57 protein-coding genes and 1 tRNA gene (2 of these 58 only partly in view) are annotated in these 55,074 nt (G+C 70.5%); 9 read left to right on the top strand and 49 right to left on the bottom strand.

Annotation, left to right across the window (positions count from 1 at the left end):
* Positions 1 to 837, bottom strand: the 5' portion of a protein-coding gene (hrcA, locus tag BLR46_RS11380) for a heat-inducible transcriptional repressor HrcA (protein WP_093252265.1). It extends 171 nt beyond the left edge of the window; 837 of the gene's 1,008 nt are visible here — the first part of the coding sequence; the start codon lies at positions 835 to 837; its stop codon lies off the left edge, out of view.
* Between the two features lie 119 nt (positions 838 to 956).
* Here hrcA and BLR46_RS11375 point away from each other — a divergent pair, with 119 nt between their 5' ends.
* A complete protein-coding gene (locus tag BLR46_RS11375) occupies positions 957 to 1,745 on the top strand; it encodes an MBL fold metallo-hydrolase (protein WP_176761756.1) in 789 nt (262 codons plus the stop codon).
* Between the two features lies 1 nt (position 1,746).
* Here the strand turns inward: BLR46_RS11375 and BLR46_RS11370 are convergent, their stop codons facing one another.
* The 7 genes from BLR46_RS11370 to lepA all read right to left on the bottom strand — a co-directional run bounded on the left by BLR46_RS11370 (position 1,747) and on the right by lepA (position 8,371).
* Positions 1,747 to 2,520: an inositol monophosphatase family protein gene (locus tag BLR46_RS11370; RefSeq protein ID WP_093252261.1), complete on the bottom strand. Its 774-nt coding sequence runs from the start codon at positions 2,518 to 2,520 to the stop codon at positions 1,747 to 1,749.
* 21 nt (positions 2,521 to 2,541) lie between these two features.
* Positions 2,542 to 3,378: a DUF3097 domain-containing protein gene (locus tag BLR46_RS11365; RefSeq protein ID WP_093252258.1), complete on the bottom strand. Its 837-nt coding sequence runs from the start codon at positions 3,376 to 3,378 to the stop codon at positions 2,542 to 2,544.
* Positions 3,379 to 3,388: 10 nt separating this feature from the next.
* Positions 3,389 to 4,168: a hypothetical protein gene (locus BLR46_RS11360; RefSeq protein ID WP_093252255.1), complete on the bottom strand. Its 780-nt coding sequence runs from the start codon at positions 4,166 to 4,168 to the stop codon at positions 3,389 to 3,391.
* The gene (locus tag BLR46_RS11355; RefSeq protein ID WP_093252253.1) at positions 4,168 to 4,872 is read right to left on the bottom strand and encodes an ABC transporter ATP-binding protein; all 705 of its coding nucleotides are present in this window, start codon (positions 4,870 to 4,872) and stop codon (positions 4,168 to 4,170) included. Before BLR46_RS11355 ends, BLR46_RS11360 begins: the two co-directional genes overlap by 1 nt.
* On the bottom strand, positions 4,873 to 5,244 hold the full coding sequence (locus BLR46_RS11350) for a GntR family transcriptional regulator (RefSeq protein ID WP_093252250.1): 372 nt from the start codon (positions 5,242 to 5,244) through the stop codon (positions 4,873 to 4,875).
* A 102-nt stretch (positions 5,245 to 5,346) separates the two neighbouring features.
* Positions 5,347 to 6,537: a radical SAM family heme chaperone HemW gene (hemW, locus tag BLR46_RS11345; protein ID WP_093252248.1), complete on the bottom strand. Its 1,191-nt coding sequence runs from the start codon at positions 6,535 to 6,537 to the stop codon at positions 5,347 to 5,349.
* A gap of 7 nt (positions 6,538 to 6,544) precedes the next feature.
* Positions 6,545 to 8,371 carry a translation elongation factor 4 gene (gene lepA, locus BLR46_RS11340; RefSeq protein ID WP_093252246.1) on the bottom strand — a complete coding sequence of 609 codons (1,827 nt, stop codon included), beginning with the start codon at positions 8,369 to 8,371 and terminating at the stop codon, positions 6,545 to 6,547.
* Between the two features lie 156 nt (positions 8,372 to 8,527).
* On the opposite strand from lepA, the gene rpsT reads away from it, so the two are divergent.
* Positions 8,528 to 8,794 carry a 30S ribosomal protein S20 gene (rpsT, locus tag BLR46_RS11335; protein ID WP_093252245.1) on the top strand — a complete coding sequence of 89 codons (267 nt, stop codon included), beginning with the start codon at positions 8,528 to 8,530 and terminating at the stop codon, positions 8,792 to 8,794.
* A 61-nt stretch (positions 8,795 to 8,855) separates the two neighbouring features.
* Here the strand turns inward: rpsT and holA are convergent, their stop codons facing one another.
* The gene (gene holA / locus BLR46_RS11330; RefSeq protein WP_093252244.1) at positions 8,856 to 9,824 is read right to left on the bottom strand and encodes a DNA polymerase III subunit delta; all 969 of its coding nucleotides are present in this window, start codon (positions 9,822 to 9,824) and stop codon (positions 8,856 to 8,858) included.
* Positions 9,825 to 9,876: 52 nt separating this feature from the next.
* Between holA and BLR46_RS11325 the strand changes: the two genes are divergently transcribed.
* Entirely contained in the window at positions 9,877 to 10,854 is a 978-nt protein-coding gene (locus BLR46_RS11325; protein WP_093252242.1) for a Gfo/Idh/MocA family protein, read from the top strand.
* A gap of 89 nt (positions 10,855 to 10,943) precedes the next feature.
* On the opposite strand, the gene BLR46_RS14890 is transcribed toward BLR46_RS11325, so the two are convergent.
* From BLR46_RS14890 to BLR46_RS11295, 6 genes are all read right to left on the bottom strand, one after another.
* Positions 10,944 to 11,591 carry a hypothetical protein gene (locus BLR46_RS14890; protein ID WP_143008283.1) on the bottom strand — a complete coding sequence of 216 codons (648 nt, stop codon included), beginning with the start codon at positions 11,589 to 11,591 and terminating at the stop codon, positions 10,944 to 10,946.
* A gap of 174 nt (positions 11,592 to 11,765) precedes the next feature.
* A complete protein-coding gene (locus tag BLR46_RS11315) occupies positions 11,766 to 14,075 on the bottom strand; it encodes a ComEC/Rec2 family competence protein (protein WP_093252240.1) in 2,310 nt (769 codons plus the stop codon).
* Complete coding sequence (locus tag BLR46_RS11310; protein WP_093252239.1) at positions 14,072 to 14,842, bottom strand: ComEA family DNA-binding protein; 771 nt, start codon at positions 14,840 to 14,842, stop codon at positions 14,072 to 14,074. Before BLR46_RS11310 ends, BLR46_RS11315 begins: the two co-directional genes overlap by 4 nt.
* 108 nt (positions 14,843 to 14,950) lie before the next feature.
* Positions 14,951 to 17,413 carry a leucine--tRNA ligase gene (gene leuS, locus BLR46_RS11305; protein ID WP_245701670.1) on the bottom strand — a complete coding sequence of 821 codons (2,463 nt, stop codon included), beginning with the start codon at positions 17,411 to 17,413 and terminating at the stop codon, positions 14,951 to 14,953.
* An 80-nt stretch (positions 17,414 to 17,493) separates the two neighbouring features.
* Positions 17,494 to 18,408: a carbohydrate kinase family protein gene (locus BLR46_RS11300; RefSeq protein WP_176761755.1), complete on the bottom strand. Its 915-nt coding sequence runs from the start codon at positions 18,406 to 18,408 to the stop codon at positions 17,494 to 17,496.
* Between the two features lie 13 nt (positions 18,409 to 18,421).
* Positions 18,422 to 19,327, bottom strand: a complete 906-nt coding sequence (locus BLR46_RS11295; protein ID WP_093252233.1) for a DUF4192 family protein — start codon at positions 19,325 to 19,327, stop codon at positions 18,422 to 18,424.
* Positions 19,328 to 19,410: 83 nt separating this feature from the next.
* On the opposite strand from BLR46_RS11295, the gene BLR46_RS11290 reads away from it, so the two are divergent.
* The gene (locus BLR46_RS11290; protein ID WP_143008282.1) at positions 19,411 to 20,028 is read left to right on the top strand and encodes a hypothetical protein; all 618 of its coding nucleotides are present in this window, start codon (positions 19,411 to 19,413) and stop codon (positions 20,026 to 20,028) included.
* On the opposite strand, the gene BLR46_RS11285 is transcribed toward BLR46_RS11290, so the two are convergent.
* The 4 genes from BLR46_RS11285 to BLR46_RS11270 all read right to left on the bottom strand — a co-directional run bounded on the left by BLR46_RS11285 (position 20,025) and on the right by BLR46_RS11270 (position 23,917).
* Complete coding sequence (locus tag BLR46_RS11285) at positions 20,025 to 20,957, bottom strand: DMT family transporter (protein WP_093252228.1); 933 nt, start codon at positions 20,955 to 20,957, stop codon at positions 20,025 to 20,027. The genes BLR46_RS11290 and BLR46_RS11285 overlap by 4 nt on opposite strands.
* 106 nt (positions 20,958 to 21,063) lie before the next feature.
* The gene (locus tag BLR46_RS11280; protein WP_093252226.1) at positions 21,064 to 22,242 is read right to left on the bottom strand and encodes a L,D-transpeptidase family protein; all 1,179 of its coding nucleotides are present in this window, start codon (positions 22,240 to 22,242) and stop codon (positions 21,064 to 21,066) included.
* An 89-nt stretch (positions 22,243 to 22,331) separates the two neighbouring features.
* The gene (locus tag BLR46_RS11275; RefSeq protein ID WP_093252224.1) at positions 22,332 to 23,222 is read right to left on the bottom strand and encodes a hypothetical protein; all 891 of its coding nucleotides are present in this window, start codon (positions 23,220 to 23,222) and stop codon (positions 22,332 to 22,334) included.
* Positions 23,219 to 23,917 (bottom strand): M48 family metallopeptidase, encoded by a 699-nt coding sequence (locus tag BLR46_RS11270; RefSeq protein ID WP_176761754.1) that lies wholly within the window; start codon positions 23,915 to 23,917, stop codon positions 23,219 to 23,221. The genes BLR46_RS11275 and BLR46_RS11270 overlap by 4 nt, the downstream gene beginning before the upstream one ends.
* Before the next feature lie 87 nt (positions 23,918 to 24,004).
* On the opposite strand from BLR46_RS11270, the gene BLR46_RS11265 reads away from it, so the two are divergent.
* Positions 24,005 to 24,077 (top strand) — tRNA-Ala (locus tag BLR46_RS11265).
* 45 nt (positions 24,078 to 24,122) lie between these two features.
* Here BLR46_RS11265 and BLR46_RS11260 read toward each other — a convergent pair.
* The 12 genes from BLR46_RS11260 to BLR46_RS14885 all read right to left on the bottom strand — a co-directional run bounded on the left by BLR46_RS11260 (position 24,123) and on the right by BLR46_RS14885 (position 33,398).
* Positions 24,123 to 24,626: an O-acetyl-ADP-ribose deacetylase gene (locus BLR46_RS11260; protein WP_093252670.1), complete on the bottom strand. Its 504-nt coding sequence runs from the start codon at positions 24,624 to 24,626 to the stop codon at positions 24,123 to 24,125.
* 26 nt (positions 24,627 to 24,652) lie between these two features.
* Positions 24,653 to 25,480: a uracil-DNA glycosylase gene (locus tag BLR46_RS11255; protein WP_093252221.1), complete on the bottom strand. Its 828-nt coding sequence runs from the start codon at positions 25,478 to 25,480 to the stop codon at positions 24,653 to 24,655.
* Between the two features lie 29 nt (positions 25,481 to 25,509).
* Positions 25,510 to 26,505 carry an O-antigen ligase family protein gene (locus BLR46_RS11250; protein WP_093252220.1) on the bottom strand — a complete coding sequence of 332 codons (996 nt, stop codon included), beginning with the start codon at positions 26,503 to 26,505 and terminating at the stop codon, positions 25,510 to 25,512.
* Positions 26,502 to 27,395: a 2-dehydropantoate 2-reductase gene (locus tag BLR46_RS11245; RefSeq protein ID WP_093252218.1), complete on the bottom strand. Its 894-nt coding sequence runs from the start codon at positions 27,393 to 27,395 to the stop codon at positions 26,502 to 26,504. The genes BLR46_RS11250 and BLR46_RS11245 overlap by 4 nt, the downstream gene beginning before the upstream one ends.
* Positions 27,396 to 27,465: 70 nt before the next feature.
* Positions 27,466 to 27,684: a hypothetical protein gene (locus tag BLR46_RS11240; RefSeq protein ID WP_093252216.1), complete on the bottom strand. Its 219-nt coding sequence runs from the start codon at positions 27,682 to 27,684 to the stop codon at positions 27,466 to 27,468.
* A gap of 346 nt (positions 27,685 to 28,030) precedes the next feature.
* Positions 28,031 to 29,698 carry a hydroxymethylbilane synthase gene (gene hemC, locus BLR46_RS11235; protein WP_093252213.1) on the bottom strand — a complete coding sequence of 556 codons (1,668 nt, stop codon included), beginning with the start codon at positions 29,696 to 29,698 and terminating at the stop codon, positions 28,031 to 28,033.
* Between the two features lie 53 nt (positions 29,699 to 29,751).
* A complete protein-coding gene (locus tag BLR46_RS11230; protein WP_176761752.1) occupies positions 29,752 to 30,399 on the bottom strand; it encodes a histidine phosphatase family protein in 648 nt (215 codons plus the stop codon).
* Positions 30,396 to 30,764, bottom strand: a complete 369-nt coding sequence (gene rsfS / locus BLR46_RS11225; RefSeq protein ID WP_093252209.1) for a ribosome silencing factor — start codon at positions 30,762 to 30,764, stop codon at positions 30,396 to 30,398. Before rsfS ends, BLR46_RS11230 begins: the two co-directional genes overlap by 4 nt.
* Positions 30,751 to 31,419, bottom strand: a complete 669-nt coding sequence (gene nadD / locus BLR46_RS11220) for a nicotinate-nucleotide adenylyltransferase (RefSeq protein ID WP_093252207.1) — start codon at positions 31,417 to 31,419, stop codon at positions 30,751 to 30,753. Before nadD ends, rsfS begins: the two co-directional genes overlap by 14 nt.
* The gene (locus tag BLR46_RS15100; protein WP_176761751.1) at positions 31,416 to 31,553 is read right to left on the bottom strand and encodes a hypothetical protein; all 138 of its coding nucleotides are present in this window, start codon (positions 31,551 to 31,553) and stop codon (positions 31,416 to 31,418) included. The genes nadD and BLR46_RS15100 overlap by 4 nt, the downstream gene beginning before the upstream one ends.
* Positions 31,554 to 31,571: 18 nt before the next feature.
* On the bottom strand, positions 31,572 to 32,813 hold the full coding sequence (locus tag BLR46_RS11215; protein WP_093252206.1) for a glutamate-5-semialdehyde dehydrogenase: 1,242 nt from the start codon (positions 32,811 to 32,813) through the stop codon (positions 31,572 to 31,574).
* 51 nt (positions 32,814 to 32,864) lie between these two features.
* Positions 32,865 to 33,398, bottom strand: a complete 534-nt coding sequence (locus BLR46_RS14885; protein WP_176761750.1) for a hypothetical protein — start codon at positions 33,396 to 33,398, stop codon at positions 32,865 to 32,867.
* A gap of 228 nt (positions 33,399 to 33,626) precedes the next feature.
* Between BLR46_RS14885 and BLR46_RS11210 the strand changes: the two genes are divergently transcribed.
* Positions 33,627 to 34,823, top strand: coding sequence for an MFS transporter (locus BLR46_RS11210; RefSeq protein ID WP_176761749.1), 1,197 nt, complete (start codon positions 33,627 to 33,629; stop codon positions 34,821 to 34,823).
* Positions 34,824 to 34,829: 6 nt separating this feature from the next.
* Here BLR46_RS11210 and proB read toward each other — a convergent pair whose 3' ends face one another.
* From proB to BLR46_RS11185, 5 genes are all read right to left on the bottom strand, one after another.
* On the bottom strand, positions 34,830 to 35,921 hold the full coding sequence (proB, locus tag BLR46_RS11205) for a glutamate 5-kinase (protein ID WP_093252203.1): 1,092 nt from the start codon (positions 35,919 to 35,921) through the stop codon (positions 34,830 to 34,832).
* Complete coding sequence (gene obgE, locus BLR46_RS11200; protein WP_093252201.1) at positions 35,911 to 37,401, bottom strand: GTPase ObgE; 1,491 nt, start codon at positions 37,399 to 37,401, stop codon at positions 35,911 to 35,913. Before obgE ends, proB begins: the two co-directional genes overlap by 11 nt.
* A gap of 83 nt (positions 37,402 to 37,484) precedes the next feature.
* Positions 37,485 to 37,733 carry a 50S ribosomal protein L27 gene (gene rpmA / locus BLR46_RS11195; protein ID WP_093252200.1) on the bottom strand — a complete coding sequence of 83 codons (249 nt, stop codon included), beginning with the start codon at positions 37,731 to 37,733 and terminating at the stop codon, positions 37,485 to 37,487.
* Between the two features lie 12 nt (positions 37,734 to 37,745).
* Positions 37,746 to 38,054 (bottom strand): 50S ribosomal protein L21, encoded by a 309-nt coding sequence (gene rplU, locus BLR46_RS11190; protein WP_093252199.1) that lies wholly within the window; start codon positions 38,052 to 38,054, stop codon positions 37,746 to 37,748.
* Between the two features lie 128 nt (positions 38,055 to 38,182).
* On the bottom strand, positions 38,183 to 39,859 hold the full coding sequence (locus BLR46_RS11185) for a ribonuclease J (RefSeq protein WP_093252198.1): 1,677 nt from the start codon (positions 39,857 to 39,859) through the stop codon (positions 38,183 to 38,185).
* Positions 39,860 to 39,892: 33 nt separating this feature from the next.
* On the opposite strand from BLR46_RS11185, the gene BLR46_RS11180 reads away from it, so the two are divergent.
* Positions 39,893 to 40,432, top strand: coding sequence for a GNAT family N-acetyltransferase (locus BLR46_RS11180; RefSeq protein ID WP_093252197.1), 540 nt, complete (start codon positions 39,893 to 39,895; stop codon positions 40,430 to 40,432).
* Here BLR46_RS11180 and BLR46_RS11175 read toward each other — a convergent pair.
* The 6 genes from BLR46_RS11175 to rpsO all read right to left on the bottom strand — a co-directional run bounded on the left by BLR46_RS11175 (position 40,404) and on the right by rpsO (position 46,257).
* The gene (locus tag BLR46_RS11175; RefSeq protein WP_176761748.1) at positions 40,404 to 41,018 is read right to left on the bottom strand and encodes an anti-sigma factor; all 615 of its coding nucleotides are present in this window, start codon (positions 41,016 to 41,018) and stop codon (positions 40,404 to 40,406) included. The genes BLR46_RS11180 and BLR46_RS11175 overlap by 29 nt on opposite strands.
* Positions 41,011 to 41,577 carry an RNA polymerase sigma factor gene (locus BLR46_RS11170; RefSeq protein ID WP_093252195.1) on the bottom strand — a complete coding sequence of 189 codons (567 nt, stop codon included), beginning with the start codon at positions 41,575 to 41,577 and terminating at the stop codon, positions 41,011 to 41,013. Before BLR46_RS11170 ends, BLR46_RS11175 begins: the two co-directional genes overlap by 8 nt.
* Positions 41,578 to 41,676: 99 nt before the next feature.
* Positions 41,677 to 42,480 carry a DUF4397 domain-containing protein gene (locus BLR46_RS11165; RefSeq protein WP_093252193.1) on the bottom strand — a complete coding sequence of 268 codons (804 nt, stop codon included), beginning with the start codon at positions 42,478 to 42,480 and terminating at the stop codon, positions 41,677 to 41,679.
* Between the two features lie 119 nt (positions 42,481 to 42,599).
* Positions 42,600 to 43,340 carry a 4-hydroxy-tetrahydrodipicolinate reductase gene (gene dapB, locus BLR46_RS11160; RefSeq protein WP_093252191.1) on the bottom strand — a complete coding sequence of 247 codons (741 nt, stop codon included), beginning with the start codon at positions 43,338 to 43,340 and terminating at the stop codon, positions 42,600 to 42,602.
* A 162-nt stretch (positions 43,341 to 43,502) separates the two neighbouring features.
* Entirely contained in the window at positions 43,503 to 45,716 is a 2,214-nt protein-coding gene (locus BLR46_RS11155) for a polyribonucleotide nucleotidyltransferase (RefSeq protein ID WP_425441395.1), read from the bottom strand.
* Between the two features lie 277 nt (positions 45,717 to 45,993).
* The gene (gene rpsO, locus BLR46_RS11150) at positions 45,994 to 46,257 is read right to left on the bottom strand and encodes a 30S ribosomal protein S15 (protein WP_093252190.1); all 264 of its coding nucleotides are present in this window, start codon (positions 46,255 to 46,257) and stop codon (positions 45,994 to 45,996) included.
* A 182-nt stretch (positions 46,258 to 46,439) separates the two neighbouring features.
* Here rpsO and BLR46_RS11145 point away from each other — a divergent pair, with 182 nt between their 5' ends.
* Complete coding sequence (locus BLR46_RS11145) at positions 46,440 to 46,919, top strand: GNAT family N-acetyltransferase (protein WP_093252187.1); 480 nt, start codon at positions 46,440 to 46,442, stop codon at positions 46,917 to 46,919.
* Between the two features lies 1 nt (position 46,920).
* Here the strand turns inward: BLR46_RS11145 and BLR46_RS11140 are convergent, their stop codons facing one another.
* Positions 46,921 to 48,120: a neutral zinc metallopeptidase gene (locus BLR46_RS11140; protein ID WP_143008279.1), complete on the bottom strand. Its 1,200-nt coding sequence runs from the start codon at positions 48,118 to 48,120 to the stop codon at positions 46,921 to 46,923.
* A gap of 44 nt (positions 48,121 to 48,164) precedes the next feature.
* On the opposite strand from BLR46_RS11140, the gene BLR46_RS11135 reads away from it, so the two are divergent.
* On the top strand, positions 48,165 to 49,844 hold the full coding sequence (locus BLR46_RS11135; protein WP_093252181.1) for a DUF2207 family protein: 1,680 nt from the start codon (positions 48,165 to 48,167) through the stop codon (positions 49,842 to 49,844).
* 58 nt (positions 49,845 to 49,902) lie between these two features.
* Here the strand turns inward: BLR46_RS11135 and BLR46_RS11130 are convergent, their stop codons facing one another.
* The 6 genes in view from BLR46_RS11130 to BLR46_RS11105 are tightly spaced (at most 12 nt apart) and all read right to left on the bottom strand, a layout consistent with a single transcriptional unit that may run on beyond the window.
* Positions 49,903 to 50,883, bottom strand: a complete 981-nt coding sequence (locus tag BLR46_RS11130; protein ID WP_093252178.1) for an ABC transporter substrate-binding protein — start codon at positions 50,881 to 50,883, stop codon at positions 49,903 to 49,905.
* A gap of 12 nt (positions 50,884 to 50,895) precedes the next feature.
* The gene (locus BLR46_RS11125; RefSeq protein ID WP_093252176.1) at positions 50,896 to 51,711 is read right to left on the bottom strand and encodes an ABC transporter ATP-binding protein; all 816 of its coding nucleotides are present in this window, start codon (positions 51,709 to 51,711) and stop codon (positions 50,896 to 50,898) included.
* 1 nt (position 51,712) lies between these two features.
* Positions 51,713 to 52,483: an ABC transporter permease gene (locus tag BLR46_RS11120; RefSeq protein WP_093252173.1), complete on the bottom strand. Its 771-nt coding sequence runs from the start codon at positions 52,481 to 52,483 to the stop codon at positions 51,713 to 51,715.
* Positions 52,480 to 53,292: an ABC transporter permease gene (locus tag BLR46_RS11115; RefSeq protein WP_093252172.1), complete on the bottom strand. Its 813-nt coding sequence runs from the start codon at positions 53,290 to 53,292 to the stop codon at positions 52,480 to 52,482. Before BLR46_RS11115 ends, BLR46_RS11120 begins: the two co-directional genes overlap by 4 nt.
* On the bottom strand, positions 53,289 to 54,800 hold the full coding sequence (locus tag BLR46_RS11110; protein ID WP_093252169.1) for a class I adenylate-forming enzyme family protein: 1,512 nt from the start codon (positions 54,798 to 54,800) through the stop codon (positions 53,289 to 53,291). Before BLR46_RS11110 ends, BLR46_RS11115 begins: the two co-directional genes overlap by 4 nt.
* Positions 54,797 to 55,074 carry the 3' portion of a PaaI family thioesterase gene (locus BLR46_RS11105; protein WP_093252167.1) on the bottom strand. The gene runs 148 nt beyond the window's last position, so the window shows 278 of its 426 coding nt (coding positions 149-426); its start codon lies off the right edge, out of view; the stop codon is at positions 54,797 to 54,799. The genes BLR46_RS11110 and BLR46_RS11105 overlap by 4 nt, the downstream gene beginning before the upstream one ends.

The raw sequence follows: 55,074 nt of genomic DNA, 5'->3' as shown, positions 1-55,074 counted from the left end.
GTTCTCCTCGCCGATCCGGACCGTGACGTCGTCGCCCGCCGCCTCGCCGAGGAGCCGCATCAGGACGACCTGCTCCTCGAGGGCCTCGAGCAGGGGCCGGAGGTCGCGCTCGAACCGGGCGCCCGCCAGGTTCGGCACGCCGGCGACCACCACCTGCGACGTCGGCTCCGCGGCGAGCAACTGCAGGGTGGTGGCGACGATGCTGGCCGCCATCGGGCGGTACTCGGGCCGGATGGTCTCCAGCACGTTCGCCAGCGCGTCGGCGGCGTCGTCCGGGGCGCGGCCGATCACCGCACCTACGATCTGGGAGCGGAGTTCCGCGATGGCGTCGGGGTCGAGGTAGCCGACCTCGACCACCCCCTGGTCGACGCGCCCCGACGCGGTGACGATGATCACCATCACGCGCTCGGGGCTGAGCGTCACGAGTTCGGCGTGCCGGATCTGCCCGCGCTGCGTGACCGGGTACTGCACGATCGCCACCTGGTGCGTGAGCTGCGCGAGGAGCCGCACCGTGCGCGCGATGAGGTCGTCCATGTCGAGCGTGCCGTCGAGGAAGGCCGAGATGGCCCGTCGCTCGGCGGGCGACAGCGGCTTGATGCGGGCCAACTTGTCGACGAACAGCCGGTAGCCCTTGTCGGTGGGGATGCGGCCCGCGCTGGTGTGGGGCTGCGTGATGTAGCCCTCCTCCTCCAGCAGGGCCATGTCATTGCGCACCGTTGCGGCGGACACGTTCAGCTGGTGCCGTTCGACGAGGGCCTTGGAGCCCACCGGCTCCCGGCTGGCGACGTAGTCGGTCACGATCGCCTTCAACACCTCGAGCTTGCGGTCGTCGAGCACAGCCACCTCCTCTGGCACTCACATTGGGCGAGTGCCAGCTTACCCCTCCCTGCTCGCTGGCAGAAATGGCGAGCGACGACAATGGGCGCGGCCTTGGCCACCGACCCTATGCTGACCCCATGGACATCTCGTGGAAGCCAGTCGCCGACCGGGTCTGGTACACCGTCACCCAGCCCCACGACGCCAACGTCGTCTGCATCGCCGGCGACGAGCGCGCGGTCCTCGTGGATGCCGGGGGTTCGGCGGAGTCCGGCGACTCCCTGCTCGCGAGCGCCCGCGAGCTGGCCGGCGTCCCGCTCGACCACGTCATCGTGACCCACCACCACGACGACCACTGGCGCGGCCTGGTCGGGATGGAGGGCGTCGAGTCCATCGCGCACGAGAACGTCGTGACCGACACCGACGGCGAGTTCCAGCCCAGCCGGACGTTCAGCCTCGCCCTGCCGCTCAACCTGGGCAACCGGTTCCTCGAGATCGTCCACTACGGCCAGGCCCACACCCGTTCCGACGTCGTGGTCGTCGCGCAGAGTGCGGGGGTGGTCGTCGTCGGCGACCTGCTCGAGAGCGCCGGTGACCCGCAGTTCGACGAGACCTCGAAGATCGGCGGCTGGCCGCAGGTGCTGGACGCCGTCGTCGGCGCCTCCCGCCGCGACACCGCGTTCGTCCCCGGCCACGGGGAGCCCGTCGACCGCGAGTTCGCGCTCCTGGCGAGCGGCGACATGGCGATCCTCTTCTCGACGGTCGAGAACCTCATCCGCTCCGGCGTGCGGCGCGATCGTGCCTTCGAGGCCGCCGAGGAGTGGCCGCTGGCCGAGGAGACGGTGCGCCGCGCGATTCCCATGATCTACGACGAGCTGGAGGCCGAGGGCGTCGTCCCCCGCACCCAGCTGCCGCTCAGCAGCTTCTGACTCAGAACACCCACTCCGCGGTGGCGCGCTCCCAGATCTCCGGGGTCCGGGCGATCATCAGCCCGCGCCCGCGGGAGCGCACGGTGTAGTCCTCGCCGTCGAGCATGCGCGCCACCCCGCCGGTCTCGGCAAGCATGAGGCTCCCCGCGAGGTGGTCCCACGGGTGCGCGTTCGCGAAGTACATGAAGTCGAGCTCCCCCGACACCACGGCCGGGTAGTCGAAGCAGGCCGCGCCGAAGCTGCGGACCACCGGGTTGAGGCTGCCGCCGGCGGTGAAGCCGAGGCGGCGTCGCTGCGACGAGGCACCCTGCGGCAGGTCGTGGCGTCGCCGCCGGTCCAACGACTCACCGTTGAGCAGCACGTCGCCCGCCCCCTTCTCGACAGTGTAGAGCCGCTCCACCTGGGGCTGCCAGATCCAGCCGCGCGTCGTCTCGCCGCGGCGCAGCTCGGCCAGCATGACGCCGTGCTCCTTCTTGCCCTCGACGAAGTTGCGGGTGCCGTCGATCGGGTCGATGACGAAGGCGTGCTCGGCGTCGCCGAGCGAGTCCAGGACGGAGCTGCCCAGGAACACGCCCTCCTCCCCCACGACGAGCGCGTCCGGGTAGACCCCCAGCAGCAGGTTGGTCAGGTACTCCTCGGACTCGCGGTCCGCCACGGTGACGAGGTCGCCGGGCCGCTTCTCCTCCACGTCGCCGCCGGCGAGTTCCCGGAAACGGGGGTTGACGACCGCGTCCGCGGTCTCCTTGAGAAGCTCGGCGATGCCCGGGGTGTCCATGCCCCCAACCCTATCCAAGACTCACAGGTGGTCCTGGGTGACGAAGTCGATGAGCGTCTCGACGATGGTGTTGAGCTGCGGCTCGAGGTCTCGCCAGCTCTCCACCCGGCCGAGGATCGCCTGCCAGCCGCGGGCGATGTCCGCCTGGTCGTCGTGGGGCAGCCCCAGCGCGGCCAGCGTGCCCTTCTTGAAGTCGACGTCGCGCGGCACGTCCGGCCAAGCCTTGCGCCCGATCCGCGCCGGCTTCACGGCCTGCCAGATGTCGATGAACTCGTGCCCGAGGATCTTCACGGTGTCCGCGTACCCGGCGGCGTAGACCTGCTTCGTGATCCGGGACTCCTTGGAGCCCGGGACCAGGTGGTCGACGAGGACGCCCAGCCGCCTGCCGGGCTCGGGCCGGAACTCCTCGACGATGGCGGGCAGGTCGTCGATGCCGCCCAGGTACTCGACCACGACCCCGACGTGCCGCAGGTCGGCGCCCCAGATCTTCTCGATCAGCTCGGCGTCGTGCCGGCCCTCGACGTAGATGCGGCTGGGCAGCGCGACCTTGGCGCGCTCGGGGGTCTCCCCCACCCTCGAGCCGGAGGCGGTGTACTTCGGCTTGGCCGTGCCCTGCCGGAGCGGCGGGCGCAGCGCCACGGGTTCGCCCTCGAGCAGGAAACCCGGCCCGAACGGGAACCCCCGACGCTTGCCCCTGCGGTCCTCGAGCAGCACCACCCCGTGCTCCCAACCGACGACGGCGCCGACGTAATCGTCGATCTCGACGACCATGTCCAGCTCCGCGGGGACGTCCCTGGTCTTCTTGAGGTGCGCCTTCTGCCAGCCGGGGGCGAGCACGTCGCGGGAATAGCGGTCCATTCGTACGAAGTTATCGCAGCTCCAGTTTCCTGCCCACCGACACGACGGTGCGCCAGACGAGGACGGCGGACAACACGTAGGAGATCCAGAAGACGGACATCGGGATCCCCATCCCGTCCGGGTCGTTGATCATGTCGACCAGGGGAAGCGACCAGCTCCAGGTCTCGGTTAGCGGGGCGTAGCTGGGCGGGATCAGGAACGCGACGATCGCGATCACCTGGAACGCGGCGTAGACGATCAGGAAGGTGATGACCGGCCCCATGGCGCCGGTGCGGTTGATCCAGGCCTCGCTCCCGACCGCCACGGAGAAGTAGTACTGCACGATCGTGGAGATCAACAGCGCCAGGAGGTTCAGGCCCAGGAACCACACGAACCAGGGCGCGCTGCCGAAGAGTTCCCGGAACCCCGACCAGAACAGTTCATAGGTGATCATGCCCAGCTCGACCGCGGTCGCCAGGCAGACGAGCAGCAGCACCATCGCCCAGAGCACAGCCGCCACCGTCACCAGCATGGCGTAGACGAGCTTGGCACCGACCAGTGTGGATCCCCTCACCGGCAGCGTGTGGGTGAGGTAGCCGCGGCGGCCGAACGACGACCGGTAGAAGTCGACGGCGAGGTAGATCTGGACCCCGAAGGCGAACACGAGGGCGATCGTGAACGCCACACCGAAGGGGAACATCGCCACGACCGGCGAAATGAGCGCCAGCCCGTACGCGACGGCGGCGATCAGCAGCGCGATGAGCGCCGCGAGGCCGAGCGGTCCACGAGTCCGTAGGAACTCGTGCTTCATCAGTTTTCCGACCATCGGTACACCTCTCTGAATAGCTGGTCCATGCTCTTGCCGTGCTGCTCGCGGAGGTCGTCGACCCCGCCCTCGAGCAGCACCTGCCCGTACCGCATCATGAGGACGCGGTCGAGGATTGGCTCCACGTCGCTGATCAGGTGGGTGGAGATCAGCACCAGCGAGTCGGGTTCCAGGTGGCGCACGACGGCGCGGAGGATCACGTCGCGGGCCGCCGGGTCCACTCCCGAGATGGGCTCGTCGAGGAGGAACACCCTCGCGTCGCGGGACATGGCGAGCGCGATCTGCGCCTTCTCGCGCATGCCCTTGCTCAGCTGGGACAGCTTCATGGCAGGTTCGAGGCGGAAGAACTTCAGCAGGTCGTCGAACTTCTCGCGGTTGAAGTCCCCGAAGAAGTCGGCATACATGTCCGCGCAGCGGCGGATGCGGTCCCCGTCGGCGAGGAAGCTCTGGTCCGGCAGGAAGCTGACCAGGGCCTTGGACTCGGGACCGGGGCGGTGGCCGAGGATGGAGACCTCGCCGTCGTACTGCAGCATCACGCCCGCGAGCACCTTCAGCAGCGTGGTCTTGCCGCAGCCGTTCTCGCCCATCAGGCCGACGACCTGGCCCTGGCCGAGCGAGAAGGTGAGGTTGTTGAGCGCGGGGAACCTCCCGTAGCGCTTGGTGAGTGATTGGACCTCGATGGCCGTCATCTATGCATTCCCTTCCAGGTCTGGCCAGCGGTTGGTGAGCAGCTTCCTGGCGCCCTCGAGGCTCATGCCGAGCCCGCGCGCCCGTTGGATGAAGTCGTCGGCGCTGCCGGCCGCGACGGCGTCCCTGAGTTCGTCGATCCGGGCGGTGTCGTCGGTGACGAAGCGCCCGACGGTCCGGTCGGGGACGGTGATCCCCTGCCGGTCGAGCTCGGCCAGCGCCCGCTGCATCGTGTTCGGGTTCACTCCCAACTCCACTCCGAGGTCCCGCACCCCGGGCACCCGTGTGCCCGCCGGCCACTGGCCCGTGACGATGCGTCGTGAGCACTCGTCGACGAGCTGTAGCCAGATCGGTGCCGAGCTGTTGAATTCCAACGCCCACACCTCCTGTATTGCTGTATTAGGTACTTAATACAGTAGTACAACGCGCGTGCGGCGTCAACGCCGGCGTGGGCGCTGTCGGTGGTTGGATGGATGTCAGTCCAGGAGGTCGCGCACGATGCCGTCGGCCATCAGCCGCCCGGCCTGCGTGAGGGTCAGGCGCCCGTCGCGGACGAGCCCCCATCCGGCGGCGGCGACATCGGGGACCCGGGCGCGTTCGGATTCGGTGAGGACGTCCAGCGGGAGCCCCTCGGCGAGCCGCAGTTCCAGCAGCACGCGCTCGACGCGACGGTCCTCGGGGGTGAGCCGCTCACGGCCCTGCGCCGGCGACTCCCCGGCGAGGATCCGCTCGGCGTAGGCCGCCGGGTGCTTTCGGTTCCAGAAGCGGACGCCGTCGACGTGCGAGTGCGCGCCGGGACCGATCCCCCACCAGTCGCCGCCGCGCCAGTAGGCGAGGTTGTGGCGGCACTCGCCCCCGGGACGCGCCCAGTTGCTCACCTCGTAGTTGGCGAAGCCCTGGGCGGCGAGGAACTCGTCGGCCACGAGGTACTTGTCCGCCAGGTCGTCCTCGTCGGGCATCCCGACGAGCCCCCTGCGCACCTGCATCGCGAGCCTCGTGCCCGGCTCGACGATCAGCGAGTAGGCGCTCACGTGGTCGACCGGCGTGCTGGTCACCGCGTCGAGGCTGCGCTGCCAGTCGGCGAGGCTCTCGCCGGGCGTGCCGTAGATCAGGTCGAGGCTCACGTGCTCGAATCCTGCGTCGGCCGCCCAGCGGGCGGCGTGGAGGCCCCTGTCCGGGGTGTGGGTGCGCTCGAGGACGTCGAGGACGTGCGGGACGGCCGACTGGAAGCCGAGCGAGATGCGCGTGAACCCGGCCGAGCGCAGCGTCCGGAAGTAGTCGGCGTCAACGGAGTCGGGGTTGGCCTCGGTGGTGACCTCTGCGCCGTCGACGAGGTGGAAGCGGTCCGCGATGGCCTCGAGGAAACCGGCCAACTGCCTGGCAGGCAGCATGGTGGGCGTTCCGCCCCCGAAGAAGATCGTCGACACGTCGGCTCCCCCCACCACACGGCGGGCGAGGTCCAGCTCGCGCAGCGCCGCCTCCAGGTAGGCATCGGTGGACATGCCGCCGAGCTCGGACGGCGTGTAGGTGTTGAAGTCGCAGTAGCCGCACCGCGTCCGGCAGAACGGCACGTGGACGTACAACGACAGGGGTCCGTCGAGGCGCACCCCCGCAGGGAGGGCGCCGTCGGCGGGTACCGGTTCGCCGTCGGGCAACTGGGATGGCACCGGGGGCTCAGTCCCTCTTCGTCGGCTCCGAGGTGGACAGGGCGGCGACGAAGGCTTCCTGGGGCACCTCGACCCGGCCGACCATCTTCATCCGCTTCTTGCCCTCCTTCTGCTTCTCGAGCAGCTTGCGCTTTCGGGAGATGTCGCCGCCGTAGCACTTCGACAGCACGTCCTTGCGCATGGCGCGGATCGTCTCGCGGGCGATCACCCGGGACCCGATGGCCGCCTGGATGGGCACCTCGAACTGCTGCCTGGGGATCAGTTCCTTGAGCTTGGACGCCATCTCCAGCCCGTAGTTGTACGCCTTGTCCCGGTGGACGATCGCCGAGAAGGCGTCGACCGGGTCGCCGTGCAGGAGGATGTCGACCTTCACCAGGTCCGCCGCGGCCTCGCCGTCGGGCTCGTAGTCCAGCGAGGCATACCCCTTGGTGCGCGACTTGAGCTGGTCGAAGAAGTCGAACACGATCTCAGCGAGCGGCAGGGTGTAGCGGATCTCGACGCGGTCCGCGGACAGGTAGTCGAGCCCCAGCTGGATGCCGCGACGGTTCTGGCAGAGTTCGAGGATGGTGCCGATGTAGTCGGAGGGCGCCAGGATGGTCGCGCGGACCACCGGCTCGTACACCTCGTCGATCTTGCCCGCCGGGTACTCGGAGGGGTTCGTCACGGTGTGCTCCGAGCCGTCCTCCATCCGGACCCGGTAGACCACGTTCGGGGCCGTCGAGATGAGATCCAGGTTGAACTCGCGCTCGAGTCGCTCCCGGACGATCTCCATGTGCAGCAGCCCGAGGAATCCCACCCGGAAGCCGAAGCCGAGCGCGCCCGACGTCTCGGGCTCGTAGGTGAGGGCGGCGTCGTTGAGTTGCAGCTTGTCGAGGGCCTCGCGCAGCTCGGAGAAATCGTCGCCGTCGATGGGGTACAGCCCGGCGTACACCATGGGGTTGGGCGGCTGGTAGCCGCCCAGGTCCTCGGTGGCGGGGCGGGCGGCCGTGGTGACGGTGTCGCCGACGCGCGACTGCCGCACGTCCTTCACGCCGGTGATGAGGTAGCCGACCTCGCCGACCCCGATCGCGTCGGACTTCACCGGCTCGGGCGAGATGACGCCGACCTCGAGCAGTTCGTGCTGGGCGGTCGTCGACATCATCAGGATCCGGTCGCGGTTGCGCAGCTCCCCGTCGACCACGCGGACGTAGGTCACGACGCCGCGGTAGGTGTCGTAGACGGAGTCGAAGATCAGGGCGCGCGCGGGCGCGTCGGCGCGGCCGGTGGGTGCGGGGATCCGCTCCACCACGGCGTCGAGCAGTTCCGGGACCCCGACGCCGGTCTTGCCCGAGACCCGGAGCACCTCGGACTCGTCGCAGCCGATGATGCCGGCGATCTCCGCCGCGTACTTCTCGGGGTTCGCGCCGGGCAGGTCGATCTTGTTGAGCACCGGGATGATCGTGAGGTCAGCGGCGAGCGCGAGGTACAGGTTCGCCAGCGTCTGGGCCTCGATGCCCTGCGCCGCGTCGACCAGGAGGATGGCTCCCTCGCACGCCTGGAGCGAGCGGGACACCTCGTAGGTGAAGTCGACGTGCCCGGGGGTGTCGATCATGTTGAGGACGTGGGTCTCGCCGTTGACGTCCCACGGCATCCGGACCGCCTGCGACTTGATCGTGATGCCGCGCTCTCGCTCGATGTCCATGCGGTCCAGGTACTGGGCCCGCATCGAGCGGTCGTCCACGAGCTTGGTCAGTTGCAGCATGCGGTCGGCGAGTGTTGACTTGCCGTGGTCGATGTGCGCGATGATGCAGAAGTTGCGGATGATCGACGGATCGGTCCTGCCGGGTCGGGTCATGCACCAGTCCTTGGGAAATGGAGGGAGTGACATGCCATCATCCCACTTCGGCCGCGAGTACGCGAGTCCGGCCGATTTGAGGGGCTTCGGCCCAGCAGTGTACAGTTGACCGTCGCGTCCAGTTGACGCCAACACCGAGTTCGTAAAGGAGCCCTCGTGGCAAACATCAAGTCGCAGATGAAGCGGAACAAGACCAACGAGGTCGCGCGCCTTCGCAACAAGGCCGTCAAGTCGCAGATCCGTACCCACGTCCGCAACGCCCGCCTCGCGATCGCCGAGGGCGACGCAGAGAAGGCCTCGGAGCTCACCCGCGTCGCGAACCGCGCCCTCGACAAGGCCGTTTCGAAGGGTGTCATCCACTCGAACCAGGCTGCGAACCGCAAGTCGGCCCTCTCCTCGGCCGCCGCTTCGCTCGCCAAGTAGTTCCACACCGCGCTTCACAGCGCCTCGGCGTACTCGGTAGCCGAGGCGCTGTTTTGCGTGCTCAGCGCCGCGTCTCGCGCTCGGCGAGGACGCCGAGGACCATGGCCTCCAGCGCGTAGTCGGGATCCGTGGCCGCGCCCTTCACCTCCGCATCCGCCTTGGCGATCAACTGGATCGCCCTCGCCACCCCGCCGGTGGACCAGAGCCGTGCGTTCTTCGCGTAGTCCTTGACCTTGAAGAACGGGATGCCGAGCTGCTTCGCCAGGTCGGCGTCGGACATCCGACGCCCCTGCGCCTCCAGGTACTTGCCCATCGCCCGGAAGTTGCTGCCCATGGCGGACGTGACCAGGACGTGCGGCGCGCCCGTGCCGAGGGCCCAGCGCAGCCGCTCCATCGCCACCGACGGGTTGCCGGCCATGACCGCGTCGGCGACGTTGAAGCTCGTCACCTCGGAGCGGCCCGCGAAGTAGCGGCGGATCAGGGGCACGTCGATCTCGTCGCCCTCCGCGTCGGCGACGAGCTGGGACACCGCGCCGACGATCGTGCGGAGGTCGCTGCCCACGGCGTCGACCAGGGCCTGCGCCGCCTCCTGCGTCATGCGGAGACGCTGCCGCTTCGCCTCGGCCGCCGCGAACTTCCACACCTCCCAGGGCTTCATCGCCGCCACCGTGACGGTCTCGACCTTCGCCTTCTTCAGCTTGTCGATCAGGCCCTTGCCCTTGTTGCCGCCCCCGTGGACGAGGATGAGGCACAACTCCGGGCCGGGATCCGCTGCGACGGCGACGAGCTGGTCCACCACCTCCGTCGGCGTGGCGCCCACGTCCTCGATGACGGCGACGATGTGGCTGGAGAACAGCGACCCGCCGACGACCTCACCGAGGATGGCGTCGCCCAGCTGGTCGGCGCTGACGGTGTTGACGTCAGCACCAGGCTGCTGCACCAGCGCCTGCGCCTTGCGTTCGGCGACCGCCCGTTCGGCGAGCATCGACTCGGGTCCGGTGACCAACAACGCCCTGCCGAAAACACTCACGCGCTTAGCTTGCCACCTGCGACGGACAAAGTTCGACTCCTAGACTGCCTGCATGGAACCAGTACGCATCGCCATCCTCGGCGCAGCCGGGATCGCCCCAACGGCGATCATCAGGCCCGCCGCCAAGAGTCCCGACGCCGAGATCGTCGCCGTCGCCGCACGGAACCGGGACACGGCGGAGGCCTTCGCCTCGCAGCACGGAATCCCAACGGTGCTGCCGGACTACGAATCCGCCCTCGCCGACGACTCCGTGGACGCCGTCTACATCCCGCTGCCCAACTCGCTGCACGCACCCTGGACCATCCGGGCATTGCGGGCCGGCAAACACGTGCTCGTCGAGAAGCCGTTCGCCAACAACCACGCGCAGGCGCTGGAGGTGGCGGAGGTCGCCGCCGGCATCGACCGCGTGTGTATGGAGGCGTTCCACTACCGGTACCACCCGCTGTGGGCGGAGACCAAGCGGCTCCTGGCCGAGATCGGTGATGTGCAGCGCGCGGAGGCCACGTTCGACATCCACCTCCCCGACCGCAGCAACATCCGTTATGACTACGAGCTCGGGGGCGGCGCCCTCATGGACCTGGGCTGCTACCCGCTGCACCTCCTGCGAAGCCTGCTGGGGACGGAGCCGGAGGTCGTCGACGCCGGCTACCGTCCGGCGCCCGACGCGCGGGTCGACGAGGCGCTGTGGGCGGAGCTTCTCTTCGGCGACGTGCCGGCACGGCTCGCCTGCTCCCTCCTCGAGGACCAGGAGGTCGTGGCTGCGACGTTCACCGGGACGGAGGGGACGCTGCACGTCGAGGGCTTCGTGAAACCGCACGAGGGCAACTCCATCACCCTGACCACGGCGGCGGGGGAACGGTCGAAGCAGTTCCCGCTCGACTTCACCAGCTACGACGCGCAGCTGCAGGTCTTCGTCGAGGCCGTCCGGGGCGGCGGCGACGTCGTCACCGGCCCCGAGGACTCGGTGGCGACCATGCGCGCCATCGACGCCATCTATGAGAACGCCGGTCTTCCGCTGCGCGGCGCGTGAACCACCCGCCCGGAAGGGCGCGGACAGGGCCGGGGGCCGGCGTCGGTTGGCGACGCCGGCCCCCGGCCGGTTCGTTTCAGCAGCGCCGGTCAGTCGCCGGTCTGCGGAAGATGGACCACCGGCCGACGGGTCGGCGTGACCCCCGGCGTGGTGGGCCGTTCGACCACCGTCGGCAGGACGGTGGGCGTCACCGATGGCGTGGGTGACTCCGACACGGACGGCGTGACCGACGGCGTGGGCGACTCCGACACCGAAGGCGTCACCGACGGCGTGGGCGACTCCGACACCGAAGGCGTCTCCGACGGCGTGGGCGACTCCGACACCGAAGGCGTCACCGACGGCGTGGGCGACTCCGACACCGACGGCGTCACCGACGGCGTGGGCGACTCAGATGGCGTCGGGGTGATCGACGGCGTGGGCGTCGGCGATTCCTCCACCTCCGCCGCGTAGCAGGCGATCACGTGGGAAATGTCCTTCCCGCTGGCGTGCTCCAGCACATCACCCTCTGACGGTTCGACGTAGACGTCGTTGGCGGAGTCATCCGCCCCGGCCTTGAGTATCACTCCGACCCAGAACGATCCGTCGGGTGGCGCTCCCACCGTGAACGATTCCCGCTCCGTGTCATCCTTCGTGCAGGTGACGTCGACGTAGCCACGGTCCTCGAAGTAGTCCTCCCAGTAACCGGGCTTGTTCGCGTCCGGGTCGAACGGCACCGTCTCCGCGAATGCTTGATTCATCGCGAAGGCCCCCCCGAGACCCACAATGATGGCGGCAGCGCTCGCCAAGTATTTCCCCATTGGTTTCTCCCCCCATAGAAGAACGGACCCCGATCTGAGGTCCCCCAACCGTGCTGCCAGCTTACTTCGATAGAAGTTCATCGCAATGGGCCTGCCCGTGCCCGCCGCGGTGGGTCATCCCCCGGACCGGCGCACCGCCAGTCCATCGGCCGACACCTCCACGGTGATCGTGCCCTCCGTGTCCGTACGGGCCACCACCATGCCGAGCTCCTGCACCAGCGCGAGCGCGCCCGGTGCCGGGTGCCCGTAGGCGTTGCCCTCCCCTGCACTCACGACGGCGAGCCGCGCACCGGTCTGCGCCAGGAAGTCGCGATCCTGTCGCGACGAGCCGTGGTGGGGCAACTTGAGGACCTCCGCGCGCAGCCCCAGACCGAGAGCATCCGCCTCCGATCGGGCGCGACGTTGGCCGTCCGGCTCCGCGTCGCCCGGCAGCAGGAGCCTCGTCCCGGCACGCTCCGCAAGGCCGACGACGGAGGCGTCGTTCTCCGCGGCGGACTCGCCCTCGGTGACGCTTCGTCCCGGCATCGACGGCTGCGCTGCCGCGACGGTGGTCCACACCAGCGACCCCACGGCGATCCGCTCCCCCGGGACCGCCGGGCGGAGCGTGGCGTCGCCCGCGACCGCCGCCACGGCTGCCGCGGCGTACGGCGGCGAGGCGAGCGGGCTCACGAGGACGAGGGGTGGCCGGTAACGCCGCACCACCGCCTCGAACCCGCCGATGTGGTCGGCGTGGTAGTGCGTGAGCACGACCATCGACAACCGCCGGACCCCGAGCGCGTCGAGACAGTCGAGCACCGGGGCGGGCTCCGGACCGGAGTCGACGAGCACCGCGGTATCGCCCTCGGCGCGCAGGACGGTGGCGTCCCCCTGCCCCACGTCGCAGAAGGCGAAGTCCCACTCCCCCGGCCAGCCGGGCGGAGTCGCCGGCAGCAATGCGGCGACCGTCAGCAGGATCACGGCGAGCAGGCTCGATCCGGCGCGCCGCAGCACGGGCCCCGCGAGCGGCAGCAGCGCCGCCGACAGCGCGATCACCATGAGCAGACCGAGCGCACCCGGAACCCAGGCGACCGTGGCGTTCGGGAGGGCCGCGCCCATCCCGGCGATCCAGAGGATCGGCTGCGACGCCCAACCCGCGGCCCACCCGACGAAGGCGCTGAGGGGCGGCAACGGGGTCAGGCAGGCCGCGGCGAAGCCGAGGACGGTGGTGGGGCCGACGAATGGCCCGGCGAGGACGTTCGCCAGGACCCCGACGAGCGAGATCTCACCGCTCAGCCACGTGACGATGGGCTGAGTGGCGACCTGTGAGGCGAGTGCGATGGCGAACGCCTCGCTGACCCAACGCGGCGCCCAGTTGCACATGGCGTCGATCCACGGTGGGCCCAGCACCACGATGCCGAAACAGGCGGCCACCGACAGCCAGAAGCCGGGCGCGCGGCTGAGCCAGGGGTCCAGCACCATCAGGACGCAGACGGCCACGCTCAGCGCGCGCACGCTCCGTCGCCGTTTGCCCGCGCCCGTGGCCGCCACCGCGACCAGTCCCATGACCGCGGCCCGCTGCACGGACGGTTCGGGCCCGCAGACCACCACGAACATCCCGACGCACCCGGCTGCGACGATCCGTACCGCCCATCCCCGCACCCCGACCGTCCTGAGCACCGCGAGCACCACGCCCAGCATCAGCGCGAGGTTGGCGCCGGAGACCGCCATCAGGTGCGTGAGACCGGTGGCCTTGAACTCGTCCGCCATCGCCTGGGTGACCCTCGACGTGTCGCCCACCACCAGGGACGGCACCAACGCCCGCTGGGGCGCCGGCGAGCCCGCCACCGCCTGCCGGAGGCCCTCGCGCAGGCCGGCCGCCAGGGCGTCCAGCGCCCCGGGCCCGGAGGAGAGCCGCGGGGAGGAGCGGATCCGCACGAACGCCACCGCGCTGTCCCCCGGCTCGGCGGCGGCGAGCTTCGCCGTCGCCACGTAGACCGCTCCCGGCTGCAGCTCCAGCAGCTCGGCCGCCAACTCGCCGCTCGCGGAGAGGACGACGGGCAGCCGCTGACCCACGCGTTCGCCGCGGCCCTCGACCCAGCGCGTCTCGGCGAGCGCCGTGGCCGAGGGAGGCATCGGCGGCCGTGCGGGCCGGGGTCTGGGCTCGGACACGACGCGGAACGCCACATCCACCACCGCCCCGTCGTCCGCCAGCGCGGCGAGGGAGGAGCCGCCGCGCTGCCCCGCGAGGAGGCCCGAGGAGACGGCGAGCAGTGCGCAGGCCATCAGCCCCACGACGAGCGCCGTGTGGCGGCGGAGGGCGGCCGCCGCCACACCGGAGACGACCGCCACCAGCACCGTGGTAACACCGTCGCCGGACGTCCCGGCGAAGGCGCCGCCCCACGCCCCCGCCGCGACCGGGACCAGTCGCCAGTCGTGGAGCGTCACACGGTGACCAGCGGCTCGAGCTTGGCGAACGTCTTGGGGCCGATGCCGCTGACTTCCTGCAGCTCCGCCGTCGAGCTGAACTGGCCGTGTTCCTCGCGCCAGGCGACGATCGCCTCGGCCATGACCGGCCCGACGCCCGGCAGGGTCTCCAGCTCCTCCCTGCTGGCGGTGTTGAGGTCGACCTTCCCGCCGGAGGATCCACCTCCGGAACCGCTCACGGGTTGACCCTCGACCCGGCTCGGCTGGGAGTCGCTGCCCACGACCACCTGCATCCCGTCGGCGACCGGGGCCGCGAGGTTCAGTTCGCCGGGGAGCGCTTGCGGCGCGAGTCCTCCTGCGGCGGCGATGACGTCAGCGACGATGGCGCCCGGCTCCACCGTGACGACGCCCGGGGAGACGACACCGCCCAGCACGTGCACGCGGAGCGGGCTGATCGAGGGAGCGGGTGACGGGCCCTCAGCGGGCGGCAGCGGCGCGGCGACGGGTGCCGGGGCCGGAGCGGTGACGGTCTCTGCGGAGGCGCGGCTCCAGGTGAAAGCGACGACCAGCACGGCCACGAGCGCCACCGTCGCCAGCGCCACCAGGTGGGTCCGCGTCAACTCGCGACGAGGACGCGACGCGACCGGATCGGGCTGCGCGGGGAGGTCCTCGGGCTCCGGCTCCTCGAGCGCATGACGGGGAGCGGTGAGCGAGGGCTGACCGGCGCTCAGGTAGGCGAGCCGGGCGCGTGCCAGCTGGTCTGCGTGGGCAGTTGTTCGTTGCCGCATGTCCCAGTGATGGCCACGAAGGCCTCGACGCGTCCGCCGACGCCAGCCGGCTGTGGAGAATGCACTCCGGCCCCGCGCCGTCGCGCGGGGCCGGAGTGGGTCAAGCGGTCACTTCCCGGGGACGAGGCTCACCATCTTGGGGAGTTTCGCGATCACCTTGACGACTTCCCGGCCGGCTAGGCTCCGCTGGACACCGGCGTCGGCGAGCGCGAGCTCGACCGCGGTCTCCTCCGCGATGTCCGCCGGGACCTCGAGCTTCGCCCGGATCTTGCCCTGGATCTGCACGACCATGGTGACGGTGTCCTCCGCGGCGAGCTGGGGATCGGACTCGGGCCAGCGGCTGTTGGCCACCGAGGGCTCCTTGCCGAGCATCTCCCACATCTCCTCGGCCACGTACGGCGCAACGAGCGACAGCGCCTGGGCGACGAATTCCGCGGCCTCGCGCACCGCGGGATCGGCCGGGCCGCAGCCGGAGTCGATGGCCTTGCGGGTGGCGTTGACGAGCTCCATGATGCGCGCCACCGCGACGTTGAATCGCCCGTCACCGACGAGCATGTCGATCTCGGCGATGCTCTGGTGGGTGGACTTGCGCAGCGACCGGTCGCCGTTGGCGAAGTCCACGCCGGGCTCGCTGGTCACGTCGGCGGCGAGCCTGTGGGCGCGCTGCAGGAACTTCAGCGAACTGGCCGGGGACAGGGCGGCCCAGTCGATGTCGTCCTCCGGCGGTCCGGCGAAGATCATCGTGACGCGCACCGCGTCGACGCCGTAGTTGTCGATCTGCTGGCCCAGGTCCACGCCGTTGCCCAGCGACTTGCTCATCGCCTTGCCGTGGTTGATGACCTGACCCTGGTTCAGCAGGCGCTGCATGGGCTCCTTGAAGGGCACCATGCCCATGTCGTGGAGCACCTTGGAGAAGAAGCGCATGTAGAGCAGGTGCAGGATCGCGTGCTCCACGCCGCCGACGTACTGGGCGACCGGCATCCAACGGGCGACGTCCTCGGGACGGAACGGGCCCTCCTCGTAGCCCGGCGAGCAGTAGCGGAAGAAGTACCAGGACGAGTCGACGAACGTGTCCATCGTGTCGGTGTCGCGCTGGGCCGCGCCGCCGCACCGCGGGCAGGTGGTGTTCACCCAGTCGGTCGCCGCCGCCAACGGCGAGGTGCCCTTGGGCGCGAGTTGGTCGCCGCGCAGGTCGGGCAACCTGACGGGCAGCTGCTCGTCGGGGACCGGGACCTCGCCGCACTGCTCGCAGTGGACGATCGGGATGGGGCATCCCCAGAAGCGCTGGCGCGAGAGCAGCCAGTCGCGGAGGCGGTACTGGACGGTCCCCACGCCGCCGTTGTCGGCCTCGAGGTGGGCGATCATCCGGCTGACGCCGGCGGACTTGTCGGTGAGCCCGTCGAGGATCCCGGAGTTCATGTACGCGCCGTCGCCGACGGTCGCGACCCCGGTCTCGGCGGGGTCGGTGCCGTCGACGTCCAGGACGGTGCGGACCGGCAGGTCGAACTTGCGGGCGAAGTCGAGGTCACGCTGGTCGTGCGCCGGTACCGCCATGATGGCGCCGGTGCCGTAGTCCGCCAGGACGTAGTCGGCCGCCCAGATCGGGAGGCGTTCGCCGTTGACGGGGTTGATGGCGTCGACCCCCAGCCAGACGCCGGTCTTCTCGCGCTCGGTGGACTGGCGCTCGATCTCGGAGGTCCTCTTCACCTTCTCGACGTAGGCCTCGAACTCGGCGCGCTGCCCGTCGGACACGAGCTCCGCGGCGAGGTCGCCGTCGGGAGCCACCACCATGTAGGTGGCGCCATACAGGGTGTCGGGTCGGGTGGTGAACACGGTGATCGGCGTCTCGCGGCCCTCCACCCGGAAGTCGACGTGGGCCCCCTCGCTGCGCCCGATCCAGTTGCGCTGCATGGTGAGGACGTGCTCGGGCCAGCCGCCCTCGAGCTCCGACATGTCGTCGAGCAGCCGGTCGGCGTAGTCGGTGATCTTGAAGTACCACTGGCGGAGCTTGCGCTTGGTCACCTCGGTGCCGCAGCGCTCGCAGGTGCCGCCGACCACCTGCTCGTTGGCCAGGACGGTCTGGTCCTTCGGGCACCAGTTGACGAAGGATTCCTTGCGGTACGCGAGGCCGCGCTCGTGGAAGCGGAGGAACAGCCACTGGGTCCAGCGGTAGTACTCCTCGTCGGAGGTGTGCAGTCGGCGGGACCAGTCGAGGCTCAGCCCGTAGCGCTTGAACGAGGACGCCTGCGTCTCGATGTTGGCGTAGGTCCACTCCGCGGGATGGGCGTTGTTGCGGATCGCCGCGTTCTCGGCCGGCAACCCGAAGGAGTCCCAACCAATCGGGTGGAGGACGTCGAAGCCCTTCAACCGGAGGAAGCGCGAGACCACGTCGCCCATCGCGTATGCCTCCGCGTGCCCCATGTGGAGGTCGCCCGAGGGGTAGGGGAACATGTCGAGGACGTAGCGCCGCTCCCGGGAGCCGTCATCGAGGGGCTTGTAGGTCTCGTCCTTCTCCCAGAACGCCTGCCACTTCTCCTGCGCGGCAACCCGGTCGTAATGCTCTCGACTCACGCTTCTCCTCCAAATGCGTACTGCCGGGTCAATATACCGCGCCTCGCCCGGGAGGTGGCCGCCGCCCGCCGGGCGTGGGCTCAGGCGAGGAAGGCGTCCAGCTCCGAGGCTGTGGGCGGCTGTGCACCGGCACGGGTGCAGACGAGCGCCGCCGCACCGACCCCGTACTCGAGCGCCTCCTGGGTGTTCGACCCGTCGTAGCGCGCAAGGAAGCCGGCCGTGAAGGTGTCGCCTGCGCCGACGGTGTCGACGACGTCCACCCGCCTACCCGGGGCCCGGGCCAGCTCCCCGTCGGGACCGACGGCGACCGCCCCCTCCGCGCCCAGGGTGACGATGAAGAACCCGAGGCCGTAGCGCCGTGTCCACTCGCTCGCGGTGACCAGCGGGTCGACCCCGTCGTCGCTGAGCCACTCCAGGTCCTCGTCGGAGGCCTTCGCGAACCCGTCCGTGCGGCCGACCAGCGAGAGCAGTGCGTCGATCTTGGTGCGGTACTCCCCGCGGTCGGGTATGACGGTGGGACGGACGTTGAGGTCGAAGCTCTTCGGGTTGGGAATGGTCGACAGGAAGGCGTAGAGCGGCTCGAAGGAAGGCTCCATCACGGTGCCGATGGAGCCGAAGTGGAGCCAGCGGTCGGCGGGGATGGCGGGGAACTCCTCCGGCCGCCAGTTGCAGTTGGTGGTGGCGTGGGTGTGGAAGGCGTAGCTCGCCTTGCCGTCGTCGGCGATCGACACGACGGCCAGCGTCGTGGGGTCCGAGGTGCGCACCGCGAGCTCCAGCCCCACGCCGTGGTCCTCGAGGTGCTCCGCCAGCTGCCGGCCGAAGGCGTCGTCGCCCAGCCGTCCGAGGAAGCTCACCTCCCGGCCGAGCCGGCCGAGCGCGGCGGCGGTGTTGAGCGGGCTGCCACCGGAGCGGGCCACCCAGGTGCTGGCGGAGGACGAGCTGCGCTCGACGGGGATGAGATCGATCAGGGCTTCGCCCAGAACCACGAAGGACATAGGCACACGATAGTCAGTCCTCATCCCATCGTGACGGAGGGATCGCGAGTTGTTGCATCGTCCGGATCATGGCGCCGAGCGGGTGCCCCTGCTCCAGCTCGTCGAGCTCGACGAGGCACTCGCTGGTCAGGGCGCCCTCCCCCGACAGCCAGCAAGCGAGCGCCAGCAACGCGGTGACGTTCGGGAGGCACTCCGGCGGCGCCTGCGTCCGGGCCTCCACCAACACGTCGCGCAGCGCCGGGGCCGTGGGCACGGACATGCGGGCCAGCACCTCCGCGAAGCACTCCTCCTCCCCCAGCAGCCCGGCCAGCAGCGCGGTCTCGGGCTCGTCCCGGTCGTCCTCCTCGAGGAAGGTGGCGAGGAGCGCGAGGCGGGAGCCGGGGTCCAACCCCGGCACGACGTCGCGGGCGTGCTCGACGCATTCCGGGCAGGGATCCCACTCGCCCAGCTCTGCGACGACCTCCTCCCTCGTCCTGCCGAGCGGAACCGCCCGCCAGACGGCGTCCGCCGTCACGGGCGAGACGCTGGGATCGAAGGGGAGCTCGTCCAGGAGGAGGCCCGCGACGACGTCCCAGGATCGGACCGAGTCGGTGGCGACCACCATGGGGGCACCACCCATCTGGAACGCGAGTTCCTCGACGGCGCGGACGTAGTCCAGCGGGGTGTGCGAGTACAGCATCAGCACCCATCGTCCGTCCACGCGCGCGGGCGACGCGCCGGCGCTGAGGATCTGGGCGAGCAGGTGCTCCGGCGAGTCGATGAGCACGTCCGCGTCCACGCGGGTGCAGAACTCCACCCCGTTGCCCAGCAGGTGCAACATGACCAGCGACTCCTCGGGCTCGAAGCCCAGCATCACGGCGGGCAGGGACAAGAGGTCGTTGCGGGTGACGACTCGGATGGTGTGTTCGGTGTCTGTCATGCCCGCACTGTGGTCACGAGCGCGGCGCGGTTCCCGCGCGATCCGGCGCCTGTGGACAAACGCACGAAGTACGCTCTGTGGTCATGAGCAACCAGGAGTGGAACCAGAACGGGGAGCCCCGCAATCCTTGGGCGCAGCAGGACCCGGAGTGGCGTCCCACCCAGTTCCGTGACCACACCGGGCGCGACCCGCGGCAGCCGTTCGGCGACCGACCGGTCATGCCCTCCCTCCCGGACCTGCAGCCACCAAGGAAACCCGTCTGGCCATGGGTCCTGGGCGTCCTCGGCGTGATCGCGGCGTTGCTGGTCTTCCTGCTGCTGCGGCCGGGGCAACCCGAAGCCGTCCCGTCGGAGCAACCCCCGGCGAGCGCCTTCCCGAGCCCCTCGCTGACGGGCAACGCCCTCCCGTACGAGGGCAACGGCACCGGCGTGTTCGAGGTGACCGCCCACCGGTGGACCGACACCGGGGTGGAGGTGGACTACCGGATCACCTCCGACGAGGGCACGCGGCGCTTCACGTTCTTCATGTTCGACAACGAGACACGCCAGAGCTACGTGCCCGACGTGGACCGCGTGATCGAGGTGTCGGAGGGCTCCCCCGCGACCGGCACGGTGACCTTCTCCATGCCGCGTGGCGACGCGTCGTTCGTGCTCACGACCGTGACGGGGCGGGCGATCACGGCACTGCCGATCAGCGGCTAGACCGGGTGGACGGGCGGGGTGTGGCTGGCCCGGGTGCGCGCCTCGTGCTCGTCCTGGGCCTCGGGGTGGAACCGGCTGAGCAGGACGACGCCGTAGATGGCGACCGCACCCATCGCCGCCATGCCGACACCGGGCAGCAGCCCGAGTTGCGAACCCTCGCCGAGCACGATCAACCCGAAGAGTACGGCCACGAACGGGTCCACCGTGGTCATGGTCGCCACGGTGATCTCCGCCGGCCCTGACGCGTAACCCTGCTGGATCATCCAGGCGCCACCGACGAACCCGGTCAGCATCATCGCCACCGTCAGGATGACCTGCGGGTCGAGGAGCGGGTTGTCGTAGCGGATGATCAGGTCGGCCGTGGCCTTCAACATCCCCGTGGCCATGCCGTAGAGCGTGGCGCCGATCGACGACCAGAGCGTCGCCTTCAGCCACGGGACGGCCCTGGGAGCGAGCGCTGCGAGGCCCAGGCAGATGGAGACGACCACGACGAACGTGATGACAAGGGGCACGGTCCGCGCCTCCTGGTTGCCCGTGGCGTGCGTGGACGAGATGAGCGTGAACCCCACGAGGCCGACGAGCGTGATGACGACCGCCACCCACACGTTCGGCGGGATCCTGTGCTTGTGGACCCAGGACGACAGGATCACGGACCAGGACACCGCCAGGATGCCGACGGGCTGGACGACGGCCACGGGCGCCAGCGTCAGGGCCGTGAAGTTGATGGCCGCCCCGATGAGCACGCAGAGCAGGCCGAGCGCCCAGCGAGGGATCAGGAAGAGCCGGAACAGGCCCGCGAGGGAGAGCCTGTTGTCGGAGGCGTGCCCGCCGTGGTCGAAGGTCGACCGCACCCCGAGGCTCTGCAGGATGGCCCCGCCCGCGAAGAGGAACGAGCCGATGACCTGCAGCAGGATCGCGACGGGAATCAACTAGCTCTCCTCAGACGTGCGGCGGCCCCACCGGCCGAGGAAGACTCTACGCCCGGTGGGGTCGATGGGGTACACGCCGAGGCGCGATCCCGATCGCCGACGGCCATCAGTCCGAGTAGACGATGACCTTGTCGCCGACCTTCGCCAGGTCGAACAGGCTCGCGACTGCCGCCTTGTCGCGCACGTTCACGCAACCGTGCGAGGCCCCGTTGTAGCCGCGGGCGGCGAAGTCGGCGGAGTAGTGCACGGCCTGGCCACCGCTGAAGAACAGGGCGTAGGGCATCGGCGTGTCGTACAGCGACGAGACGTGGTCGCGGGACTTCCACTGGACGGAGAACGTCCCCTCCCTGGTGGGGGTCATCTCGGACCCGAAGCGCACGTCGACGATCATCTTGACGTCGCCGTCGACCACCCAGGCCAGCTTGCGCTCCTTCTTGGAGATGCAGATGGCGCGACCGGTCGTGCAGCGCTCGTCGAGACGCAGCGAGGACGGCTTGGCGGACGGGAAGATGTTGTTCAGCTCGTCGGAGGTGGGCTTCCTGGTCATCTCGTGCACCTTGTCGAGGGTGCGCTGGTCGACGGCACCGGTCACCGGGAAGCCGCGCTTCTCCTGGAACCCGGAGATGCCGCTCTTGGTCTGGTCGCCGAAGATGCCGTCCACCTTGCCGGCGTACCAGCCGATCTGGCGGAGCCTGGCCTGCAGGTCCTTCACCGCGTCACCCTTGGCGCCGGGTCCCAGGATGGTGGGCCCGGGCTTCAGGACGTTGTACATCTCGTCGTGGGTGGGCGTCTCGGTCATCGCCTCGAGCCGTTCGAGGGTGACGGCATCGATGGCACCGGTGACGGGCAGGCCCCGCTTGGCCTGGAAGCCCTCCACGGAGGCCTGGGTGGCCGGTCCGAACGTTCCCGTGACGGGCCCCTCGAACCACTGGAGCTGCAGCAGTCGGTGCTGGATCGCGCGGATGTCGTCGCCCTCGTCACCGCGTTCGAAGAGCGCCCGCGGGGTGGGCTCGGGCGTCGGGCTCTCCGGGGCGGACGGGGTGGGCGTCGGGTCGGCCGGCGTCGTCGGAGCGGGCGTCGTCGGGGTGGGATCGACGGTGGGGCTTGGCGCCGCGGGGGCGGGCTCCGGGGCGGCGGTGTCCGTGGGGACGGGGTCGGCCGGCTGGCTGACCGGCGGCGCCACCGGCGCGCGGGGCGTCGTGACGGGCTGCGTGGCGCACCCGGATGCGCCGATCCCTACGAACAGCGCAACGACAATGCTCGTGAGCGCATTGCGAACTCTCATGACGACCTCAATCTCGCAGGTTGGGGAAGAAGGATGCAGGTCCAGGTGGCCTTGCATCTCTACTACGCATGGGGTGCGGGGTCAGGTTGTCAAGAATTTTCCGGATTCGGAGCAGCCACGCCGAGTCGTTGCACAACCGTGATCAGCGCGGCGCGCAGGGGCTCGGCGCGCGCGGTGAAACCCCGCTGCAGGCGCACGTATTCCGCCCGCCCCGCGGCCGTCTCCACGGGGATCGCCGGGTACCCCCAGTCGGTGAGGTCGTAGGCGGATGCGCGCATGTCGACCACCCGGATGTCCCGGGCGAGCCGGAAGGTCTCCAGCAGCAGCGACGACGAGACGGCGGGCCAGAGCTTGCCGGCCCATTTGTAGAGGTCCATGTTGACGTGGAGGCAGCCCGGCTGGTCGAGGTCCGCCTGCCGCTCCCTCGTCGGCGCCAGCAGGTTGAGCGGCCTCGCGGGTGGGGTGAAGAACCGGAACGCGTCGTAGTGCGAGCAGCGGCAGCCGACCTCCTCGACGATCCGGGCGAGCTCCTCACGCGGGTAGCGCAGCGGCAGGTAGGGGTGCCGCGCCTGCCCGTCCTCGAGCCGGTACACCATGGCCCACTCGTGCATGCCGAAGCAGCCGAACCTGGGTTCCTTGCCAGCGGCCGCGGTCAGTAGCCTGGCGGCGGTCTCGACCGTCCCACGACGTCGGGACAGGAGGTGCGCCTCGTCGAGCCTGGCGGCGCCGACCTCGACGACGTAGGTGGGCTGCGGCCAGGTGCCGTCGTCCTCCACCGCGGTCCCCACGCCGGGGTGCCACTGGGCGAGGTGCGAGGGCCGGAGGTTGTAGTAGTGGAAGAGGAAGTCGTCCACGGGGTGCTTCTCTGCGCGGTCACGGCGCCGCACCACGTCGGCCAGCTCGGCGCGGACCTCCTCGCGATGCGCCTCGGCCAGTGGACGCCACCGCTCGGCGGGGAGTGTCGCGGGTGGTGTGCTCATGGCTGGGGCGGGGCCTCCGACTGCAGGCGCTCACGGATCCCTCGCCAGCCGGGCAGCGCAGCATCCATGACGGCGCGGAAGCGCGGGCCATGGCCGCGCTCGACGAGGTGCGCCAGTTCGTGCACCAGGACGTACTCCAGTTCGTCCGGCGGCCGTTGCACGAGCCAGGTGTTGAGGGTGATGTGTCGGCTCACGACGTTGCAGGTGCCCCAGCGGGAGACCATCATGCGGTAGCGGTAGGCGACGGGCGCCCGCCCGACCCGTTGCTCCAGCGCCGGCGCGATCGCCTCCACCCTGGCGCCGATCTCGCGACGGCGGAGGCGCTCCACCGCACGTTCCGCGGCCGCGTCGTCGGGCGCGACGATGTGGACCCGGCCCTCCCGGACCTGGGCACCTGCGCGACTGCCGTGCTCGCGGACGACCTCCAGCCAGCGCCCCCACAGCCGCACCCGCCCGCCGTGGCGCAGGTGGTCCGCGGGGGCCCGCCGGGCGTCCTGCCGGTCCTTCTGCTCGACGAGCCACTGTCGGTGCTCGCGGACGAAGTCGCGGAGCCGCTGCTCCGGGGCCCGCGACGGTGCGCTGAGCCGCACACTGCCGTCGGGGCGCACTCCCAGCCGCACGCTCTTCACCGGGCCCCGGCGAAGCTCGACGCGGAGCCCGTCGACGTCGAGCATCGAGATCCGCGCACTCCTCACGTCGCACACGGTACCGCCCGCATCCCGATTTTTCCTTTTCCTCCGGCATGCGCTATCGTTCATCGGGTCACAAAACGACACAAACCTGGGGCTATGGCGCAGTTGGTAGCGCGCTTCCATGGCATGGAAGAGGTCAGGGGTTCGAATCCCCTTAGCTCCACCCCTCCCGACGGGGCCCGGCAGGAATGCCGGGCCCCGTCGCCGTTCAGGATCCTAGAAGCACTTCGCGGATGGCCGCCACCGTCGCCTCGTCGAGCGCGACGAGCGCCACGCGACCAACCTGTGACGGCGAGGCAACGATCGTCTCCACCGCCGCCCGGATGGCGTCCTCCTTGGGCCACCCGTAGATGCCGGCGCTGATCAGCGGGAAGGCGATGCTCCGCGCCCCCAGTTCGTCGGCCTCCTCGAGCGCCCTGCGGTAGCACGACTCGAGAAGGCGACGGTCACGCTGTCCCGCCGCATGGTTGGGGCCCACGGTGTGGATGACCCATTTCGCCGGGAGGTTCCCTGCCGTGGTCCAACCGGCGTCCCCGGTGGCCAGCCCCTGCGGGAAGCGCCGGATGCAGTCGTCGAGCACCGCCGGGCCCCCGGCACGGTGGATGGCGCCGTCCACGCCCCCTCCCCCGCGCATGGCGTTGTTCGCGGCGTTGACCACGGCGTCCACGTCCTGCTTCGTGATGTCCCCGAGCACGGGGATGATGCGCTGCACGTCCATGAGGCCCAGTGTGCACCGGCTCAGAGCCGGGTGAGCACCTCGTCGAGCATGGCCTCGGTCAGCTTCCCGGTGAAGGTGTTCTGCTGGCTCACGTGGTAGCTGCCGACGAGGCGCACGGGGCGCCTATCGCCGGCCCCCAACAGCGCCTCGGCGCCGTGGCCGAACCTCGGCTTGGGCACCGGCACCTCCCAGCCCAGACGGCGGGCGGCGCCCAGCGCCGCGTCCCAGCCGATCGAGCCGAGCGCCAGGATGGCCCGCACCCGCTGCTCGGCGAACCGGAGCTCCCGGTCCAGCCACGGCGCGCAGGTGGCCTTCTCCGCGGGCGTGGGTTTGTTGGCCGGGGGCGCGCACCGGACCGTCGCGATGATGCGCACCCCCGAGAGCCGCAGGCCGTCGCCCGCCGCGGTCGCCGTTGGCGAGTTGGCGTACCCGGTCCGGTGCAGGGCGGCGTAGAGCCAGTCGCCGGAGCGGTCCCCCGTGAACATCCGGCCGGTCCGGTTCGCACCGTTGGCCGCCGGGGCCAGCCCGACGATCAGCACCTCGGCGTCGGGGTCGCCGAAGGACGGCACCGGTCTGCCCCAGTACGGCTGGTCGCGGAAGGACGCCCGGCGCCCCGTGGTGGCCACCTCCTCACGCCACTCGACGAGCCGCGGGCAGGCCCTGCACACCGAGACGTGAGCGTCCAGGTCGCGCTGGTCGGACGCGGCGCCGGCGAGGCGGGCGACGTCGTCGGCGTCGTGCGCGGCCTCGGTGTCCGGCCCGGCGGGGTCCTCGGGCCAGCCCGTGCCGGGCGGCACCGGCGACGGGAACCGCTGGCCGGTCAGCGGGTGCGGATCGAGGGATGCCATGGGGCGACTCTGCCACGGCCGACGGTCAGTCACCCGGCGGGCGCCGCTGCGCGTCGCACCGACGTCCCGCGCCCACCTGTCGCCCCGGCCCAGCCCAGGACCGCCCCCGCGGAGAGGACGACGGACGGGAACTCGTAGAGGTGGTCGATCACCGAGTGCACCCCCAGCGCGGTCCAGGCCACGACCGCCACCACGGAGCCGGCCCTGGAGCCGAGGCAGGCCAGCCGCAGGCCCGAGAGGAGCACGGCCGCGAACAGGACGCAGCCGACCAGCCCCAGCTCGGCCCCGACCTGGAGGACGGACGAGTGCACCGTCGCGAGGTCGGGGTCCGACGACGCCAGGGCCGAGTACTCCCGGAAGGCGCCCGGGCCCGCGCCGACGAGCGGCTGCGTGCGCCAGAGGGCGATCGCGTCACCCCACAGGGTGTGCCGCGCCGCGCTGAGGCTGCTGCTGGCGGCCAGCCCGTCGGGCCACGAGTCGAGGCTGCCGAGCCAGGTGACGGTGGCCGCTGCGATCGCCAGCAGCCCGGCCGCCGCCGCGACCACCGGGCGACGGCGTGGCCCGTCCCCGCGTCGGGCGACGACGGCGACCAGCACCACGAGCGGCAGGGCCAGGGTGGCCGCCGCGTCCGACCGAGCGGCCAGCAGCAGCCCGACGGCGGCGACGGCGGCCGTGAGCCCCGCGCGGCCGGGCGCGCCCCGCGTCCCGCGCGGCTCGGTCACGAGGACCAGGCCCGCGAGGGCCACGAGTTGGACGCCGACGGCGGCCTGGGCATTCAGGTACATCGAGCCGGCCACCAGGAGCCACAGACCCGCGCCCGCCACCGCGGCGAGCACCACCAGCCTGTGCCGCAGCTCGGCGGCCACACGCCCGGCCACCACGCCCGCCACGAGCAGCAGCGGGGACAGGAGATACGGGGAGCCGAGGTCCAGCGGGCTGCCGGTCCTGAGCAGCGCGCTCGACGCCCAGACGAGCCAGACGCCCACGCAGGCGACGAACAGCGGGAACGCGCGGCGCTCGCTCATCCGCGTGCCAGGTCGGGCGCCAGGACGTCCAGCAGCAGGTCGTGCAGCCTCACGTCCACCGAATGGGCGGCGCCCAGCCGGCAGATGGCGCCGACCTGGGCGTCGAGCTCCCCGGTGGTACCTGCGGCGAGGTCGCGCTGCATCGAACTGGTGGCGGTGGCCGGCATGCGGTCGGCGAACGCCATCACCCGGTCGACGGTCCCCCCGTCGAGTTCGACGCCCGCGGCGACGGCAACTGCGAACACCTCCTCCATCAGGGCGCGCAGGGAGCGGCGGTGCGCGGTCCGCAGGGCGCCGAGCGGCTGCGACGTCAGCGCCCCGAGAGCGCCGAAGCAGGTCACGAACATCGCCTTCTCCCACAGGTCCAGCCACACCTGCGGGTGGACCCGGCTCTCGATACCGGCCGACGTGAGCTCCCGCGCCAGCCGGTCGGCCAGCGGGTGGGGCGTCCCGTCGAACGTCCCGAACACGTAGGACGCCGGGCCCCCGCGGAAGTCCACCCGCCCGGGGCCGACGTGGTGGAAGAAGCCCCGGACCACTCCGGGCCAGGTGCGGTGGCGCCCCACGACCTCGGCGACCCGGCCCGGCGCGTCCACGGCGTTGAGCGTGACGGCGACGGGGGCATCGGGCGCCCCGGCGAGGAGTGCACGCAAATCGGTGTCCCGGGTCGCCTTGACGGTGAGGAAGATCACGTCGCAGTCGCCGAGCTCGGCAGCCGACCGCACCGCGGACACCGGGCGCCCTGCCGCCCCGTTCAGGACTAGGCCCTGGTCGCGGAGCGCCTCGAGCGTCGCTCCCCGCGCGACGTAGGCCACCTCGTGGCCCGCTTCGAGGAGCCTCCCGCCGAACCAGCCACCCACGGCACCCGCCCCGATGAACGCGATCCTCATGACCGCAGTCTAGGGCCGCCCGAGAAGTGGTCGGGCCCGGCACCTGGTGGTGCCGGGCCCGGTGGCTGGTTCAGTAGGGACGGTGCAGGTCGAGGCGCTGCTGGTATCGGCGCTCGCGCAGTTCGCGGTCGAGGAGTTCCCGGTTCGCGAGGCCGTCGCGGGCCGCCGTCGGCCGGCCGGTGCCCCATTGGATGAGCCACAGCCCGACACGCAGTGCCACGCGATCGAGGATCGACGGAGGCTTCTGGGCCGACGACACGGAAACGACGTGCACCAATTGGTCGGTCATTTGGGTGTGCATGATGAATATCTCTTCTTCAAAAGTGCGTCGCTTTTTCGGGCGCGACGAAATGGCATGCCGAAGCAAGAATGGGGTACCTGGAAAAGGCGTGCCAGCAGTGCCGCCGTCGGGCGGGTGTGTGCTGGAAGGAACTGGGCGAGCGCTGGGCGGCTACGCGGCGAGGACGGAGACGACCCCGCGGCTGCCGAACGGCGCCTGCGTCTTGTTGCGAATCAACATGGGACCTCTCCTTTCTTCATCGAATCCGGGACAACCTTAAGCCGCCGCCGGACAAGAAGTCAACAGCGGCGGCAAAAGAATTTCGCGACTTATTTCCGGGGGCGCTCCGGACCGACTATTTCCTGCGTTCCCTGACCGCGGCGGCGAGTTGGTCGACGCCCGAGTCGTCCTTCGTCGAGGCCACGGCGGCCACGTCGACCCCGGCCTCGCGGAGCACCTTCGCCGTGTCCTCGTCCCAGGCCAGCACCATCGTGCCGTTGCGGGGAAGGAGGTTGAGCGCGCTCCGCGCCACGGAGGGCGAGGTCAGCAGGATGGCGTCGTAGCGTGCGTTCTCCCAGCCGTCGAGGACCCAACCGGCCACCTCCTCGAGGTCGACCATGTGGTAGACCGGCATGCGCTGGACGTCGTAACCCTTGGCGCTGAGCCCGTCCTGCAACCGGGTGCTGAGGTCGTCGGCGCACGGGATCACGACGCGTCCGGAGCCTTCGGGGAACAGGTCGATGAGGCGCTTCGAACTGGCCGTGCCCTCCGGGGACAGGTGGACCTCCAGCCCGAGTTCCTCGAGCAGTTCTCGCGTCGTGGAACCCATGGCGGCGATCTTCTTGTCCTTCGGGATCTCCCAGCCGAACTCGCGCACCGCCCAGATCGTGTGCGCCGACGGGAACAACACCCAGTCCGCGTCGTCCATGAGGTTCGTGGCCCCGTCGAGGATCGTGGCGATCTGCAGCGGGGCGGTGTCGATGCTGATCCCCCGCTCCCGGAACGAGGAGGAGAGTCGGCCCTCCTGCCGGGGCAGAAGGATGTGCGGGGCGTCGGGCCCCAGTTCGTCCAGGGTGCCGGTCTCCTCGTCGTGCTGGGCGGAGAACCGGACGTCGGCGAGCGCCTCGGGCGAGAGGAACTCCATCACGCCGCGCTCCAGGAACGCCTGCGCCATCCGCTCGCCGGCACGCTTGGCGTGCAGGAGCGACGTGGGCATACCGATCTCGAGCTGGATGTAGCGGCTTCCGTCGACGCTCGTCGCGGCGGCCTTGAGGTTCAGGATCGAGCGCCGCGACACGAGCGCGCCCACGGGCATGCGGTAGTCGGCACCCAGCCGGAACAGGAAGTCACGCTCGGCGGCGACGCAGATGCGGGTCTCGAGGTCCTCGAGCGCGGCGAGCGCCTCCATGACGTCCCTGTCGGCCGCGCGGCACTCGATGGACTTCGCCCCCTGCCCGGGCGCGGGGAGGATGTCGAGGAACTCGGCCACCTGGTCGATCATGCCGGTGCGCTGCAGCGCCGACGCGGAGAGCACCACCGCGTCGAGGTCGCCCGGCTGGACGCGGGCGAGGCGTTCGGCCATCGTGCCCCCGACGTCGACGAAGGTGAGGTCGGGCCGGATCCGCCTGATCTGCGCGATGCGCCGGAGCGACGTCACGCCCACGCGGGCCTGACGCGGCAACGCGCGCAGCCGGAGGCGGTTCCGCGACACCAGCGCGTCGCGCCAGTCGTCGCGCAGCGGTACGGCGGCGATCACCAGGTCGGGCTGGCGCTGCTCCCCGATGGGGATGTCCTTGGTCGAGTGGACCACGGCGTCCACGGATCCGTCGCGGAGTGCCTGGCGCAGCTCGGCGGCGAACTGGCCCCGGAACGACAGCCCGTCGTCCATGTGGTTGGCGTCCGGCTCGGCCGTCGTCACGGGCACCACCTCGACGTCGTGGCCCAACGCCCGCAGGCCCTCCGCCACCTGGTTGGTCCGTGCCTTGGCGAGATCAGTGCCTCGCGTGCCCAGCCTCAGCTTCACCGCTGATCCTCCTTACGAGTTCCTTGTTCAAACCTTCTCATGCCTCGCCGGGATCATTCGCGCGGGGCAGGACTATCAGCAGTGCCGATCACGTCGTCAGGACGATCTTGGCCGATGTTGTACGTCACCAGGTACCAGCGTCCATGATCGTGCCGGAGTTCGCACCAGTGGGCGTTGCGCAGCGTCCCGAGGCGGTTGCCGAAACCCTCGATGCCGAGCAGCCGCGACACCAGCAGCTGGGTGAAGTAGCCGTGCGAGACGAGCAGGACCGTGCCCTCGGGATGCGCCGCGACGATGTCGCCCACCACGGCCTCGGCCCGGTCGCCCACCTCGGCGGCGGTCTCCCCCGTCGACGAGCGGCGATAGTCCCGGCCGGCGAAGTACAGCTCCTGCTGGCCGGGGAACTCGAGGTGGATCTCGGCGGCGGTGCGGCCCGACCACGACCCGACGTGGATCTCCCCCAGTCGCTCGTCGAGGCGCACCGGCAGCCCCTTGGACTCGGCGACGACGCGGGCGGTCACGGAGGCGCGTTTGAGGGGCGAGGAGTAGATCGCGTCGAAGTGCTCACCGGCCAGCGCCGCGGCCGCTGCCCTCGCCTGCGAGATTCCGCGGGCGTTCAGTTCGACGTCGGCCTGGCCCTGCATGCGTCGGTCGCGGTTCCACAGCGTCTCGCCGTGCCGCAGGACGATCAGGCGGGTCACGACGCTTCCGGGAGCTCCAGGTCGATCTCCGGGCAGTCCTTCCAGAGCCGCTCCAGGTTGTAGAGGACGCGCTCCTCGTCGTGCTGGACGTGGACCACCACGTCGATGTAGTCGAGCAGCACCCAGCGATTCTCGCGGTCGCCCTCGCGGCGCGCCGGCTTACGGCCGATCTTCAGGAGCTGCTCCTCGATGGCGTCGACGATCGCGCTCACCTGGCGTTCGTTCCCCGCCGAGCACACGAGGAACACGTCGGTGATGTTGAGCTGCTCGCTGACGTCGAACGCCACCACGTTCTCGGCCAGCTTCGCCGAGGCGGCGCGGGCCGCCTCCCGGGTGGTCTCGAGGGCTTCGTCAGTTGCGGTCACGCGGTACTCCAGATTGGTCTTGGGGGTAGAGGCCTCGTTTGGCGATGTACTGCACGATCCCGTCGGGCACGAGGTACCAGATGGGCTCGCCCTGCCTCGAGCGCTCACGGCAGTTCGTCGAGGAGATCGCCAGCGCGGGCACCTCGAGGAGGGTGACCGCCTTCGGCGGGAGGTGCTTGAGGTCGTCGGCGGTCATGGGCACGCCCGGGCGCGTCACGCCGACGAAGTGGGCCAGGTCGAACAGTTCGTCGGCGCCCCGCCAGGTGAGGATCTGCCGGACGGCGTCGGCACCGGTGATGAAGAAGAGGTCGACGTCCTCGCCCCGCTCCCGGCGCAGGTCCTTCAGCGTGTCGACCGTGTACGTGTTGCCCGGCCGGTCGATGTCCACCCGGGAGACGGAGAACCGCGGGTTCGACGCGGTGGCGATCACCGTCATCAGGTAGCGGTCCTCGGCGAGCGACACGTCGCGGTGCGACTTCTGCCAGGGCACGCCGGTGGGGACGAACACGACCTCGTCGAGCCCGAACTTGGCGGCCACCTCCGAGGCGGCCACGAGGTGGCCGTGGTGGATCGGGTCGAAGGTACCGCCCATGACGCCCAGCCGGTAGCGCTTCTCGCGCCCGGCGCGGGCTATGCCGAGCTCGGTGGAGGTCACTTGCTGTTCGGGCGACCCATGCCCATGGCGACGACGATGCCGAGGGCGGTCAGCAGGACGGCGAGCGAGATGATGCCCGTCAGGATCGGGGGCAGTCCGCCGGTGGCCTCGGCTTCGAGCAACACAAGATTCATGCGGGTGATCCTAGCGAATCACGCGCGCGTCTGGCCCGAGCCTTCGATGATGTACTTGGTGGAGGTCATCTCCGGGAGCCCCATCGGGCCCCGCGAGTGCAGCTTCTGCGTGGAGATGCCGATCTCCGCCCCGAACCCGAACTCGCCCCCGTCGACGAAGCGGCTGGACGCGTTGACGAGCACGGCGGCGGCGTCGATCTCCGCGGTGAAGCGGGCGATCGAGTCGCGCGACTCGGTGACGATCGTCTCGGAGTGGCCGGTGGTGTGCGCGCGGATGTGGTCAATGGCCTCGTCGATGGAGTCCACCACCTTGGCGGCGAGGTCGAGCGAGAGGTACTCGCCGTCGAACTCGTCCGGGGTGGCCGGCACGACCTCGTCGGAGAAGCGCCGCACGTCATCGCCCCCGTGGACGGTGACGCCCGCGCCCCGCAGCGCCTCGAACGCCCTCGGGAGGAACTCGTCGGCGATGTCCCGGTGGACCAGCAGCGTCTCGGCGGCGTTGCACACGCTCGGCCGCTGGGTCTTGGCGTTGAGGAGGATGTCCAGCGCCTTGGACTGGTCGGCCCCGGCGTCGACGAAGACGTGGCAGTTGCCGGTGCCGGTCTCGATGACGGGGACGGTGGATCCGTTCACCACAGCGTTGATGAGCCCCGCACCGCCGCGCGGGATCAGCACGTCGATGTAGCCGCGGGCCGTCATCATCTCGGTGGTGACCTCGCGACCACCCTCGACCAGGTGGACGGCGTCGGGCGTGACGCCCGCGGCCTCGAGGCCCTTGCGGAGGGCGCGGACGGTGACCCGGTTGGACTCCAGCGCCGAACTGGACCCACGCAGGAGCGCGGCGTTGCCCGACTTCAGTGCGATCCCTGCGGCGTCGGCAGTCACGTTGGGCCGGGCCTCGTAGATGATGCCCAGCACCCCGAGCGGCACGCGCACCTGCCGCACCGAGACACCGTTGGGGAGTCGCCAGCCACGCACCACGTCGCCCACCGGATCGGGCAGCGCCGCGAGGTCCCGCAGGCCCTGCACCATCGCGGCGACCCGCGCGGGCGTGAGCTTCAGGCGGTCGACGATCGACTCCTCCGTACCGGCCTCCCGGGCGCGGGCGACATCGGCCTCGTTGGCCGCGATGAGCTCCGCCTCGGCCGCGGCCAGGGCGTCGGCCATCGCGTGGAGGGCGCGGTCCTTGGTGGCGCGGTCGAGCGTCGCGAGTTCCTGCGCGGCCCTGCGGGCGGCTACTGCCTGATCCATGAACGACATGCCCCAAGCTTAGACAGCCACCGACCGTGCGGGCCCGGGATGTCCGTGGCCTCAGGCCGCGGCCCCGACGGCCAGCGTCTCCGCCGCCCGCGCCAGCCGCAGCCGGCGGTGGAGGTAGTACGCCAGCGAGACCGACGCGAGCACCGTCATCGTGCCGGCGGAGACGCGCATCGCCCATTCCACGGCCAGCAGCCCGTAGCCCAGCCAGAGGGCCTGGGCGGCGAGGTTCAGGACCAGGTAGTCCCGGGAGACGCCGAACAGGTCCGAGGCGCGATGCATCACCCTCAGCTGGGCGAGCTGGCCCATCGTCGGTGCGAGGGTGATGACGGCGCCGAAGACGACCGGGCCCATGGCCACGTTGAGCGCGATCATGGCCACGCCGCCGAGGACGGGCGGCAGGAACGTGCGCAGCATTCCCGCGCCCTCGGACCGGGCCACCGCGACGAGGATCGTCGCCTGCAGGAGGCCCACGGCGGCGGTCGGCCAGGTGATGGCGTGCTGCTCGGTGAGGTAGCCGTGGGCGGTCCAGGCGACGGCGCTCAGCAGGCTCAGTTGCCACAGTTTCGTCGAGACGCCGGTGGTCACCCGGGTACGCAGGATCCTTGCCAGTTGGGGCACCGCCGTCGATGTTCCCACTGCTGCCGCAAGCCATGCCAAGAGCCCGACGATATCCATTTTTCACGCTTCCGAAACAAGGGCAGGAACGCACCTGCCGCGAGAACAATAGGGCCCCGTCGACGCCACGCCAAAACGGGCTGTCAGTGGGTGGTTCGGCGCGGCACTAAGCTGGCCCGGCAGCGTGGAAGGAGCGCCTTGTTCCGCCTGATCCTCTGGCCCGTCCTGGTGCCGTCGTTCCTCTTCTCGGTGGGTACCGGCGCGGTGCTCCCCATCCTCGTCCTCGCGGCGCTGCAGCTCGGTGCCGGCGAGGCGCTGGCGAGCGCCCTGGTGGCCATCGCCGGCGCGGCCGCGCTCGTCTCCACGGTGCCGGTGGGCATGTTCATCGACCGGGTGGGCGACCGCCGCGCCATGGCCATCGCGACGACGAGTGCCGCCGCCCTGACGGCCGTCACCGTGGTGGCGATGGCCTGGCCGGGCCGTTGGTCGTTGCCGCTGTTCATCCTGGCGCTCGTGCTGCGCTCCCCCGCCGTCACGGCCTTCGGGCTGGCGCGGCAGGCCGTCGTCGCCGACGCGCTCCCCGTGCACCAGCGGGGGCAGGCCATGACGGCGCTCGGCGGGACCATGCGCGCCGGCAACCTCGTCGGGCCGCTGGCGGGCGCGCTCCTGCTGGTCTGGCTCCCGCTGTGGTCGGTGTTCGCCTTCTCCGTGCTCACGTCCGTCGCGGCGACGGGGCTGCTGTTCGTCCGTCGCCTGAACGCCTCCTTCGACGACACGGCCCGCCGAGCCCGCGAGTCGCGCACGCCCCAGGAGCTCGAGCAGGGGATCCGGTGGGGCGCCGTCACGCTCGCGGGGGTCGCGATCGTCACGCTCGCGGCCGCCCGCGTCGGGCAGCCGATCCTGATCGCGCTGTGGGGCACCCGGCTCGGTTGGAGCGAGGCGCAGATCTCCCTCATCGTCGCGGTCGGGGCCGCCGTGGAGATGGTGCTCATGTTCCCGGGCGGCTACCTGAAGGACCAGCTCGGGCGTTCGCTCATCCTCATCGCGTGCCTCGTGGTCTACGGCGCCGGGTTCCTCCTGGCGCCCCTGTCCCCCACCTCCACCGGATTCGTCGTGGCGGTCGTGGTGATGAGCGTCGGCAACGGGCTCGGGGCCGGCATCAACATGACGATCGGGGCGGACCTCAGCCCCAACGTCGGGCGCGCGAAGTTCCTGAGCATCTGGGCCATGTTCACCCAAGGCGGCCAGCTCGGCGGACCGCTGCTGATCTCGGGGCTCCTCCTCGTCGCATCCCTGCCGGCCGCGATGAGCGCCGTCGGTTGGATGGCCTGGGCGGGGGCCGCGTGGACCGCCGCGTTCGCCCGTGCGCTGCGTCTGCCTCGCGGGGCGCGCTGAGCCCGCTCAGAGCAGGATGAGGAGGTCCCGGTGGACCACTGGCCCATGCATGCCGAGCGCACCGTCCGCGTCGCCGGAGGCCAGCGCGTCGAGGAGCTCGTGCGACCCGTGCCCGGCGAAGCCTCGCGCCACGACGAGGTCGTCCGGCCCCACCACCTCGATGGGATCCCCCTCGGCGAACGCCCCCTCGACCTGCGTCACCCCGACGGGGAGCAGGGACGCGTGGCGCTTCGTGATGGCCCGCACGGCGCCGGCGTCGACGTGGACCCGCCCGCGTGGCTCGGCCGCGTGGGCCAGCCACAACAGCCGTCGCGGCCGGCGCTTGCCCGAGGGCGTGAAGAACGTGCCGACCTCCTCGCCGCCGATCGCCTCCTCGAAGCGGTCCACGTGGGTCAGCACCACCGAGATGCCCGCGGAGGTGGCGATCTCGGCTGCCTGCAGCTTCGTCCGCATGCCCCCGGTGCCGATCTTCGACCCGACCCGGGAGGTGTCGACGGAGAGGGACGCGATGTCGTCGACCCGGTCCAGCCTCGTCGCTCCCGGCGTGTCCGGGTGTGCCGTGTACAGGCCGTCGACGTCGCTGAACAGCAGCAGCGCGTCGGCCCGCACGAGGTGGGCGATCAGCGCGGCGAGCCGGTCGTTGTCGCCGAAGCGGATCTCGTGGGTGGCGGTCGTGTCGTTCTCGTTCACGACGGGGATGACGCCCAGCCGGAAGAGCCTGGAGAAGGTGTTGAGCGCGTTGCGGTACGTGGTGGGCCGGAGCACGTCCTCGACGGTCAGCAGCAGTTGCGCGATGATGGCGCCGTGCTCCGCGAACGCGTCGCTGTAGTGCCGGATCAGCATGCCCTGCCCGACGGCGGCCGCCGCCTGCTGGGTCTCGAGGTCGCGCGGCCGCCTCTTCAGCCCCAGCGGACGGAGTCCCGCCGCGATCGCGCCCGACGACACGAGGACGATCCGCTTGCCCGAGCGGTGCAGTCGGGCCAGGGCGGCGGCGATCTCGGTCACGCGGACCTCGTCGAGGTGCCCGTCGGGGCGGGTCAGCGACGACGAACCGATCTTGACGACGATCCGCTTGGCGTCCGAGACCTCAGTCCTCATCGTCGGTGGGGAGTCCTTCCAGCGCGTAGTCGATCCCGGCGTTCCTCGACGCGTGGTAGTCCGCGTCCCGCTCGCGACGCCGTGCGGCGGCGGGACGCTCGGACTCGAGCCGCTGGTCCTCCCCGCGCCGGCTGAGGAGCTCGGCACCGGTCTCGATCTGTGGTGCGAAATCAAACACTACTGCGTCCTCGCCACCGATCGCCACGGCGTCGCCCGCGACGGCCCCCATCTCCAGGAGCTTCGCCTCGATGCCGATGCGGTTGAGCCGGTCGGCGAGGTAGCCGACGGCCTCGGCGTTGTTGAAGTCGGTCTGCCGGATCCAGCGCTCGGGCTTCTCGCCCCGGACGCGCCACACGAAGCCGCCCTCGCCGTCGCCCTTCTTCACGATCGTGAACTCGCCCTGCCCGGACTTCGCGCGACCCACGGGCTTGGGCCGGATGACCGGGCGCGGCTCCGCCGCCGGCAGGGCCGCCCGCCTGGCCTCGACGATCTCCGCCATGGCGAACTTCAGCTCGTTCAGGCCCTCACCGGTCTTCGTCGAGATCGCGAAGACGCGGTGCCCCGCGCGCTCGAGGTCGGGGCGGACGATCTCCGCCATCTCGGGCGCGTCCGGGAGGTCGACCTTGTTGAGCGCGACGAGGCGCGGGCGGTCCTCGAGACCCCCGTGGGCGGCGAGCTCGCCCTCGATGATCTCGAGGTCGCCCACCGGGTCGCGGCCGGGCTCGTAGGTCCCGAGGTCGATGACGTGCACGATGGCCTGGCAGCGGTCGATGTGGCGCAGGAAGTCGAAGCCCAGTCCCTTCCCCAGCGAGGCGCCCTCGATCAGGCCGGGGACGTCGGCGACGGTGTAGGTCACGTCTCCCGCCACGACGACGCCAAGGTTCGGCACGAGCGTGGTGAACGGGTAGTCGGCGATCTTGGGCCGAGCCCGTGAGATGGCGGCGATCAGCGACGACTTGCCGGCGGACGGGAAGCCCACCAGACCCACGTCGGCGACGACCTTGAGCTCCAACTGGATCTCGCGCGCCTCGCCCTCCTCGCCGAGGAGCGCGAAGCCGGGGGCCTTGCGGGCCGACGAGGCCAGCGCGGCGTTGCCCAGCCCGCCCTTGCCGCCGAGCACGGCGACGAACTCCTGACCCTCCTCGGTGAGGTCCGCCAGCTGTTCCCCGGTCTCGAGGTCGGTGACCACGGTGCCGCTCGGGACGCTGAGCACGATGTCCTCGCCCCGCGCGCCGTGCCGGAAGTCGCCCTGGCCCGGCGCACCGTTGGATGCACGGCGCACGGACTGGCGGTGGAACTCGACCAGGGTGGTGAGGCCCCCGTCGACACGGAAGATGACCGAGCCGCCGTCACCGCCGTTGCCGCCGTCGGGGCCGCCCAGCGGCTTGAACTTCTCGCGCTTCACGGAGGCGCACCCGTGTCCCCCGTTGCCGGCGGCCACGGTCAGTTTCACTCGGTCTACGAAGGACGGGATTGCCATGGGATGAGCCTAACTGCGCGGGCCGGTGATCGGCGGAAAACAAAAGCGGCCCTCGCGGGGCCGCTTTCGGTGAGTGTGTGGTGTCAGGAGACGACGCTGATGACCCTGCGGCCACGCTTGACGCCGAACTCGACGGTGCCCTCGGCGAGCGCGAAGAGGGTGTCGTCGCCGCCGCGGCCGACGTTGTCGCCCGCGTGGAACTGCGTGCCGCGCTGGCGGATCAGGATCTCGCCCGCACCGACGACCTGGCCACCGTAGCGCTTGACCCCGAGACGCTTGGCGTTGGAGTCGCGGCCGTTACGGGTCGAGGAAACGCCCTTTTTGGATGCCATTTCTGTACTCCCTCAGCTCTCGATGCCGGTGACCTTGACCTGGGTGTACCGCTGGCGGTGACCCTGGCGCTTCTTGTAACCGGTCTTGTTCTTGTACTTCATGATGCGGATCTTGGGACCCTTGGACTCGCCGAGGACCTCGGCTGCCACGGTGACCTTCTGGAGACCCTTGGTGTCGGAGGTGACCTTGTCACCGTCGACGACCAGCAGGGGCTGCAGGTTGACGGTACCGCCGACCTCTTCGGACACCAGGTCGATGTCCAGGATGTCGCCAACAGCAACCTTGTGCTGGCGTCCGCCATTGCGCACGATCGCGTACACGCCTGACCTACCTTCTTAACAACTTCAAGCTCTGGATCGGTGCGACGCGCCCGGATCGACGATCCTGCGCCAGCAATGCACCGAGGGACAACTTTACGTCCTGACCGCGAACGGGTCAAACCGGGGAGCTAGGTGGTGATGACCACCGGAACGATCATAGGACGACGGCGCAGCTTCCGGGAAACCCAGGCCCCGATCGTGCGGCGGACCACCTGCTGCAGGCGGCGGGTGTCGTCGACCCCGTCGCGCAGCGCCTGCTCGAGCGCCTCGTAGATCTGGCGGTGCACCTCGTCGAAGACCGAGGGGTCCTCCGCGAAGCCGCGGGCGCTGATCTCGGGCCCCGAGACGACCTCGCGGTTGTGCGTGCTGACGACCGTGACGATCGAGATGAAGCCCTCCTCACCGAGGATGAGCCGGTCGTTGACGGCCTCGCTCACGTCGCCGACGGTGGTCCCGTCGACGAAGATGTAGCTGGCGTCGACCCTGCCGACGATGCGGGCGCGCCCCTTGGCCAGGTCGACCACCACACCGTCCTCGGCGATGACGATGTTCTCCTCCGGGATGCCGGTGCGGGCGGCGAGCTTGCCGTTGGCGACGAGGTGCCGCACCTCCCCGTGGACGGGCATCACGTTCTTGGGCTGGATGAGGTTGTAGCAGTAGAGCAGCTCCCCCGCGGAGGCGTGCCCGGACACGTGCACGAGCGCGTTGCCCTTGTGCACGACGTTGGCGCCGAGGCGGGTGAGCCCGTTGATCACGCGCCCGACGGAGTTCTCGTTGCCGGGGATCAGCGAGCTCGCGAGCAGCACCGTGTCGCCGGGGCCGACCTCGATGTGCTGGTGCTCCTGGTTGGCGATCCGGCTCAGCGCGGCCAGCGGCTCGCCCTGGGAGCCGGTCGAGATGATCACCACCTCGTCGTCGGCGTACTTGCCGAGGTCCTTGAGCTCGATCATGACGCCGGCGGGCACCCTGAGGTAGCCGAGGTCCCGGGCGGTGGACATGTTGCGCACCATCGAGCGGCCGACGTAGACCGCCTTGCGCCCGTGCTTCACCGCCTGGTCCAGCACCTGCTGGACGCGGTGCACGTGGCTGGCGAAGCAGGCGACGATCAGCTTCCCGTTCGCCGCCTGGAACACGCGGTCCAGCGCCGGCTCGAGGTCCACCTCGTGCGTCGTGAACCCGGGGGTCTCCGCATTGGTGGAGTCGACGAGGAACAGGTCCACGCCCTTGGCGCCGAGCCGCGCGAAACCCCGGAGGTCCGTGAGACGGCCGTCGAGCGGCAGCTGGTCCATCTTGAAGTCGCCGGTGTGGAGCGCGACGCCGGCCTTGGTGCGGATCGCCACCGCGAGGGCGTCGGGGATGGAGTGGTTGACCGCGAAGAACTCGAACTCGTACCCGCCCGCGCGGACCACATCGCCCTCCGCCACGTCGAAGAGCTTGAAGTCGCGGAGCCGGTGCTCGCGCAGCTTGCCGGCCACCAGCGCCAGCGTGAGCTTCGAGCCGTAGATGGGGACGTCGGGGCGCATCTTCAGGAGGTAGGGGACGGCGCCGATGTGGTCCTCGTGGCCGTGCGTGAGGACGAGCGCCACGATGTCGTCGAGGCGGTCCGACAGGTGGTCGAGGGCGGGCAGGATGAGGTCGACGCCCGGGTGGGTCTCCTCCGGGAACAGCACGCCGCAGTCCACGAGGGCGATCTCGCCGTCGATCTCGAACGCGGTGGAGTTGCGCCCCACGTCGCCCAGCCCACCGAGCGGGATCACACGCAGGGTGCCGGGCTTCAACTTGGGTGGGGTACGGAGTTCACTCATAGGGGTAAGGCTAACCGACAATAGACTGTCCCCATGATCAACACAGTTCGCCTCGCCATGCCCGCCGAGGCCGTCGACATCGCCCGCATCCAGCGCCGCGCGTGGGGCGAGGACCCCGCCCTCAAGGTGATGCTGAGCGAGGTGCCGGCCGACCAGGCGAGCCGCATCTGGCACCAGGCCATCACCCGCCCGCCGCTGGCGAAGATGCGGGTGCTGGTGGCGATCGGCGAGGACGGCATCGTCGGCTTCGCGGTGACGGCACCCTCCGACGACCCGGACGCAGGCCCGGCCACCGGGCAGGTCCAGGAGTTCGTCGTCGACGTGAGGAACCGCGACACCGGGCACGGCTCCCGGCTCATGAACGCGGCCGTGGACACGCTGCGCCAGGACGGCTTCGAGACGGCGACGATGTGGGTGCCGTCCCAGGCGGACGACCTGCGCGACTTCCTCGTCTCGGGCGGCTGGGCCACCGACGGCGCGCACCAGGAGGCGACCACCGAGAGCGGTCAGGCGAGCCTCAAGCTCATCCGCCTCCACACCGACATCAGTCCCGCACCAGCTGACCCCGCATGATCGTGTCGCCGGAGTGGCGCGGCTCGTCGTCGAAGCGCTCGTTGGAGAGGTCCACGATCACGTAGCCGGCCTCGATGAGGGACGGGTCGACGATGAACCTGCCGACGGTGTCGGCCGGGAACACGCCGATCGACACCATGCGCTGGCCGTCCGAGTTGATCAGCCACACCTCGACGTACCCGTCGGGGTTCGCGACGCCGTCGGGAACCTCCACCGAGAGGCTGTAGCCGGTCTCCCGCTCGCGCAGCTCGGCGGTGCCCAGCGTCTCGTCGGGGCGGTCCAGCGGGGTCAGTACCGCCCGCAGGATGGTCTCCCCCAAGTCGTCCAGCGCGCCGAGGGCCACTGCGCCGGCCACGCCCAGCGCGATGCCGGCCAGCATCCCGGCGCCACCGAGCAGCAGACCCCTCCGGCCCACGCCACCCGGGGCCGGAGCGGGCGACGGCGGCGGCTCCACCTCGATGCCCGTGGCGGCGGCGATCGCCTCCCACGTGCCCGCCGACGGCTCCGACCATGCCGGTTCCGCCGTGGCGGCGCGGCGGAACCGCTGCGCGACCTCGTCGAGCGAGTACTCGCGGTCCTCAGACACCGGAATCCACCTCCTCGAAGATGCCCCTCAACTTCTCCAGGCCACGCCTCACGTGGCTCTTCACCGTACCCAGCGGAAGCTGCAGCGCAGCGGCGACGTCCTCGTGAGTCCGGTCCTCCAGGTACACCATCCTCAGCACGCGCCCCCGGGGGTCGCCGAGCGCATCGAGCGCGTCGCGCACGACCACGGCGTCCACGACCGAGTCGAGACCGGCTGGTTGGCCCTGGTCCGAGCGCATCCCCTCGCTGTGCATCGCCTCGTCGTTCCGGAGTCCGCGGCTGCGGGCCCGGAGCGCATCGATCACCTTGAGCCGGCAGATGCCGAGCAACCAGGCGGGGAGGGACTCGTCGGTGGCCCGCAGGCTGGCCCGCGAGTTCCACGCGGCGATGAAGACCTGCTGTGTCACGTCGTCCGCGTCGGCCACCGAACCCAGTGCCGAGCGGGCGACGGTGTGGACGAGGCGCGACCAGCGGTCGAACGCCTCGCGCAGCGCGAGCGGATCGCCCGCGGCCAACCGTCCGGCCAGCACACCCACGGGGGTGAGGTCCTCGACGATCATGGCAGTCAGTGTGACACACTCCCCTTCGGTACCACAGCGAAACGGGGTCGGCCCCCGTGCCGCCGGGGGGCGGCACGGGGGCCTGAGGGGGGACGGTGATCAGGCACGGACCCTGCTGCGGAGCACCACCCGGCCGGCCACTGCCGCCACCACGGCGACCACACCGACCGCGAGGGCGAGCGGCGCAGTGGGCAGCGGCTCGTCGGAGACGCCGGTGCTGGGGAGCCCAGCGTGGTCGCCGATGCCGACCGTCTGCACCGCGAGCGCGAGGTTCTCGTCGTCAAGCGAGCCCCAGGCGTACACGATGGTGTTGTTGCCCTCGGTGAGGGTCACGTCGGCGGGGCCGAGCACCACGGTGTCGGTGCCCGCCGCGACGACGTCTGCCGAGACGGTGCCCGCGGCGATGTCCAGCTTGGCCTCCTCGGGGTTGGCGAGGGCCGTCACCACCGGGGAGCCCCCCGCACGGACGTCCACCTCGGGAGCGGCCGCCACGTGGCGAACAGTGAGGCGCGCACCCTCGGCGGAGGCGGCGGTGTCGTTGACGAACGGCGTCAGCACCGGGGTGCCGTCGGCCTTCAGGTGGGCGACCACGGTGATGTTCGCGCCCGCGGGCACGGTGACGTCGTTGGCCTCGATGACGGCCTCGCCGTCCGCGCCGGCGCCTGCGGCCACGACCTTGAGGTCGTACTCGCCCGCGGGCAGTTGCTGCGGATCGGTGAGGGTGCCGGGCGCGAAGTCCTTGAGGAGCTCGTCGCCGTTGGCGTAGACGTCGACGGTGGCCCCGGGGACGCCGTGCAGGACGGAGACGGTGGCGGTGTGGTCGTCGGCTGCCGCGGTCTGGGCCAACGCTGCCGAAGCGGATACGGCGAGGGATCCGGCGACGAGGAGTCGAAGGAGTTTCATGACGATGTCCTTTCGGTGGAAGGGGTGCTGGTCACCCCCGACACCAAGCACTTCGTCGGAACTCCCCCGTTCGGATGCACCTTCGCCGAAGTTTTTTTCCGGCGATCCGTCCGCCGCGCCTACAGGCCGATGATCGACTCGATGCCGAGGGTGAGCCCGGGGTTCCGGACCACGTGCCGGATGCCGGCGACCACACCCGGCATGAACGACGCGCGGTCGAACGAGTCGTGGCGGATGGTCAGCGTCTCCCCGGCCGTACCGAGCAGCACCTCCTGGTGCGCCACGAGCCCCTGGAGCCGGATGCCGTGGACGTGGATCCCGTCGACGACACCGCCGCGGGCCCCGTTGTCCTGCACGGTCGCGTCGGGCACCGGGCCGAGGCCGGCGGCGGCCCGTGCGGCGGCGACGCGCTGCGCCGTCGTCGTCGCGGTCCCCGACGGGGCATCCGCCTTGTTGGGATGGTGCAGCTCGACGATCTCGACCGACGGGAAGTGCGGGGCCGCCAGTTCCGCGAACTTCATCATCAGGACGGCGCCGACGGAGAAGTTCGCCGCCACCACCACGCCCACCTGGGGGTGTTCCTCGCACAGTTCGCGGACGCGGGCGAGTCGCTCCTCGGTGAAGCCGGTGGTGCCGATGACCATGTGCAGGTTCCGCGAGAGGCACCACTCGATGTTGTCCATGACCGCGTCGGGGTGGGTGAAGTCCACCACGACCTGCGCGTTGGCGATAGTCTCCCGGGGCTCCCTGATGTCCGAGCCGCCAACGATGGTCATCCCGGGCGCCTCGCCCACGGCCCGCACCACCTGGCTGCCCATCTTGCCGCTGACGCCGAACACGCCTACTCGAATCTCGGTCATGGTTGCCTCCGTGTGGTGGGTCGGGCGCCCGGGCGGGCCTCTACCCCTTTTGTATCGCTAACGCGGGAATCCCGCCAGACCAGCACCGCGAGCGGACCGCGGTGGGAACGGAAGAGGGGCGGCGCACCGCGCCGCCCCTCCCCCGTCGATCGTTCGTGGAGGTCACTCCTCGTCGGAGGCTTCCTCCGCCTGCGCCTGCTCCTCGTCGAGGACCGGGATGAGCGACAGCTTGCCGCGGTCGTCGATGTCGGAGATCTCCACCTGCAGCTTCTGCCCGACGCTCACGACGTCGTCCACGCTCTCGACGCGCTTGCCGCCGGCGAGCCCGCGGAGCTTCGAGATGTGCAGGAGGCCGTCCTTGCCCGGCAGGAGCGAGACGAACGCGCCGAAGGTCGTGGTCTTGACGACCGTGCCCAGGTAGCGCTCGCCCTTCTCCGGCATGGTGGGGTTGGCGATCGCGTTGATCTGCGCCACGGCAGCGTCCGCCGCCTCGCCGCTGGTTGCCCCGACGTAGACCGTGCCGTCGTCCTCGATGGAGATGTTCGCGCCGGTCTCCTCCTGGATCTGGTTGATGATCTTGCCCTTGGGGCCGATGACCTCGCCGATCTTGTCCACCGGGATCCGCACCGCGATGATCCGCGGAGCGAAGGGACTCATCTCGTCGGGCGTGTCGATCGCCTCACCCATCACGTCGAGGATGGCGTGGCGGGCGTCGCGGGCCTGGAGCAGCGCCTTCTGGAGCTCGACGGCGGGGATGCCGTTGAGCTTGGTGTCCAGCTGCAGCGCGGTGACGAAGTCACGGGTTCCGGCCACCTTGAAGTCCATGTCGCCCAGCGCGTCCTCGGCGCCCAGGATGTCGGTGAGGGCGATGTACTTCGTCTCCCCGTCGATGTCCTCGCTCATGAGGCCCATGGCGATGCCGGCCACGGGGGCCTTCAGCGGCACGCCCGCGTTGAGCAGCGACAGCGTGGAGGCGCAGACCGAGCCCATCGACGTGGAGCCGTTGGAGCCCAGCGCCTCGGAGACCTGGCGGATGGCGTAGGGGAACTCCTCGCGCGTCGGGAGCACCGGGATGAGCGCGCGCTCGGCGAGTGCACCGTGCCCGACCTCACGACGCTTCGGCGAACCGACGCGGCCGGTCTCGCCGGTGCTGTACGGCGGGAAGTTGTAGTTGTGCATGTAGCGCTTGGTGCTCTCCGGGGAGAGCGTGTCGATCTTCTGCTCCATGTCCAGCATGTTCAGCGTCGAGACGCCGAGGATCTGGGTCTCGCCGCGCTGGAACAGCGCGGAACCGTGCACGCGCGGGATCACGGCGACCTCGGCCGAGAGCTCGCGGATGTCCGTCACGCCGCGGCCGTCGATGCGGACGCCCTCGGTGAGGGTCCGGTGACGGACGAGCTTCTTGGTGAGCGCCTTGAGCGCCGCGGAGACCTCGTTCTCACGGCCCGCGAAGCGTTCGGCCAGCTGCTCCTGGACGTCCTGGCGGATGGCGTGGGTGGCGTCGTCGCGGTCCTGCTTGCCGGCGATCGTCATGGCCTCGGCCACCCGGTCGCGGGCGAGTTCCTCGACGGCGGCGAAGACGTCGTCGGCGTAGTCGACGAACACCGGGAAGTCGTAGGTCTCCTTGGGGAGCTTCGCGGCCAGTTCGGCCTGCGCGTCGCACAGCGCCTTGATGAAGGGCTTGGCGGCCTCGAGGCCCTGGCCCACGACCTCCTCGGTCGGAGCGGTCTTGCCGCCGCGCACGAGTTCCCAGGTGGCGTCCGTGCCGCCGGCCTCCACCATCATGATCGCGACGTCGCCGTCCTCGAGGACGCGGCCCGCGACGACCATCTGGAACGTCGACTTGGCGACCTGCTCCACCGTCGGGAAGCCGACCCAGGTGTCGTCGATGAGCGCCACGCGGACGCCGCCGATCGGGCCGGAGAACGGCAGACCGGCCAGCTGGGTGGACATGGAGGCGGCGTTGATCGCGACGACGTCGTAGAGGACGTTCGGGTTCAGCGCCATGACGGTCACGATGACCTGGACCTCGTTGCGGAGCCCCTTGATGAAGGCGGGGCGCAGCGGGCGGTCGATGAGGCGGGCGGCCAGGATGGCCCCCTCGCCCGGGCGACCCTCGCGACGGAAGAACGAGCCGGGGATCCGGCCGGCCGCGTACATGCGCTCCTCGATGTCGACCGTCAGGGGGAAGAAGTCGATGGCGTCGCGGGGGGTCTTCTGCGCGGTCGTCGCCGACAGCAGCATCGTGTCCTCGTCGATGTAGACCGCGGCGGCGCCGTCGGCCTGCTGCGCGAGCTGGCCCGCCTCGAAGCGGACCACGTGCTTGCCATGGGAGCCGTTGTCGATCACGGCTTCGGTGTACTCAATACCTGCCACGTGCAGGAATCCTTTCGTTGGGTGCCGCCCAACACTGATCAACCGCCGTGGGGTACCCGGTCTTCGATCGAAGCCCGCGGGGGCCTTCAGGGCACCCGAGGGCCACTACCGAGGACCAGAGTCACTCCCGGTGGGGCGGCATTGAACAAAGCTTGTCATGCGGTTGTCGGGACCCACCTTACCTTGAAGGTCCACTTCGGCACAGAATCGGGCGAACCGGGCCCGGACAAAGAAAAATGCGGGCACCCCGCCAGGGGTGCCCGCACTTCTCGGTGACTCAGCGACGAAGGCCCAGACGGGCGATCAGTGCGCGGTAGTGCTCGATGTCCTGCTTGGCGACGTAGTTCAGCAGGCGGCGGCGCTGGCCGACCATGAGCATCAGGCCACGGCGGCTGTGGTGATCGCCCTTGTGCTGCTTGAGGTGTTCGGTCAGGTGAGCGATCCTCTTGCTCAGCAGCGCGATCTGCACGTCGGGCGAACCGGTGTCGCCCTCGGTCGTCGCGTACTCTTCGATGATCTTCTTCTTCTCAGCGGCGTCCATAAATGGGGCTCCTCTCGGTTCGCTGCACGGCGCCCCAGTCGCGGGTGCGGTCGGGGCTCTTACGGGGCCGTGGCCGATCTACGGCAACCGGGTAACCCTAGCATCCGCAGACCCGCCGACCCAAGTCACCATGACCCGCTAGGCTTTGGGGCAACCGCAAGTCGTAGATCCGAGGAGGGGTCATGTCGATCGAAGTCCGCGCCGTGCAGGAAGCTGATCTGCCGCGACTGCGCGAGTTGCAGGCCCGGCCGGAGCTGGGGCTCGTCGACACGCACTTCGCCGCCCAACAGGCGGGTGAGCTGATCTTCGCGGTCGCCACCGAGGGCGACGAGTTGCTGGGCACCGCGCTCCTGGACCTGGACGCCGAACAGTGGTCCCCCGAGTTGCGCAACATGTACGTCTACCCGCACGCCCGGCGACGGGGTGCCGGTCGCGCGCTGTCCACGTGGATCGAGGAGCAGGCGCGCCAGCGGGGTTTCGAATCGGTCTACCTCGCGGTGGACCCCAACAACGAGAAGGCGATCCCGCTCTACGTGTCGCTGGAGTACCACCCGACGGGCGAGCACATCTTCGTCGAGACCCATGAGGTCAACCAGGTGGGCGAGGGCGTCGAGCCGTCCACGCACTACGCGGTCTACAAGAAGTCGCTGACGGCCCGCTGACTCAGCGGACCTCGTCGGCGGGGGCGACGAACGTGTTGCAGTCGCCGAACATCGTCGCGGCGAAGCCGCGCTCGGTCCACAGCTGACGGGAGGCCGACACGCCGTGCGTCGACGGGAGCTCCTCCGGCGGCAGGAACATGTCGTCGCCCACGCTGCGCGCAGCCGCGACGATGAGTCCCCGCTCCCGGTCGGTGTAGCCCACGGATTCCGACACCGAGGTGATGAACGACGCCGCGAGGCAGTCCGCCTGCGTCTCGAGCCTGCGGCTGACCTCGAGCTCGCGCGCCTCGTCGGTGGCCTTGCGCTGTTCGTAGACCCTCTGGATGAGGATCCCAGTCCGGCCCTGGACGTTGTGGGCGTACTCGTGGGCGAGGACGTAGTCGACGCCGGCGAGGTTGAGTCCGCCCAGCTCGGCGACGTCCGAGGAGAGGTAGATGCCTTGGTTGGCCCCGCAGTAGAACGCCCCCGGCAGCTCGAGCTCGCCGCAGGGGGTCGTGCCCTCCGCGGAGTAGACGAGCACGCGGGGCTGGTAGGCCTCGAACCCGGAGGCCTCGAGCGCCGGACCGAAGGTGCGGGTCAGGCACTCGGACATGTCGCTCGACCGGCGCTGCAACTGGGCGGCGTCGGACAGGTTCGTGACGTCTGCCGGCTCACAGCGGACGGGGACGGGGACGGGCTGTCCGTAGAACGCGCTGTCCGTGAGGACCGAGGGGTTGTCGCGGGTGTCGACGATCTGCGTCGGCCCCTCCCCCGTCGCGGGGACCGCATAGTCCTCGTTCACGTACGCGACGTCTTCGCGCGCAACCTGCTCCGGCACCCCGAGCCCTCCGCGCGTGAGGGCGAAGTAGCCCACCATGAGGGCGACGACGACGATCGGCAGCGCGAGCCACCAGGCGGACCCACTCCTGCGTCGCGGCGGCTGCTGCCAGGGCTGGTAGCCGGGCGGAGGATGGAGCGGCGCCTGGTGCGGCGACCCGTAGTGCCCCCACGCGGGACCGGGCCGCCCCGTGTATGGCGGAGGCGCGGCGTGCCGCGGCGCCACGGGCATCCCGGCGTGCGTGTGACCCCAACGAGGACCGAAGGAGCTCGGGCCCACGTACGCCCGGCGAGGGTACGGGCCGTGGGTCTGGGGGGGAGTCACATCGTCCACGGTACCTCCCCGGTGCGTCACGACCACCATCGTGAAGATCCGGCCAGTCACCTGTGAGATAGTGAGCCGGACGTTTTCCCGCCCTAGGACCCGCCTTGCACAAGTACCTCTCCCTGCTCCTGAGCGCCGTGTCCGCAGTGTTGCTGCTCGCCGCCACGGCACCCGCCGCCCGGGCCGAGTCGCAGATCGACCAGCTCCAAGTGACGGCCCGACTCGCCGAGGACGGCAGCCTGGCCGTGCAGACGACCCTCACCGGGGCGGACCTCGGCGAGGAGGTCACCCAGCGGATCGCCAGGACGGCGCCGCTCGGCGACCTGCGGGAGTTCGAGTACTCCATCGACCGGGTCAGCGTCACCAGTGGTGGTGCGGAACTGGAGCACGACGTCGACGAGTCGTCCGCCGCCTGGACGATCTCGTTCGACCCGCGCCCCGCCGGCGGCGAGCCCGTCACCATCAGCTACATCGTCGACGGCACCGTGCACACCCCGGCCGGGCAGTCAGCGTCGAGGCGCTTCTCCTGGCCCGTCGTCCAGGGCTTCGACCTCGCCATCGGATCGGTGTCGGGCAGCACCCAGTTGATCGCGTCACCGCCGGACTTCGAGTGCCGCGCCGGCGCCCCGTCGGCCCTGCGCACCTGCGCGCTGTGGAACATCGACCACCAGTCGATCGGCACGCCGACGTTCCAGGACGGGCCGCTCGCGCCGGGAGACGTGGTCGTCGTCGCCGCCAGCCAGCCCGCCGACGCGGTGGCCGACTCCGCCAGCATCCGCGCGCTGTGGACGCTCGACCGGGCCTTCGCGCTGAACCTCGGCACCGCGCTCGCCTCCCTGGTGGTCCTGCTCGTCGGGGGCCTCGCCCTGTGGTGGTGGCACCGGCGCTCGGGCCGCGACGCGGACACCCGCAGGCCCCCGACCCTGATCGGCGAGTTCCACCCGGTCGGCGAGGGCATCAGCGAGTTCCGCCTCGCTCGCGACATCCGCCCCGGCCAGATCGGCACGGTGGCCGACGAGACGGTCGACCCGGTCGACATCACCGCCACGATCATCGACCTCGCGGTCCGGGGCTACCTGCGGATCGACGAGTTGCGCGTCGGCGGCGGCGTGGACTGGACGTTCGTGCGCCTCGACAAGCCCACCGACGAACTGCACCGCTACGAGGCCCTGCTCCTGGACGCGCTGGCGCCCGCCGCCGGCGAGCAGGTGTTCGTCTCGCGGATCCAGGAGGCCGTGGGGCCCATCGTCGACTCGCTGCAGAACGAGCTCTACGACGACGTCGTGGCCCACAGCTGGTTCTCCAAGCGCCCCGATGCCGCGCGCACGGACACCCGCACCGTCGGCGCCACGCTCCTCGTCATCGGGCTCGCGTTGACCGGGGTGCTCGCCTGGCTCACCTCCTGGGGCCTGGTGGGGGTGGCGGTGGTCGCGATCGGCGTCGCGTCCCTGTTCGTGGCGCCCGAGATGCCCCGCCGCTCGGCCAAGGGCTCCGCGCTCCTCGCCGGACTCCACGGATTCGCGGCCATCCTCGCCCTCCAGCGCACGGACACCTTCCCGAAGGGCCGTGAGCTCGACGAGATCTCCCAGCTCCTGCCGTACGCGGTGGTGCTGGGCGGCAAGGACCGCTGGATCCGCGCCATGGTGGCCGCCGACCGCGACGACACGCCGGACCCGGACGCGCTGCACTGGTACCGGGCGCCCGCCGACTGGCACCTGCAGCAGCTGCCGCAGTCGCTGGACGCGCTGATCGCCTCCATCCAGGGGCACCTGTTCGGGCGCTGACCGGGACGGAAAAGGGCGGGGCCGGCGATCGCGCCGGCCCCGCCCTCTCGTTCCCCGCTCAGGACTCGGGCTGGATGATGTAGTCGTCGTAGTTGGGTTCCTTGCTGATGACCCCGTACTTCACGGACAGCTCGCCGTAGGTGCGGATCGCGTCGGTGTCGAGGCCGGGCCGGAACGCGGCGAAGTTCATCTTCTCGGCGATGGCCGGGTCGACGTTCACGTAGTCGATCGCGGCCTGGCGGAGTTCGTCCTCGTTCTCGGTGGCGTACTCGTTGGACTTGGACATGCCCCGCTGGAAGGCCTGGACGATGTCCGGGTTCTCCTCGGCGAACTCGGCGCTGGTGATGTAGTAGCCCAGCGTCGAGTCCGGCAGCGCCTCGGTGAAGTTGGCGAGGACGTTGCGGTAGCCCGCCTCGGTGGCGAGCGTGCGGAACGGCTCCACCTGCCAGATCGCATCCACGTCGCCGCGCTCGAGCGCGCCGCCCATGTCGGAGAAGTTCATCGGCACCCACTCGATGCCGGCCGGGTCGATGCCCTGCTGCTCCAACGCGTACGGGATCGTGATGTCGCCGAGGTTCTTGGTGGAGTTCACGGCGATCTTCTTGCCGGGCAGGTCCTCGGGGCCGGCGATGTCCGAGTCCTCGAGCACGAAGACGCCCGACGTGTCCTGGCTGGGCTCGGAGTACGTGCCGCAGCAGTTGACGACGAAGCGGAGGTCGAGCCCCTGGTCGATCGCGGCCAGGTCGGAGACGACGTTGGCGTAGCCGATCTGCGACTCGCCGTTGACGACGCTCGGGATGATGGCGGAGCCCGACTCCGCGATCTTCACGGTGACGTCGAGGCCCTCCTCCTCGAAGAAGCCCTTCTCGATGCCCAGGTGGAGCGGCGAGGAGTCGGCGGTGGTGATGTGGTAGACGGTCAGCTGCGCGTTGCCCTGCTCGTCGGTCTCGACCGACGGGCCGCCCGAGCAGCCGGCGATGAGGAGCGTGGCCGCCGACACGGCGCCGGCCAGCGCACGCAGCGAGGTGGTTCTGGACATGGTGTCTCCTTCTCAGATGACGTATTCCGGCCCTTGGGCCGTGGGCTTGGCCACCACGAGGTGGCGGATGGTGGCGAAGATCTCCGCCCGGAGTTCCCCGAACTCCGGCAGCGCCTTCGTCGTGAGCTGGTTGCGCTCGGCGGGGAGGTGGACGTCGACCAGCTTCTCGATCCGGCTCGGCGACTTGGACACGACCGCGACCCTGTCGGAGAGGTAGACGGCCTCGTCGACGTCGTGCGTGACGAAGAGGAAGGTGGCGCCGCTCTCGTGCTTCACCTTCAGCAGGAGGTCCTCGAGGTCGGCGCGGGTCTGGGCGTCGACGGAGGCGAAGGGCTCGTCGAGGATCAGCACCTCGGCCCGGTACGCGAGGGCGCGGGCGATGGCGACGCGCTGCTGCATGCCGCCCGAGAGCTGCCACGGGTACTTCGCGTCCTCCCCCTTGAGCCCCACGGACGCCAGGGCGTGCTGGACGCGGTCGTCGACCTCGGCCTTGGCGATCCCGGCCGAGGTGAGCGGGAGCGCGACGTTCTTCGCCACGGTCAGCCACGGGTACAGGGAGCGCGAGTAGTCCTGGAACACGGGCGCCAGTTCCCGCGGCGGACCGTCGACCAGGCGACCGTCGAGCGTGACCGAGCCCTCGGTCGGCCGGAGGAGGCCCGAGATGCAGCGGAGCAGGGTGGTCTTGCCGGCGCCGGAGGGACCGACGATCGTGAAGAACTCCCCGCGGTTCACGTCGAACGTCACGCCGTCGAGCACGTGGGTCGCGCGGGCGCCGCGCCGGGTGGCCGGGTAGGTCTTGGTGAGGTCGCGTACTTCGAGCAGCGCCATGTCAGTGGTCTCCTTGTCGGTGAAGGCCCTTGTCCCACGCCAGCAGGCGGTGCTCGACGAGGCCGAAGAGTGAGTTGAGGATCACCCCGAGCACGCCGAGGAGCACGATGGCGCCCCAGACGGAGGTTTGGTTGAACGAGTTCTGCGCCGTGATCAGCACGTAGCCGATGCCGGTGTTTGAGCCGGTCATCTCACTGGTCACCACGAGCACCAGCGACAGCGGGAGCGCGATCCTGATGCCGGCGGCCGCCCGCGGCAGGACGGACGGGATGACCACGCGCCACTGTTTCTGCCAGCCGCGGATGCCGAAGCTGCTCGCGGTGTCCCGCGCCTCCTGCGAGAGTTCGCGCGCCCCGTCGATCACGTTGAGCAGGATCGGGAACAGCGTGCCGAGCGCGATGATGAAGATCTTCATCTCGGAACCCAGCCCGAAGACCACCATCGCGAACGGGATGAGCGCCGTGGCCGGGATGGCGCGGACGAACTCGAGCGACGGCGTGAGCGCGGTCCGGACCAGTCGGCTCTGCCCGATCAGCAACCCGAGCACGAAGCCGCCCACCACCCCGATGGCCAGACCGGCGAAGAGGTTGACCATGCTGGAGGCGAGGTGGCGACCGCCGTCACCCACCACCCAGTACGTCCAGACACCCTCCAACACGTCCTGGAGCGGGGGGAAGTAGATGGACCCCGCCTGGTCCGAGGCGATCCACCAGGCGACGAGCGCCAGGACGGCGCCGAGCGCGGACAGGACCCATGGCTTCCAGCGGTTCATCGGTGCGCCCCCCTGACGGACTCGTGCCAGAACAGCAGCCTGGTCTCCAGCAGTTTGAACAGCGCGGAGAGGGCGTAGCCCAGCACGCCGATGATCACGACGTAGGCGTACATACGCGGCATGTCGCCGACTCCCCTGGCTGCGCCCAACCCGGCGCCGAGGCCCGGTACGCCGATCAGCAGTTCCGCCGTGATGCAGAAGATCAGGACGGTGGAACTCGCGATCCGCACGCCGGTGACCAGCCGCGGCAGCATGGACGGCAGCATCACGTACTTCACCTGGTCCGCGCGGGAGAGCCCGAACGAGCGGGCGGTCTGGAGCCCGACCGGGTCCACGGCGCCCACCGCGGCGACGGCCGCCACGAGCATCTGCCACAGGCCCGCGTAGGTGGCGAGGAAGACCTCGGTGGGCTTCCCGGATCCGATCATGAGGACCGCCAGCGGGATCATGGCGATGGAGGGGATGGGCCGCAGGAACTCCACGATCGGGCGGAAGAACGCCGACGCCGAGGCGAACCGCCCCAGGATCGTGCCCAGCACGGTGCCCGCCACCACGGAGATGAGCAGGCTGATGCCCCAACCGGTGAGGGTGTCGGCCACCGCCTGCCAGACGCCCGCCTCCAACAGCATCCCCAGCAACTGTCCGAGGATGACCGTGGGCGGCGGGGCGTAGCGCTCCGGGAACAGCCCCCCGCGCACGGCGAGCTCCCAGAGGGCGAGCAGCGCCACGATGGTGGCGAGCGGCAGCCACAGTTGCGCCGCACGTCGACTGCGCATCAGTTTCTCGGCGCGCTGCACGGTGATCGTCATCGCCCACCTCCCGCGAGCTCGGCGGCCCTGCGGGTGAGCAGGGCGCGGTCGACCTTGTTGGTCTGCGACAGCGGAAGGGAGTCGACGACGAAGATGCGGCGCGGGTGCGCGAACGGCTCGACCTTGGTGAGCGACCACTCGCGCAGCGCCTGCTCGTCGATCGTGGCGCCGGCGGCCGGCACGACGAACGCGACCGGCCGGGAACCCTTGACGTCGTCGGCCAGCGGCACGACCGCGGCCTCGCTCACGTCGGGGTGCTCCTCCAGCGCGAGTTCGATGCCGCGGGGGTAGACGTTCTCACCGCCGGAGCTGAACATGTCGTCGCTGCGCCCCGTGAAGTAGAAGAAGCCCTGCTCGTCGCGTCGGAACTCGTCGCGCGTGTGGTAGAAGCCGTCGGCCGTGATCGGCGAGGGGATGTCGGGGCGTCGGTAGTACTCGGTGAAGAGCGCGCCCGTCCGGATCTCCATCACGCCCTCGTCGCCGGACTCGCGGCCCGAGTGGTCCACCAACCTGATGTCGACGGCAGGGTTCGCCACGCCGACGGAACCGGTGGGGGTGGGGATGCCGTCGGGGTGCGGCGCGAACGCCACCGGACCGGACTCGGTGGTGCCGTAGCCGAAACTGATCCGCACCCCTGGGAACACCTCGCGGAGTTGGGCGAAGAGGTCGTCGGAGGCGGGCGCGGATCCCATGTAGATCTCGCGGACGCTGCCGAGGTCGAGCGTCTCCAGCAGTTCGCGTTCCTTGAGGAGCAGCGCGAACATCGGCGGCACGCCGGTCAGGCGGGTGGGACGCTCGTCGGCGATCGCACGCAGGAAGAGCCGCGCGTCGAAAGTGGGGAGCAGGACGGTGCGGGAGCCCGCCAGCACCAGCGCCTGGACGTTGGCGAGGGCGTTCATGTGGTAGAGCGGTGCGGCGACGAGGCTACTGACGTCGTCGGAGTGCTCGCCGAAGTTCGACAGCCCCTGCGCGAGGACCCACAGGTGGGAGTCCTGCGAGAGGACGACGCCCTTGGGCATCCCCGTCGAGCCCGACGTGTACAGGATCATCGCGGCGTCCGAGCCGTCGCGCTCGTGACGCGGCCGCCACTCGGTGCCGCCGGGAGCCGCGATGTCGGCCAGCGGGGCCGAGGCCACCTCCACGGAGGCGGCGGCGAGCCGGCGGGGGTCGTCCACGAGCACCACGGCGCTGCCCGAGTTGATCAGCACGTGGTCGAGGACCTCGCCGGGGAACTTGTGGCTCACCGGTACGGCGACGAGCCCGGCGCGCAGCGTGCCGTAGAACGCCAGCAGCCAGTCGATCGAGTTCAGGCCGAGGATCGCCACCCGGTCCCCCGCCGCGAGACCGCGGCCGAGCAGCCGGTCGGCGACCGCGTCGGCCCTCGCGGCGAGGTCGCCGAAGGAGATCCGCTCGACGCCGTCGTGGCCGTAGCAGCAGATCGCCTCGGCGGCGGGATCGCCGGTCGCGATCGCGTCGCCCTGGTTGCGGTACGGGAAGCCGTCGATCATGTGCCGTCGCTCCTCGCCGCGGATGCCAGGAAGGTGCCCCGCGCGATCGCCACGACCTTCCCGCTGGCGTCCACGGCCTCGGCCTCGGCCGTCGCGATCTGCGATCCGGGCTTGATCAGCCGGCCCACGACGCGGATCGGTCCGATGGCGGCACCCCGGAGGTAGTTGACGCTGAGGTCGATGGTCGGGACCGGCTTGCCCACGGTGCCGATCAGCGAGAAGTCGGCTGCCGCGTCGAGGAGCGCCGCCAGGATCCCGCCGTGCACGGCCGGGG

This window comes from Tessaracoccus oleiagri, from assembly GCF_900103275.1.
GTDB classification, from domain to species: domain Bacteria; phylum Actinomycetota; class Actinomycetes; order Propionibacteriales; family Propionibacteriaceae; genus Arachnia; species Arachnia oleiagri.
This window is presented reverse-complemented; position numbering and strand designations above follow the sequence as displayed.

What these genes read in the sequence shown, in the direction of transcription:
- BLR46_RS11375 (WP_176761756.1), top strand. Translation starts at nt 957, where the DNA reads ATGGACATCTCGTGGAAGCCAGTCGCCGACCGGGTCTGGTACACCGTC.
- BLR46_RS11370 (WP_093252261.1), bottom strand. Translation starts at nt 2,520, where the DNA reads ATGGACACCCCGGGCATCGCCGAGCTTCTCAAGGAGACCGCGGACGCG.
- BLR46_RS11365 (WP_093252258.1), bottom strand. Translation starts at nt 3,378, where the DNA reads ATGGACCGCTATTCCCGCGACGTGCTCGCCCCCGGCTGGCAGAAGGCG.
- BLR46_RS11360 (WP_093252255.1), bottom strand. Translation starts at nt 4,168, where the DNA reads ATGAAGCACGAGTTCCTACGGACTCGTGGACCGCTCGGCCTCGCGGCG.
- BLR46_RS11355 (WP_093252253.1), bottom strand. Translation starts at nt 4,872, where the DNA reads ATGACGGCCATCGAGGTCCAATCACTCACCAAGCGCTACGGGAGGTTC.
- lepA (WP_093252246.1), bottom strand. Translation starts at nt 8,371, where the DNA reads ATGACCCGACCCGGCAGGACCGATCCGTCGATCATCCGCAACTTCTGC.
- BLR46_RS11325 (WP_093252242.1), top strand. Translation starts at nt 9,877, where the DNA reads ATGGAACCAGTACGCATCGCCATCCTCGGCGCAGCCGGGATCGCCCCA.
- BLR46_RS14890 (WP_143008283.1), bottom strand. Translation starts at nt 11,591, where the DNA reads ATGAATCAAGCATTCGCGGAGACGGTGCCGTTCGACCCGGACGCGAAC.
- BLR46_RS11310 (WP_093252239.1), bottom strand. Translation starts at nt 14,842, where the DNA reads ATGCGGCAACGAACAACTGCCCACGCAGACCAGCTGGCACGCGCCCGG.
- BLR46_RS11300 (WP_176761755.1), bottom strand. Translation starts at nt 18,408, where the DNA reads ATGTCCTTCGTGGTTCTGGGCGAAGCCCTGATCGATCTCATCCCCGTC.
- BLR46_RS11295 (WP_093252233.1), bottom strand. Translation starts at nt 19,327, where the DNA reads ATGACAGACACCGAACACACCATCCGAGTCGTCACCCGCAACGACCTC.
- BLR46_RS11290 (WP_143008282.1), top strand. Translation starts at nt 19,411, where the DNA reads ATGAGCAACCAGGAGTGGAACCAGAACGGGGAGCCCCGCAATCCTTGG.
- BLR46_RS11280 (WP_093252226.1), bottom strand. Translation starts at nt 22,242, where the DNA reads ATGAGAGTTCGCAATGCGCTCACGAGCATTGTCGTTGCGCTGTTCGTA.
- BLR46_RS11275 (WP_093252224.1), bottom strand. Translation starts at nt 23,222, where the DNA reads ATGAGCACACCACCCGCGACACTCCCCGCCGAGCGGTGGCGTCCACTG.
- BLR46_RS11255 (WP_093252221.1), bottom strand. Translation starts at nt 25,480, where the DNA reads ATGGCATCCCTCGATCCGCACCCGCTGACCGGCCAGCGGTTCCCGTCG.
- BLR46_RS11250 (WP_093252220.1), bottom strand. Translation starts at nt 26,505, where the DNA reads ATGAGCGAGCGCCGCGCGTTCCCGCTGTTCGTCGCCTGCGTGGGCGTC.
- BLR46_RS11245 (WP_093252218.1), bottom strand. Translation starts at nt 27,395, where the DNA reads ATGAGGATCGCGTTCATCGGGGCGGGTGCCGTGGGTGGCTGGTTCGGC.
- BLR46_RS11240 (WP_093252216.1), bottom strand. Translation starts at nt 27,684, where the DNA reads ATGACCGACCAATTGGTGCACGTCGTTTCCGTGTCGTCGGCCCAGAAG.
- BLR46_RS15100 (WP_176761751.1), bottom strand. Translation starts at nt 31,553, where the DNA reads ATGAATCTTGTGTTGCTCGAAGCCGAGGCCACCGGCGGACTGCCCCCG.
- BLR46_RS11215 (WP_093252206.1), bottom strand. Translation starts at nt 32,813, where the DNA reads ATGTCGTTCATGGATCAGGCAGTAGCCGCCCGCAGGGCCGCGCAGGAA.
- proB (WP_093252203.1), bottom strand. Translation starts at nt 35,921, where the DNA reads ATGAGGACTGAGGTCTCGGACGCCAAGCGGATCGTCGTCAAGATCGGT.
- obgE (WP_093252201.1), bottom strand. Translation starts at nt 37,401, where the DNA reads ATGGCAATCCCGTCCTTCGTAGACCGAGTGAAACTGACCGTGGCCGCC.
- rpmA (WP_093252200.1), bottom strand. Translation starts at nt 37,733, where the DNA reads ATGGCATCCAAAAAGGGCGTTTCCTCGACCCGTAACGGCCGCGACTCC.
- BLR46_RS11185 (WP_093252198.1), bottom strand. Translation starts at nt 39,859, where the DNA reads ATGAGTGAACTCCGTACCCCACCCAAGTTGAAGCCCGGCACCCTGCGT.
- BLR46_RS11180 (WP_093252197.1), top strand. Translation starts at nt 39,893, where the DNA reads ATGATCAACACAGTTCGCCTCGCCATGCCCGCCGAGGCCGTCGACATC.
- BLR46_RS11170 (WP_093252195.1), bottom strand. Translation starts at nt 41,577, where the DNA reads ATGATCGTCGAGGACCTCACCCCCGTGGGTGTGCTGGCCGGACGGTTG.
- BLR46_RS11165 (WP_093252193.1), bottom strand. Translation starts at nt 42,480, where the DNA reads ATGAAACTCCTTCGACTCCTCGTCGCCGGATCCCTCGCCGTATCCGCT.
- dapB (WP_093252191.1), bottom strand. Translation starts at nt 43,340, where the DNA reads ATGACCGAGATTCGAGTAGGCGTGTTCGGCGTCAGCGGCAAGATGGGC.
- rpsO (WP_093252190.1), bottom strand. Translation starts at nt 46,257, where the DNA reads ATGGACGCCGCTGAGAAGAAGAAGATCATCGAAGAGTACGCGACGACC.
- BLR46_RS11145 (WP_093252187.1), top strand. Translation starts at nt 46,440, where the DNA reads ATGTCGATCGAAGTCCGCGCCGTGCAGGAAGCTGATCTGCCGCGACTG.
- BLR46_RS11130 (WP_093252178.1), bottom strand. Translation starts at nt 50,883, where the DNA reads ATGTCCAGAACCACCTCGCTGCGTGCGCTGGCCGGCGCCGTGTCGGCG.
- BLR46_RS11125 (WP_093252176.1), bottom strand. Translation starts at nt 51,711, where the DNA reads ATGGCGCTGCTCGAAGTACGCGACCTCACCAAGACCTACCCGGCCACC.
- BLR46_RS11120 (WP_093252173.1), bottom strand. Translation starts at nt 52,483, where the DNA reads ATGAACCGCTGGAAGCCATGGGTCCTGTCCGCGCTCGGCGCCGTCCTG.
- BLR46_RS11115 (WP_093252172.1), bottom strand. Translation starts at nt 53,292, where the DNA reads ATGACGATCACCGTGCAGCGCGCCGAGAAACTGATGCGCAGTCGACGT.
- BLR46_RS11110 (WP_093252169.1), bottom strand. Translation starts at nt 54,800, where the DNA reads ATGATCGACGGCTTCCCGTACCGCAACCAGGGCGACGCGATCGCGACC.